Below are 57,671 nucleotides of genomic sequence, written 5' to 3' on the forward strand. Positions count from 1 at the left end.
TCACAGGAGCAATGCCGACCATACAAATTAGACGACCATTATCAATATCATCCTGAGTCATCGTGTTGCTGCTAATGTCAATATAGAACGCTTCACTTGGAGATGACCCTTGCAGCGCCCCTCCTCGCCATACGCGGGTAAGGAATGCGTCAATTGTACGATGCACGCGAGCCCATAGACGCTCATCATTCGGCTCAAATACAACCCAGTTCGTTCCGGCCTTAATCGATTCCTCTACGAAAATAAAGAGACGACGAATATTAATATATTTCCAAAGCGCGTTTGATGATGTTGTTCTTGCTCCCCAAATTCGAATCCCTTGTCCAGAGAAGCTGCGGATCAAATTAACGCCTTTCGGATTCAATATGTCTTGCTCGCCCTTGTTATACTGAACATCAAGACCGGTTACGCCGCGTACTACCTCGTTCGCCGGTGCTTTCTCAACGCCGCGAGTACTGTCACTGCGTGCATATACGCCAGCTACGGAGCCGGATGGAGGAACAAAAATATTACGTTTCTCCAGCGGATCAAACACTTGTAGCCATGGATTGTACATGGCCGCATAGCTGGAGTCAAAAATATCACGATGCGTAAGAACGTCCTGCACCTTTGTTTTCTCTCTAGGAATATCTAAAATAGCAAATCGACTGCCTAGATTTTCACAATGGGCAACGAGCGCCAGTTGAACGGCAGGTTCGGTAACCCCTGGAACAGAGATAATGCTAACTTGATCATTATCCACAAAGGCTTGAATTCCCGTACGTTTGCCAGGGCCGTTATCCTCGCCTACATAATTGGAGACACTAATTCCTTCAAGTGTTCCGTCCGAACCACCAGCAAGAGAAACCGTATATTTCGCAATTTCGTCAAAAAGCGCAGCAACGCTGCCGTCACCAGCTGCCAAAATCGTAATTAATGATGAGCGTGAAGCTGCTTTGTCTACATAATTAGCCGATAGTGGATTGAACGAGCAATTTTCGAAGCTTTCCGCCTCGTCTCCATAGGAAACATGAAGCGTAAATTCCGAAGTAGCAAGCACCTTCACTGGCAGCAATCCGTTGTCAACCACTTTACCTTCAAGCGGGCTTTCTAGCTCAATCACTTGATCTCGCGATTGAACAACTTTTCCTGTTACTTTACTGCTTCCATTAAAAAAGGTAACCTCATCGCCTTCATGAAAACCGTTGCTATTTTTAACACGATATTTGCCTTCGCCAAGATCCTCAAAAATTTGTGTTTTTGCTTTGCTGGAAGGCACACAAGCGATTCTCATTTGATTAGCCCAAGCGCCTGAATTTTTCGCGGAGATGTTGAAGAACTCGCCTTCATTGGTAGCAACTGCAGCATCAGAAGGCGCAACCCTCATAATAAAAGCCTGTGAGCCGCCATTTACAAAAAACTGTTCAACAGCGTAAGCCAAAAAGCGATAAGAGCCAAATTGATTATCAGATAAATAACTGCCGTAATTGCGTTTGAAATCATTCATACTGGTAATAAGCGCCGGCAATCCTTCTACAGGGCCTCTCTCAGCAAGACCAATGAAACCTGCTACGCTTGTACTTACGCCGGAAAGCGGTTGACCTGCACTATCAAATTCCTCCACATACACACCTGGTGAAAAATATTCAGCCATTTTGTTTACCCGACCTTCTTACAGGAAAGATATCCAAGCATCGATCCAGAAAATCGGTTCCTCCTTTCAGAATTTAAAGTTTTGCAAGGTCGACTCAACGCTTATGATTCGACCGCAGCAATAAAGATCACTAGCTTTGCTCTACCTTCAGATGACGTTCGCGAACTCTAGAGACGCTCTTCGTCCTTGTCGAATCCAAATAAACAGGACCTATCTTATAGCTGAGCGATAACTTATAAGGGAGGCTTGGAAACAAGCTTATCGCTGTTTCCAGCGGTATTTCTTCCTTTACGATTCGGTAAGCGCCATTCGTGCCTGCCAGTGAGCCTACCAAATCCTCCCCTTTAAGAATGTTATGATCATGAAGCACCTGCATCATTTTACCCATGATTCGCTGCTCGTCTATGGCTCGAGTCAGAACGTCAGAAGCAGAATGTGCCGTAATGAGATAAGATAGATCTAATGCGATAGGAGGATATCTCATCCGGTCGCCTTGATCAATCAAGTCATTGCTTCTAAAATCTGTATTCTCTTTAATTTCATATAAATAAAGGCTCAGATTCATATCGCCCTTGTCGCCGGGGTGAGCAAGCCCTACCCCATCAGCATGAGCGATTAATTCAGGAACCAGTTCCTCACGGAGCACCTTAACCAGAGACAACCCTATATCAGTAACAACAGAATAGTCTGCCACTCTTCCTACCCCTTCCAATACTCGGCGTATGGACCTAAACGGTCCTTGAGCAGCAATTTACCTGTTTTCTTATACTCTTGTATAACGCTTTCGATCATATGCTTCATGGCTAACGACGTTCCTTCACTAACGGCAAGATAGGCTGCAGTCAAGATAACGTTCTTAATCGATCCGCCAGCCAGCTCAAAGGTTTGCGACAGGAAGGCATAATCAATCTCCTCAGATGGCACTTGCGGTGGAATCGCTGAACGCCATAGCTGCTCCCTCTGCTCCGCACTTGGAAATGGATACTTGATTATAAATTGAATCCTTCTAGTAAAAGCATCATCCAGATTCTGTGCAAAGTTAGTAGCCAGTATCGTTAGCCCGTCGTATTCTTCCATCTTCTGAAGCAAAAACGAAGTTTCCATATTGGCATATTTATCATGAGCATCCTTAACCTCAGATCGTTTGCCAAAGAGGGCGTCCGCTTCATCGAAAAACAAAATGGCACCGCTTAACTTCGCTTGATCAAAAATTTCGCTCAAATTTTTCTCCGTCTCGCCAATGTACTTGCTTACGACTCTAGACAGATCAACCCGATACAGCTCGGCTTCCATTTCCTTTGCCATCACTAAGGCAGACATCGTCTTGCCTGTTCCGGGCGGTCCTGTAAACATCATGCTAATGCCTCTGCCGTAAGGCAACACTCGGTCGAAGCCCCAATGATGCATGACGGTATGGCGATGCTTGATCCGGTTACATGCTTGCCGCAATAGTTGCAGCGTATCATTCGGAAGAATCAGATCCTCCCACCTAAATTTCGACTCTACCTTTGCCGCTTTGTTTTGCAGTTGATGATTTGTTAATTGATATGCGGATTGGTGCAGCAGCTTGGAAGGATTACCAGCCGTCTGAGGCCTGAATGCCGCTGAATCTTCCCATTTTTCCAGCTTTCGGGCTTCTTCAACGGTAGTGATCATTTGACCTGGGGTGAATCTGAACTTCCCTGCCAGCTGACTAATCTCATTTGCAGTAACTAACCATGACTTCTGCGTTAACTGCTCCCATAATTTCTGGCTTTGTTCAAGATCGGGCAACGGGATAACGATATTCACCCATGTCTTATCTGGCATTCTGATTGACGACTTCACTGGCTCCTCGCTAAATAGAAAGACGATGCCGGTCCAGTCTAGCAGCCTTTCAAACAACCATTGCTTTCGCCTATCATTTCCTGTCGTAAGGCCCTGAGTTGACTGTAGTGTATGTATTCGGTCAAAGGCTGGAATCGCATCGATGAGCGCAGCTTCCAGCAATACCTGATCGATGACCTGTCTAAATGCTTCTTGTTGCTCCGGAGCATGAGAAAGATCAAATTCCAAAAGGGAGCGTTTCAATATTTTTGAAATATGTCTCGCATGAAACGTTTTTCCGCTTCCTGTTGGTCCTTGAAGTACCCATAGTATAGACGTCATACGAGAATCTCTATCTGCTATATACTTCTGCATATGCGTATGGATATCTTCATTGATAAGCAAGGAAGGCAGCTCTTTATGATTGGCACACGAGTAATGCTTAAGCGAAGCTAACGCTCCATCATAACGCCATTCAATGCCCAATAAGAAATTAATCAACCGCGGTTCGAGGCGAATGGGCTCCATTAGTAACGAGAAGTGTTTCAAATCATTTAGATTGGTGTAAGAAGTGAAGAAGCCCTTCATATGGCTATTTGGGCTTGTCATGATCTCATAGGCATATTTACGTTCAGCTAACGTCGTACAGCATAATCGAAGCATCAGATCCAGCGTCAAATGCTGACTGGTCATATCATCCTGCAAATAGGCATATAGCTTCAAATACTTACGATTGACATGTGGAGCAATGGCAACGATCAGCAACCGAATATCAAGCTCATTCAGTCGAAAACCGGTTTTCAGCAGTTCGATTGGCAGTGAAGCCTGCTCTAGTCTGCTCTTCTGCAATCTTGCAGCAACACGTGTCTTAAGCTGATGCAGGAGCAGATCCTGTTCAGATGTTAGCTGTAAGAAGGGTTCATCCTTGTCCAGTAAAGCTTTAGCCTCCGACACGCTAAAGTACATGCCTCGAAAAGCATCTACCGATACGGCTTCTTCCTCTGTAGCAAGCATGCGCTGCATCTCATACTCCAGAAGGACATCGAGAATGATAAGCTCGTCTAGTAAATAGTCCTTGGGATGCTCATATGCATCAACCATTGAGGTCAAATGAAGTATATTATTCATCTTATTGAATCCCACTTCTCCTCATCTGGTTCTTCGGGATCATCACACCCCACTTCTTAATTCATCATTTAAATGTTTCATCTTTTATTTTCACATGATGCCACGAGTTTCGCAACCTTTTTTGTATATTTTTAGCTAATATTGTCGTTATGTGCTAAGTATTTAATTGCCATCATGGCAATATCGTCAGATTGTGCGAAATGATTAGAGAATTTAAGCACTTCTTGACGCAATATCTCCGTAATAATCGCAGGAGATTTGTCCGTTGCGTGCTGCAAAGCTTGGCGCAACCGTTCGGTTCCAAACCATTCCCCGTTTGCATTTTCTGCTTCCGTTATTCCATCAGTATACAGTACTATCGAATCACCCGAATGAAGCTGAATCTCACAATCTGTATACTCCGTATCTGCAAAAATACCAATCGGCAAGCTCTTCACGCCATGCAATTCACTAATCTGATTCCCAGATAGTACATAAGGCGTACAATGTCCACCGTCACAATAGATCATCTTTCCTGTTTTTGTATTCAGTATAGCAAGGAAAATGGTAGCAAACATCGTTGAATCCTCATTACTTATCTCTCGATTGATTTGCCCGATAATGGCGGCAGGAGAATGATGCCCGCTTGCTTTGGCCTTAATCCAAATCATTAATCCAGACATAAACAACGCCGCTGGCATTCCCTTATCCGAAACATCGCCTAAGCAAACGAGCAATCGATCCTCATCCAGCTGAATAAAATGATAGAAATCCCCGCCGACCTCGCGTGCCGGAATGAGGCATGCATTTAAATCGATTTCCTCGGTCCTTAGCCTTTCACCAGGGAGAAAGCTGTACTGTATTTCCTTCGCAATTTTCATTTCGCTTTCCATACGTTCTTTCGCTGCAGTCGTTATACGTAAATTTTCCATCGATTCAAGCAGTGCTTCATAAAGAAGCATATTTTCAAGCGCAATCGCCGCCGGTGAAGAGATCAGCTCTAACAGACGAAGATCTTGTCCGTTAAATGCTCGTTTTCCCTTTTTATTGATTACCTGCAGCACGCCTAACGTTTTACCATTGGATCGTACAGGTACACAGATCATATTGCGTGTTGGGATTTTCACTTTGGCTGATACTCGATTCGACCAACGCGTATCTTTGCTAACATCGGCAATGAGGACGGATTCACCGGTGGATGCAACCAATCCAGCAATGCCTTCCCCCGCTTTCAGTCGAATCTGCTTAACCTCTTCATTCTTCTCTCCCGTCGCTACCTCAAAATATAATTCTTTCGTTTTTTCATCGACTAAAATAATGGATGAGCCTTCAGCGCGAAGTGTACGGGCCGTTGTTGCCATAATAATCTCAAGCAGCTCCTTACGCTTGATGGTCGAGCTCAAACGCAAACCAATATCCAACAAGGTAGTTGTCCTACTCCGCTCCAGGTTCAACTTCCAAATAACAGCCAGAGCATAACTTAATGCAGCGCCTAGCAAACCGAACGCTATGATGATAAACACGGAACCACTCCTCTTGCAGCAATAAGACTATGCTCGAAAGAATTGCAATGCTTCTTCTCGCTCAGGAAAGATCTCAAAGATTGTTGAGAAACCAGAGATTTGAAATACTTCCTGCACATTCGCATTCAAATTGCATAGTGCAATTTTACCGGCAATCGCTCTCGTTTTTTTAACAGCAAGCAGCATCACTCTAAGACCGGCACTGCTAATATACTCCAGCTCGTTCATATCAAATACGAATTGCTTCATTCCCTGCCCAAGCAGCTCCAGAAAGCGTTGTTCAACCTCCCCCATCGACGCTCCATCCAATCTACCTGACAGGCTGATGATACTGATTTCATTCTGCTGCTCGACATTAATCAACATTAACGCTCCACACCTTCCCTTTGGGTTCTATTCGCTAATTTTTTTATAAATCTTCAAATGATTACTTTCATCAATTCTTTGATACGTGCAGCAGTCCATAAGCTCTTTTATCAAATAAATGCCTAAACCGCCAATCTCTCGCTCTTCAGCAGACAGAGCTACATTAGGCATTTCCTGCTGCAATGGATCAAAGGCTGGCGCATAATCAATAAAATAGATCAAAATCTCTTTATCAGCTCTGCTATAAGTGATTTGAAAGTGAATTTCCGACGAAGTCTGCTTTTCCTTTGAAAGCTTCTGATAGCCATGAGTAATTATATTTGTAAACCATTCTTCGCAAACAAGCTGCAGCTGCAGCATGACTTCCTGTGAAATTTGCTGCTCATTGCAAAATAAAGCGATATGCTGCCTTAATTGCTCCCAGTTCAGCAAGTCTGATGAAACGGTGGCAAAATGTCCCCTCATGCTCATTACAACTCCTATCCGAGCTTAAGCAGCATATGCTCGAGCGCCCTTAATCGCTGACTGATGGAACGCAGCAGACCGATTCCGATATCTGGATACAAACGTACTAATCGCGCGGCTTCGGCTCCTTCAATTTCTAGCACTCTTGCCTGATCGAACAGCACTTCTGCCGATACGAGTGAAGGAAGGTCATCGAATAGTCCCGCTTCGCCAATCGTTTGCTTAGAACCTAAAACCCCGATCGTGCCTTCTGTACCGTCTTCATTTTTGCCGCTGACTTCCACATGGCCTTCAATAATAATAATAATCGCTTGACTCGCCTCGCCCTGCTTGATTAAAAATTCGCCATCGTGATATGTTTTTTCGTGTGCAATGCTTGCTACTCTTCCTAATTCTTCAATGGAAATCTCTTGGAACAATGAAACCTGCTTCAAGAACACAATTTTATCCAAGGCGCTTAAATATTCCCAATTATTCATTAACAGCACTCCGCCTTCCGCTGCTCCCGATTTGACTGCTAATGCTTGAAGCCAGGGGTCCGTTACTTCCCCCTCAAAGCTCTCCGTGCTTTGCTTTCGGGAACTTTTCCCCTCTGTATAAGCTCGTTCACGATAAAACGCAAGCAGCGTCGAATCCAGCTTTGAATTTCCCAAGCCCTCCGACAGTATTTCCAAGCCATGGTCGCGGATTTCTTCATCGGGATCCTCTACAGCACGTCGCAGCTGCGGGATTGAACGCTCATCGCCAAAACGAATCATAATCGTCCATATCGTATCCAGTATATAACCCGTCATTTCCTCAACCCTTGCTTTTGCCAAGCCTGTCCATTCTGGCTTGTTCATCGCCTCAATTCGTGCAGTTACCGCATGACTTGCGGATAAAGCTTGAAGCCTTTGTATACAAGAGGGCACCACGATTTCCCTAATCTCTTGATCCGAGCCAATGGCATTCGCTACCGAAACCGCCGTACGCCAAATTTCATCATTAGGCGAGGAAATAAACCGAACCAGTTCAGGCATTCCGTCAGCTCCACCTTCGATTAATGCTTCCTCAATCGCTAGCCGAAGCTCCTTGTCAGCACCAACAAGCAGCTCCATCAAGCTGGAAACAACCTCGCTGCCGCCCATTTTCCCCATCGCGCTTACCGCATTAAGCTTAACGATTGTTGTCTGTGACAGCAGGCACATCATGACATCGAAATACAAGCTATGCAGCTTGCGTTCTCCGATAATCTGGGAAGCAAGTACCGCCGATTCCATCCCTTCTCCCAGCATTCTACGCAAATCATCAAGCAATACGGAGCTTTCCTCCATGCTTCTCCATGCTTCTGCTTTCACAAGCATGCTCTCATCTGTACGCGCTGCTTCCACTCGATTCTCTATGCTTGATGCTACCTCACTGTTTGTTGCAAATAACTGACGGTAAGCAATCGCCCGTACGTTCTCATCATGATCCTGCAGCAGCTCTTCCATCGTTTCCGAAGCCAATTCCCGCCATCCATCCGGATGGATAGCAGCTATCCCGAGCGCACGCCGCTCATCCTTATGCAGCATGACATACTCCCATAATGACTTGCTAAACACAGGGTCAGGCTGGCTCGACAGAAGCTCAAGCGTAAACCGCTGAACAGTCTCATCCGATTGCTTTAATTGTTCCATAAGAGTACGCCTTACCCGCTCATGCTTCATGGATTCTAGAAATTCACTCAAAAAATCCTTTGCGGCATCCGTACTGACTTCCAAAAAACGTACGAGCTCTTTAATATACAAATGTCGAGCACCCCATGCTAACATAACAAGCGCCACTGCTAGACAGGTTCCAATCACGGCTTGCCATGTCAAGGAAATGCCGGCTTCGGAGTGCAGCATAGAAACCAGAGATCCCAGTAAAATCCCTGCGGAGGCGGCAATCCCCTGCGCGGTATAACGAAAGCCGTCACGATGCTGAATCGGCAGCATTTTGAAGAAAAATTGATAGCTTGGTTCCGCAAAATAATAGAGCAGCAAATAAATCAGACTGTAACCGATCGAAACGGCAACGAGAGCCATCTCGCTGCTTACGAGAAAGCTAACGAACAAAAAACAGCCCAAAAAAATAATCGTAATAGCGAAGATCGTATTGCTCGCGCCTAACCAGTCCATTAGCCTTGTTGCAAATAGCTGCAAGAGAAGTGCCGCACAGAATAAAACAATAACCATCAAACCATAGAAGGAAGTTAATTCTGACTCCGTAGTAAATACCTCCTGCGCTGATGTGAAATATTGATATTCGATTAGGAAGTACACGGCTGGCATTAAGGTCATAATCCCAATGACAGTTAACAAAAAAGGCGATCGAAGCGTTTGCTTCAAGTAATACAAGGAGGAGACCGTCTCCTTCACTTCATTTTCACCGCTTTTGTTAAACGTCAACGGCAACAAATACTGTTTAATCGAGCGCCAAAAATTGGGCAAACCCAACAGCAACAAAACGGCTGCAAGCATATAAAGAAGTTCTGGCCCAAGCAGCGGCGCTAGCGTGCTCGATATAACGCCCGCAATAATACCGCCAACAATAGCCGCCAAAACGAAGATTGGCATGACCCGCTTCGCCTGTTGTGTAGGGCATAAATCAAAGGCCGTACTCCACATCAGCAAGGTTTGCTGCCGTACGACAAAATTCGAGGCTAAAAACAATAGGATATAAAATCCAATCCACTGAATTCCTGCATAACGAAAAACAAGCAGAACAATCCCATTAAGCAGCCCTATTGAAATAAAAAAACTATATAGCCCCAGCATAAATTTCGGTTTAGCTATTCGCTGCGAAAAAAACGAAAGAAGCCATCCCTCCAAAGGGAGAAGAATCGCTTCTATTAAATACATCATGGGTAAATACTGCGTACCAATGCGACTATTAAAAATAGCCATAAATGAAGTGTAATTGATCATCTCGGAAATACCGGCAAGAAAAAACACGGTTCCCATGACCCAAACCTTCCGCCTGTCTTCGTATCTTAATTGAAATAATGATTGTATACCTGTCAGCACTCGCAGTTCCACCTTGTAGTCAATTATTGAGAGGAGCGTAATTGATGTGCGATCATATCTTTAGTTGGTGTAGGCTTTTGGGCCGTTAAGCCCAGTTTCTCCATTAATTGAATGAATGCTCTCTCTTTTTTTGTAACTCCCCGTTCAAAAATAAGTGAAACAATAATCGTTAGTAAGTAGACGTAGCATTGCCTTGTGGAGTAATAGCCATTATCTTTAAGCTGCCGCTTACGAGCTTCCTCACGAGCCTTAGGTGGAAGCGTCAAATCAACTTTCAAAAAGCGGTCCACAATAAGCTCGGGCGTTCCAACCGCTGTCACCGATTTCTCTTTGGGCTTCCCGCTAGGCATAGCCTTGATTCCGAACAATAGCCAATTTAACTGTTCGTGATCATCCAGCATTTTCTTCAGATCATTTTCGTCATTCACTTGCTTCTCCTCGCCTCGGCCCAGCAGCTCCAACCCAGAAGCGAAGAAATCTCCCTCTTCCTCAAGCTCCAACTCTTCTTCCTGCTCTAATTCATTCTTTTCATGATCCAGGTAATGCTCTACAGACAGCTCATCGGCAGTGTCCAGGTTGACCTTCTCAGCTTCATTCAGCGCAGAAAGCATTTTTCCCCAATCCACCCACTTTTTCAAAAGTATCGTTATCGACATCGTTTTCGTAAAATCAGCAAACAGAAGCTTACGGCGATTCACCATTTTATGAATGGCAATCTTCTTCTGGGGAATAGACAGCATCTCGAATCTTCGCATCAACAATGCCTTGCCTTGCTTATTCGCTTTATAATTAAGCCATAACACAATATCTTTATACGGTGTGAGCAGTCCTGTTACATCAACGCTTCCCACAGTTGCCTGTGCACCTGACTCATTCGCTGTCCCCTCTAATTCGGGCTCATCAGGCTCTAGTCTTACTCCTTCAACATTAGTTGCAGCAGCAAGCAGACCTTCCCAATTCATTGGAGCATTCATTAAAGACTCTAATCGATCTATAGAGCCTGCCATCTCTAACAATACGGCTTGCCTCTGTGCTGGAGATAGCTTTTCAAACTGTCTCCACAATACTTGCTGATGATCTTGATAAGCCTCTCCCTCCAGCCATTTGATTAGCCTCTCATAAGGTGCTTTCACACCCTTGGATGCTTCGGTTGAAGATTGTTTGCCATGAAGGGCATGTATCATTTTCCCAGTTGCTTGATTGCCATAGCTCTGCTGCAAAGACATCGCCCTCGTCCTTGTCCCTTGCTGCTCATCACTTAGATGTTGTTCTTTTATTGACGACTGCTGCCTCAATGCTTCTCGAGATTGATTTGCTTGTGCTGGACTTTTCATCTTGCGTCCCAGTGCCATAACATTCACCTATAAGTCAGTCTATCGACTAACATCCTCAGACAAAAGTAAAAACGAATAACCTGATAAAACATTCCTAAGACAGTAATTCTACCAAAATCGACCTTTTCCTTCTTATCTAGTCACAAAAGCCTATAATCCAACGATTTGCAACAAAAAACTTACAACTATTTCCGCCTCATGTATAATAGAAAAGACTATTATTGTGACTAATGATGCATATCATTCCTGCCGGGAGGATCAGTTATGTTTTTTTCCAAATCCAAATCGAGTAATGAACAAGGAAAAGATAATGCGGCAGCACCAAAGGCCACTCAACAACAGGTGCCTGCGACTGCTGTATCAACGAATACAAGCACATCAGCTAGCCTGCAGCAATCCATCGGCAACCAAGCGGTAGCCCAGCGTGCGCAGCAAACTGCTCCTACTGATAGAACAAATACATCAACCCCTGAAGAGCAAGAAACGGCTTACGTTGACCAACAACAGATCGATAGCCTTTATTCCGAAAAACTATTTGAGCCTATTAAGCTAGCAGTACTTTTAAAATTCGGCGTAGGCCGTGGGGAATGGAGACGCTCCGATGAGCTCAATGCGTTTCGGCAAAAACTCAAGGATGCTGCTAGAGCCCAGGCCAATGATGATATTACCAATGAAATCTCAAACCATCAGGAGATGCAAAGCAAGAGCAAGATCAGCCAGGCCTATACTGGCATGATTGCAAATAAGGAAGCTCATTCTTTGGCAAAGGGTTCCGTAAATTCGATTATGGAAAAAGAAGCATTGAAAATTGTACAATCAACGCTTCCTGCCGACCCAACGAAGCAAAAATTAAAACTAGCCGCTCACAGTGCTGCAAAGCAGCTCTCCAGTGCCAAACAAGTGAAAACGGACAAAATACGAAAAGCCGCACTAACCGGCGCTCAAACGAAAGCGCTTGAAATTTTAAAACAAACTGAAAGCATGGCCGTCAATGAAGCACGCACCATCGTAAAGGGCGGTAGTCTGCTTGGAAAACCCGCCCCTACCAAGGATCTCAGTACAGATGTGAGAACACAAGTTACAGATGACAAAATAGCAGATAAAGCAATCAAGCTGGCAATAGAAAGCGATTCACTGAACAGCGGCCTCGTGAAAATTGGCAGCTTCGTTGATCTGGCAGTACCCAACGACGGAGATTCAGGAGCTTTTGAATTTGAGTTAAAAATCCCGCTTGGCCAATCGGGCGGTTACGCCATTATTAGCTTTGGAGCTGAAGCTGAGCGTGACGATGGCAATTTGACTGTTAGCGCACAGATTGGCTTTGGCGTCGGTGTTAAAACACTTGGCTTGGATGCTAATTTTCAGTTAGGCCTTTATCTTGAGGCGCAAGCCGGCAATTCAACCTCTGTCATGAATCTAATTTCCTACGGCATGTATCGTCAAATGAATAGTGTTGTACCTAGTGCAGCTGAAAGCATTTGGGGCCAAGGAGGCAAATCAGGTAAAACTGAATTAGAAGAAGCAGAGCTATGGGCATCCGCCATAGAAGCTCAGGATATGGAAGGCGAGAATTTTGTTGATGTCGGAACATACAAGAAACTTTCTGCAGAATTTGAAGCAGGTATCGTTGGGGTGTCCCTCAGTGCCGGCAAGAAGAATTTGACCCACTTTGATAAGGAAACCATCATTGAAAAAACCTTGGACAGTTTTGGAGACAATACGAAGATCGATCAATTAAAAGAAAAGGCACAAAGTTTGGCTAAACTTGAACAGAGGAAGGTTTATGAGGCAAGCGGTGAGGTCGAGCTCGATTTGGGCTTTGGAAGCCTTAGCCTTTCGGCCGAAGGCTCTCATACCCGTTTTGGCGGAAAACCACTAGACCTTGAGATATCGATAGGTGCATCTATTCCATTCCAATACGGTGAAGAATCAGCTAAATGGGTATCCTATATGAGTAAAATAGGAACACCCGCTCTTGGTTTGCTAACGAACATAAGCAATGCGCTTACCCGAGACAAAAATAATAATACACCTGCTGCAACGGAAGCTCACAACACAGATGTTCGGGATACGGGGACTAAAATAGATGTGGGCAGCGATGCTATGGTCCTCCTTCCACAATTTGATGGAATCGGTAATTCACTAGCTAAGCAAATTCAAGAAGTCGATGTTGATACGGGAGAAATAGAGAACAAGATTGTAAGCTCCTCCACTACAGAACTCACATTGAATTTTGAAAAAGAATGGGATAGCGCTGGAGTAGCAGGCGACTGGAAACTAGCCGTGGAGCTTGGTCAAACCAAAAGCTTCGAGGTGGATGCTGGAGTCGTTAAATTTTCGGTAGAGAAGACAAAAAGACTCGCTGAATTCGGAAGAGAAAAGAAAGATGGCGTAAAGCAATTCACTGGCGGGATTCTAGGCCGTTAGTATCAGGAGATGAAAGGAGCTAATTGAAACCATGAGTATAACTAAAATAGATGATCATTCAAGTATCAAAACGAATATTCCTATCCCCTTCTCTTCCTGGAATGGGGAAACGGTGACCGTTGCCATTACACGTCTGAAATACCAGCATGAACAAGAAGCAAGCTGCATCATTACCTTCACAGTCCCTGCTGAATTGATGAAACAACTGGTTGAACAGCAATGGTTTAATCTGCTGCCTCATACCATAACTGCACAAGTTCGATTTAATGAAATAGATATCATCGAGGTTCGCGCCATACTTTCTCCAGCGATCACCCTTCAAATTGCGGCTAGAAACGGTGACGTGGAAACGATACTTGCTGGGCTGCTGCCCGATGCGATATCCGGAACGCAAATGGCTGACCTTGCCAAGTCAGAATATTGGTATGTGCTTGATGCCAAACAATCTGTCAGCCTACCTCCTGTGTTCGGGCAATCCGGCATGCTTCGCCAAGGCTTTCAAACCACATGGAGCGAAAGCCTAATAAACCATGTACAGCAGTTAGATCAGGTGAAATCAACTGCCGAACTTGACTTAGCCACACAAATCGAAGCTTGCTTGCAAGCAAACAGCCTAAAATATGAATATTTTAGTGACAGCATTATTCGTCTTCGATATAGCAGCCCAGCCGGCGGAACATGGATTGGCTTAATTCGAATCGAGCCCGAGGAAGACCTTATCGTGCTCTACTCCGTCTTTCCCGAACAAATTCCCGCTCCATTGCGACAAGGCATCTCCCTTCAACTCATGGGTGAGAATTACGATTTGTTGAATGGAGCCTTCGAATTGGATCAAGAGGATGGCGAACTTCGCTTTCGTTCTTCCTTGATCTGCTCAGAGGGCTGGAATGAATCCAGCTTTACGATGCTTCTAAACGACCAAATACAAAAGATGGAGCACTACCTGCCTGTCGTTCATCAAATCATTCATGAAAGCTAACTAAATAGCCGTTATGCATAGCAAGCCCTTTCCTCATAAAAATGCACCCCTACGGTACCATCGGTTTCCCATATGGGATTTCCGATGTCTATGGTTAGGGGTGCATTTCACATTAGGCCATTGAGCCTTTCATTTAAGCAGCTATTCTCTTAATTCGGTGAGTACATCGTGTCCTTATCAAAATAATACCGTTTGAAATTATTGATATGGCTGAAATAATACCGTGAGACTCTAATCACGCGTTTGATGTTCAAGTCCTTTTTATACCAAATGGATTTGAGCACTTTTTTCTGTTTGTACAATTTATTAATCTCATCGGATAATCCCTGTTCCGTTACATATTTGCTTAATACGACTTTAGGCACATTTGTCCAAAGAGCGGTTTTATCACTGTAAACGCAATCTTCGTCTTTGCCATAGACAACAGTATCAATCAAAGCAGCAATCATGTTAAGTCCTGCTGCCCTAACAAAAAAACTGCTTCTGCCAAGCCGCGGATTGATTTCGAACATCATGTACTTGCCGGTTCTACAGTCATATTTCATATCGATATTGGAAAAACCGACATAACCGATTTCTTCGAGAAAGGCTTTTACCTTCTGATAAATATCCATATCAAAGCGACTAATAATCGCAGCGTAATTGCCAAGTGTTTTTGGCGCATATTCCTCAAGCACCGGCTGGCCGAGACATGTCATTTTCACTTTCCCGTTGTCGTCGGAGTAACTATTAATGACTCGCATCGAGCTGTCGCCACCAGGAATAAACTCTTGTATAATTAACTTTCCTTTATATTCGGAAGCATTCATGCTTTTGACCATCGTTAAATACTCATCCTTCGAGTTGAAGAAAAATACCTTCTTTTTGCCTTCAAAGTGACAATGCAAGTATTCGTAGGCATTGCTGTTTTCGGGCTTTACGACGATGGGATACTGAAAATCCATTTGCTCCAACGCTATTTCGCGCTCATGCGGCTCGGAAACAATCGTTTTGGGATAATCCAGTCCATGTTTTTCGCATAGCTTATAAAATTTATCTTTTGTATCAAATGTATCAAGCAAAGTCTCGGAAATAAAATGATTTGCGATCAGCCCATTGAATTTGCTATAATGCCGCGACAACATGCCCGCATAATAGTCCGAGCAAGGAATGACGACAAGTTTTCTGTTCGGAGCGCTGTGTTTTTCCAATATGGAAAGCAGAGCGCCAGGAAATATATCCTCGTGGTCAAATTGATTGATTTGAATAAGATCAAACAATTTGCTGTTCATGGTTGGGATTAACAGCCGGCTGCATAGCAGCAGCGGCTTGATCTGGTATTTTTCATTAATAAGTCTTACATTTCCATATGCATTTTCATCGCTACCAAGTATAATCGGTAAAAAATCGTAACTTTTCATGTGATCTCCTCGTTTAACCAGTTCTATATTCATTCTTCTTATTATATCAAAAAATACAGATGATCGTATGGAAAGGCTCCCTTCTTTTTTATTTTTCGACATTATTGTGTGACAAGGCACCAACGAAGCGCTAAATTAGCCATAAAAAAACCACCTGGAAAGGTGGCTCAAGACTTGTGGATGGTTCGAATCACGACTTCAGGGATAAGCAACAGCAACGCAAGAGCAGCATAGATGCCAATGGTATAGCTGTCAGCGTAACCCAAACCAAATATCCGTTCACTAATAAAAGTGATCATATGAATCAGCATGTTTGTAAAACAAAAAGCATAGCTTCGAATCATCCAATTCCAATGGCTAATCATACGTTTCTTTCTGATTTGAACGAGCGCCATCATGGTAATCATCGGCCATATTATATTTAGTAAATTGAACCCCATACTGCTGACTTTCCCTCCCGTGGCGTAAGGTGCCATATATCCGGAAGTCAGTACGACAAGGAGGACTGATACGACATAAACGTAGCCGTTGATCCGATGGAGCTTACGGCTATTTTGAACGTTTATAGTGGAAAAGTTAAGCAGACCCGACGCCATCGCAAGGCATGCAAAACCGACATGGACATACATTACGTTTAACCAGACCGGAAGATTGAGTTCGCGTTTGAGTCCAGTTTTATAGCTAAGAAAACCCTCTGCTTCGGGATCAATCATAAAATTTTTCGCCAAAGCGTAAAATATAATCAAAATGCTGACAACAGATAAAATATTGAATAATACTTTCTGATGGTTTAAACGATCCAACTTCGTCCCTCCACGCATCCTTACTTAAGCCTCAACTAAGCCATTCGAAATTAAGATGTCCGATTTCCTACTAATTTGGAAGCAGGCAAAATACCTGCTTTGGCGATCCCGCTCATATGGTCCCCCTCAACGGTAACTTCAAATTTCAAATTTAAGCGCATCGGCTTCGTAATTCGAAGCGACCAGGCAAGCTTGTTGTTTTCTAGAACGGGATTTATCCAATCTACTGCCTCATCTCCTTGAATTGCCGTGCCTTTGATTATACCTTCTCTTGTCGATATTGAAAGCTTGACCTCAAGTTTTCCAACAGGGGTTGCGATCGTTGTGTCCCAATTCCCATCGAACATAGATGCTGCAGTCGTTTGTTTTTCCAGCCCTTTCTCCGGTATCACCGCCGTGTCTCCTGCATTCTCCAAACGATTTCTGCTCCCTGTTTTAGGGTGGCCAAGCCCCATTCCTGTTTCTCTCCAAACCGTACCTCTTCGTTCGTATTCGAATAACTGTTCCACCGCATGCGCAATACGCGGGCCAAGCTCGCGTTCCGCCAGGTATAGGGCTACATCAAGGCCAGATGTTACGCCGCCGCCCGTAACCAGATTTCCATCATCGACCACGCGCGCCCGAATAGGCACAGCTCCAGTTGCCCCGAGCAAATCCATTCCCAAATGGTTTGTCACTGCCGGTCGGCCTTCCAGCAATCCCCCCATTGCAAGAATGAGAGAACCACCGCATACCGTAGCAACTACGACATCCTTTTGTGCGAGTGCCTGCTCTAAAACGGCTGTTAACGGTGAATTCATAGCTCTGCTCAAAATAGCAGGAATGGAATTAACGCCTTCTCCATCAACATCACCAGCTGCTCCGGGCACGAGAATAATGCCCGGCGCTGCCGGGTTCAAATACTCGGTTGCTTCAATTTTCAACCCGCTAATCCCGCTAGTGACATGTCTTGGCCCTTCTGCGGTAACTAGCACTACGCTTAATGTATCTTCGACGTACATCGAAGCGGCGTGGAAAACCTCGTAAGGCGCAATAGCATCCAACAGATCGAATCCATCAAAAAGCACAATTTGAACAGTTAACATCAATATAGCCTCCTTATGCAACAAATCTCGTTCTCTACAAGAGCATAACAACGAAGTATCTCAAACAAGATGATGAAAAAATCACAAAACAATAAACGAAACGTCACAAAACCTCGAGACCCGTTTGTTTCAAACGAAAAAATGATAAACTGACTAGGAAGGTGGGATACCATGAACGGTTTTAATACGATACTCGTTGTAGACGATGATCTAAGCATTGTTGAACTATTGAGGGACTTTTTGGAAAATGATCATTTTCATGTGCTAACCGCTTGCGATGCCTCAGAAGCATGGACATTATTCCAGCAAAACACTGTACATTGCATTGTTCTTGACATCATGATGCCAGGGCAGGACGGATTCGCGCTATGTCGACGGATTCGAAAGGAAAGCAGCGTTCCGATCCTTTTCTTAAGTGCTCGCAGCGATGACGTGGATAAGATTAGGGGGCTCACTCTTGGCGGTGATGACTATATTATCAAAAATGCTTCTCCAGGAGAAATTGTCGCCAGAATCAAAGCGGTGCTGCGCCGCGTCCCTTCTCAGCAGCCTATGGGAGAGAAACTTTTGGTTTATGGCCGCATTAAAATCAATTTGTCTGCAAGGGAAGTGAAGGTGGACGGGGAACGCGTTGTGCTCACGCCTCGGGAATATGAGTTGCTGCGCTTGTTTATGGAGCATCCCAGACATGTTTTTTCCTATGATCAATTGCTTGAACGATTTTGGGAAGGCGTTGGCGATCGGCATACCATTCGGGTTCATCTCAGCCGGCTTCGGGAAAAAATCGAACCCAATCCGAACCAACCTCAGTATCTGATCAATGTGTGGGGAATCGGATATCGCTTCGAGGGAGGATAAAATGAGAACTATTCGTATTCGCACGTTTACTTTGTTATGCTTCTTTTTCATCCTTACGCTGCCTTGGATCTTTTATGCAGCTGCTCATATTTTTGAAACAAATACACTTAGCTTCGCAAAAAGCCATTCGCAAAACGAGGCCCTGAAAGGACAATTCGCGGAAATAGCTCACCTCATCGAATCGAACACAGACAAATGGAACGACGTGAATTGGCAAAACCAATTGGACAATCACTTGCAAAAAGCAAAGATGGATGCCGTTATTCTATCTGCGTCCGATCAAGAGATTTTCCGCTCTAACCGGAAGTCCCACAGCTCTATGTCGTCAAACTCCGAAAAATATTCTGTTTTAGAGAATGGCCGTATCTTGGGAAGGTTCGTCGTTTATATGCCAGAATCAAAAACGGTTCCGTTCATTTCCATGGTTTTTGGTTTGTTTTTGGCATTCTTTATTATTGGTATCGAAATGCGCAGGTTTCTTCTCAAGCCACTCGAGAGGATGAGCCTCGCCGCGAGGCAAATGGCAGCAGGAGACTGGGATGTTCGGCTGCCCGATTCCCGAATTACAGAAATCGCCAAGGTGCGCGATGGATTTGAAGTTATGGTGAGCGGGCTTCAAACCTCTATTCAGAAGCAACTGCAGCTGGAGGAAGAGCGCCGCTTCGTCATTGCAGCTGTCGCGCATGATCTGCGAACGCCTTTGTTTGCATTGCGCGGTTACTTGGACGGGCTGGAACAAGGCATTGCACAATCGCCTGAGAAAATATCAAAATATATAACCGTTTGCAAGGAAAAATCGGCACAATTAGACCGCCTCGTCGAAGACCTGTTCACATTTACGAAGATGGAGTATATGGAGGAGGAACTAATCAACGTAAACATTGATCTACCATTCGTCATCCGGACGTCGATGGACAGTCTAAATCTGTTAGCTCGGCAAAAGCACATCTCCATATCCACCGATCTAGCTGACGATTGCGACATTAGCGGCGACAGGCATTTATTGGAACGCGCCATCAATAATCTGTTGGATAATGCCGTTAGACATACGCCTTCCAATGGTGATATTGAAGTTCGATGCTATAAAGATGGCAGCAAGGTCATATTTACGATACGTGATACTGGGCCAGGTTTCACTACGGAAGAACTACAGCGCGTGTTTGAGCCTTTATACCGCGGGGAAACATCCAGAAATCGGTTAACCGGCGGTAGCGGGCTTGGATTAACGATTTCACAGAGAATTATTAGGCGTCATAGAGGCGAGCTTACCGCTAAAAACCATTCGGAGGGTGGGGCTATACTGACTGCATGGATACCTGCATATTGATTTATAATTAAAAGCGAAAAAATGGTTTTGGGCTGCTATTTGAATATTTACCATGTTCCAGCTCTTCAGCAATGATGCGGATCCCCTCTTCAATGGCTTGCTTATCCGTTCGAATAATGCGTCGTGCTATGCGTAGCCATTGCGCGACAAATAGCATCAAAATAAAATTTCAGCAAGGAGGATATGAATCACATGAAAAAATTCCATATTGCCATACCTACTCCCTTTCAAGAAAATGAGAGCTTATATTTGGAGGGATTTGATCCAATTATCCATTATTTGCGAGAAAATCAGATCGACGCGTTGCTTGTATCAGGCTCAACAGGGGAACAACATTCCTTGAGCATCGAAGAAAGGCTTGAAATCATTCACTATTTCAATCGGAAACATTTCCAAGGTGTCGAATTCATTTTTGGAGTGGCCTCCGTAAGAACCCGAGATGCTGTGAAATTAGTGCAAGCGCTTGAAAGTTCTGTTTTTGATATCATCATGATCGGATTTCCGCCCTACATTAAACCAACCCAGCAAGAGGCTATCCTCTATGTTGATGAGCTGCTTAAGCATACGACTAAAGAAGTCATTCTTTATAACAATCCGTCCCGAACAGGCTTTGATCTGAGCCCGGAAGCTTTGCACGATTTAATAAATAGGCATACAAATATATTGGGCTTTAAAGAAGCCGGAGACGTTCATCGCCACAAAGATACCATTTTCCCCAGCTCGTTTGTTCGGTTTGCGGCAGGAGACCTAAATCTAGTCTCCAATCTAACCATAAACGGTTGTAATGGCTTGTCTAGTATGGTGGGCAATGTATTTCCAAAAGAATTAAAGCAAATATATGACGCTCTTCTCGAAAGCAGAGTTGTCGATGTTGATGAAATCGCTCGGATGATTACCGAGGTCACTCAGGGCCAAACGATCGTGAATATTAAAAAATATTACAATCAATTGGGATTGAGCATTGGAGGATGCCGTTCTCCTCTCGGGACTGCATGATCATCAAATTCATTTTCCTATGATTTAGGAGGATTAAATAATGAATTCCCTGCTCCACCGCTTATTCGGGTAAAGAAGGGAATTCATTATTAATTATTAATACTGTCATCCCAGCTTCCAGGTGGAGTAGCATCGATGGGTTTCCTCGCATAGAGAATTCGGAATTAGGAATAATCTTGAATGGTATTGTTCAACGAGGTTCGCCACTCTCTCCTCGCCCAACCTTGACAGTGACCCTTTTCCGTTTCCATGTTACTTCAAAAATAGTTTCATCACATTTACTACAATTGGGTTTATATTGTACCCCTTTGGGTTTACAGAGTATCGTTTCCCAACATCCATTTCCCCAATTTGTTCCATTTCTTCATCACTTAGATTGAAATTGAATAGATCTATATTTTCCTTTATCCTTTTTGGATTCGAGGATTTAGGGATAACGATAGTATCTCTATTTAAATGCCAACGCAAAATGACTTGTCCAACCGTTTTTTGATGCCGACGAGCAATAGCTTTGAGTACTTTATTCTCAAACAAAGCTTTGTTACCCTGGCCCAGCGGCGCCCAAGCCTCATGTAAAATCCGATGACGGAACATGTACTCTCGCAATCGATGTTGTTGAAATTCTGGATGGGTTTCAATTTGATTAATCATCGGAGCAATCTTAGCATGCTTCATAAGTTGTTCAAGGTGTTCGATCTCAAAGTTAGCTACTCCAATGACTCGGATTTTTCCTTCAGAATAAAGTCTCTCCATAGCCTTCCAAGCCTCTACGTAATGGGGTGCTGCGAAATGGATGAGATACATGTCAAGGTAATTCGTATTCAGTTTTTGGCAGCTTTTCTCAAAAGCCCGTAGCGTTTGAGCATAACCTAAATCAGTTGTCCATACTTTTGACGTAAGAAAAAAATCTTCTCGAGCAATGCCACTTTTTTGTATTTCTCTTCCCAATGCTTCTTCATTACCGTATATTCGTGCGGTGTCAAAATGTCGATAACCGGCTTCAATGGCTTCGCTAATGGTTTTCTCAAAAACGCCATCTTTACCTTGTTTGACATTATAAACCCCAAATCCAAGTTGAGGAATTTTCACACCGTTTTGCGCTTCAATAGATACGTTCATCGTTACCCCCTATGGTATTGTCAATCGTTGTTGTATCGCGATTTATTCACACAGTTTTATTACATCATCAACTAAATCTCTTAAGGATTGCATTTTATTTTTGGCGTCTATTCGATAGAAGTTTTTGGTCCCATCTTTATGAACAGTTACAATGCCAGCGTCTTTTAGTATTTTCAAATGATGTGAAATGGCCGGTCTAGATAAATGTGTATTCGTACTAATTTCTCCTACACGCATTCCAGCCCCCTGAGCCAAAGTAATTAAAATAGCTTGTCGAGTTTCATTCCCAATGGCAATCAGCAAGGATTGATTCTTTTTAAATTCATGCATGATTTGATATCCAATATCCTGATCCATCGAGTCCCTCCTTGGTCTAAACATTTGAACGATTAAACTGAAATTATCTTATCATACTATTGCCACAGACAGACCATCGGTAAAGTAAATCGAGATCATTAGGTATCAAGCTGTCCACTCGTTTCCCGTTCCGGTGATCCTCCTACCCTAGTGCGCTTGGTTGTTGACATGCTTCATGTACCGATATTATGCTATCGCCGGGCATGCCAAATAACGACCAATCTACTTGGCCGTTATTTGAGTATCTTATTTTCGTTTATCTGCGCTGACATAGAAACCATCCAGGCGATAACCGCCTTTGAAGTTGTCCCAAAGCCAAATACCGCTTTGGGACAACTCACACTTATTCCTATGCCTCTAGCCTACGGCGTTACTCGGATGGAGTCCAGCAGCATGTATGTGCCCGATTTCTTCACAGCTTTGAGCGTATGGCTGCCATTCGTTAGGCCAGTCGCCTTATAAACGACCTGATTGGTCAGCCGCGTCGGATTGGCTGTGTTGACCGTGGTCTGTAACACATTATCCAAGTAAATATCCACGTTGCCTTGCGAAACGTCCTTCTCCGTGATCAATTCCACCCCTGTTCCGGTGAAGGTGAATTGGAAGTAGTCGTTATTCGTCTGGGTGAAGTGGACGTCGTTGTTGAAATCACCAAATCCGCGGTTGCCGTTCAGCGACCATGAGCCCGTATAGCTGATGCTGGCATCCGTATTGTTGTACTGTTTCTGGCTGCTCTTGAACCGCAGTTGATCAAGCAGCATGTACGTGCCCGATTTCTTTACGACTTTAATGGTATGCGAGCCGCTTGCAAGTCCGTCAATGCTATACACGGTTTGCGCGGCTAACCGCGTGACATTGTACGTATTGACGGTTTTCTTGAAGACGTTGTCGATGTAGATGTCGATGTTGCCTTGGGAAGCCTCCTTCTCCGTAACAAGGTCGATTCCCGTTCCGTTAAACGTATACTGGAAATAATCGTTGTTTGTCTGCGTGTAGTGAACATCATCTTGATAATCGCCGTAGCCTCTGGCGCTGCTCGTCGTCCACGTCCCCGTATACGATACTCCCGGATCGGTATCGTTCACGAGAATTGGCGAGGGCACGCTGAATTGCAATTTGTCGACTAGCATGTAAGTACCCGATTTCTTGACTGCTTTCAAGGTATGGGGTCCGTTGGCGAGACCGGTGATGCTATAGACGGTCTGCTGCGCCTGGCGGGTCGCGTTATAGGTGTTAACCGTTTGTTTGAAGACGTTGTCCACGTAAATGTCGATATTGCCCTGAGAGGAATCTTTCTCTGTAATGAGATCAATGCCCGTGCCTTGAAAAGTGTATTCAAACGCGTCGTTATTCGTCTGCGTGTAGTGGACGTCGTCCCCATAGTCTCCAAAGCCCCGGCTGTGACTTCGCTGCCACGCCCCTGTATATTTAATGCCGGTGTCGTCGTTGTTAGCGGTAACAGATCCGCCTGTTGCCGTTACTTTGAGCAGCCTCGAGGCATGCGCAGGCAAATTGACTGAGCTATAGCCGGTATTGAACGACCCCAGATCGCTATGAGTCCACAAATCCCGGACGGTCGCGGCACCGTTCAGTCCGATGTCGCTCCAGTTCACGTTGACCGTCGCGGCGGAACTGCCTAGATTAAACAGGCCAACGGTATATGTGCCATCCCCATTATTGGCGTACCACGCTTGTTGATTCGAGGCCGTGGATACCGGATGGGCCGGCCGGCCCGCCTGATTAACGGCAATAACTTCGTCATTCGTCAGCAAGGAGAGTCCGAAAGCGTCTAAATTGGTTAAATCGTTGCCCGTGTAGAGCTGGGCCGAGGACATCGCCCATAAAGACATAGCGGTTCGCCGTTCATCCTGCGTCATACCGTCCATGGAGCCGTTCCCGACGTTGAGTGAATCGAAGTCGTTCCAGCCGCCTGGTCCGGCATCGCGCCACCAAATTGCAGCTTTCGGGAACAACCTGTCGATGTTCGCCCAAGCCGTCAAAGCGGTGTTGGTGCAATAGCATTCGACATCCCAATCCACGCGCCAGCCGTTAGCATATTGCTTCCACGTGTCGACGTAATTGTGGTCCAGCGCCCAAGAAAGCTCGAACCAAATGTTGTGCGCACTCAGCGCCTGCGACCAAGCGGCAACGTCGCCTCGCGCGTCAATTGAAGTGTCATTATGACCAGAACCCGGTGTGACGCTATCGAATTTCACGAAATCGACACCCCAATCAGCGAAGAGGTCGGCGATTGAATTTATGTAGCTCTGCGCGCACGGGTTTCCGAAATTAATTTTGTAGCCCAAATTCCAGTAGTCTGCCGTCGTCAGCGGCTGAGCGGCGATGTCCTGCATCGAACAGCTGGCTGCGCCGTAGATCGGCAGATCATCGCTGTATGCCTGCGGGGATATGCCCGGAATCATATAGAGGCCAAACTTTTGGCCGTTTGCATGCACGTAATCGATTAGCGCCGTAAAGCCGTTCGGATATAGCATGCTGCTCGGAACCGGCCTGCCGTAGCCGTCGATGCCGCCGTTCCAGCCTGCATCGATATTGATGTAATTGTAACCGTACGCTTGCAATTTCGTATGCATAGCGTCAGACTGCGCCTTGATCTGCGTTTCGTTGATCCAAGCGGGATTGCCGGAGTACACTTGCATGCTGTAGCTGCTCCAGCCCATGAGCGGCTTGAGCGCAAGCCCGTTGTTGGCCGCGTTCGCGGTTTGCTTCCCCGGGATCGCGAAGCCCGCGAACGCCAGCCATAATGCTAATGCGAGATAGCCCGTTCTTCTTAATGACCTCTTCATCAATTCATCTCCTTTGTAATGGACGTGCGCGTAATCAAGAGCGAGCGCATAGATGAGGAGTGAAAGCAATATGTATTGGTAGCGCTTTCTTTGATTTGATCATAGCGGGTTGCTGAAGCCGCGAACAAGGTACAGTTAAGCGCTTTCAGGTACAACTTTCCATTTCCACGAAGAATTCTATGGTTTTGACGGCAGGATCACGGCTCAGAATTCGTTATTTTGCATGGTATACATAACAGCAAATTATCGCGGCAATTTGACGAATTAAACAAAAAAAAAGGCTGATGAATGCTCATCAGCCTTTCATGCCTATTTAGTAACCTTTTTTCATATCTCTTCCTATCCTTGGAGAAGCCCTTCTACTAAATGATTATCTGTAAATCCTACGTTGCATGAACGGGCTTCTGAGTTACAACAACTGTCGTTTCTTCTTCGGCTTGACCTACACGTTTGATGAAGAAGGAAAGCAGCAGGCCAACAATTCCGATGCCAACAATAACTAGATATGAATCATTAATTCCTTGAATCGATGCTTCTTTTATAAGTTCCTTGGATGCATTCGCTGCTCCGTTTGTCGTCATCAGGTCAACGAGATGAGATTGGGTTCTGGTCGTCATAACCGTGACTAGCAATGCAGTTCCTACTCCCCCTGCCACTTGCTTAATCGTGTTGGAAATAGCAGTACCATGCGCATTCAGTCTTGTAGGCAATTGATTAAGGCCAGCGGTTGTGATTGGCATTAAGAATAGTGCCATACCTAAGCGTCGTCCTGTGGACATGAGGACTAGATACGTGTAACTCGTCGAATCTGTCAAATTAATGAATCCCAGTGTCGTAACAATCGTAATGGCCATACCGATAATAGACAACCATTTCGCTCCGAACTTATCGAACAGCTTCCCAGCCACGGGCATCATCAAGCCCATAAGCAGTGCGCCTGGGAGCATGAGTATCCCGGACTCGAGCGCCGTATATCCGCGAGCATTTTGCAAATACAAGGGAAGCAGCATCATATCGGCATACATAACCATCGTAACTGCAATGTTGATTAACGTTGTCAGGGTAAACATGTTGTGCTTGAAAGCCCTAAGATCAAGAAGCGGACTTTTGATAACCAGCTGTCGCCATGTAAACAATATTAATGCCACAACACCTACAACAATTGACAGGACAACCTCCGTGCTTGACCAGCCCTTGCCGCCAGCACTACTGAATCCGTAAAGAAGGAAACCAAATCCGATCGTTGAGAGCACCGCGCCCCACGCATCAATTTTGGGATAAGTACGTTCGGAAACATTTTTTAAATATACAAAAGCCACCGCAATAACAATGACAGCAAATGGAATGATGCCATAGAAAAGAGCGCGCCATGAATAATGCTCCAAAATATAGCCGGCTATAGCAGGACCCACAGCTGGAGCAAAAATGATAGACAGCCCCACCATTCCCATAGCGGCTCCGCGCTTGTCAGGCGGATAGATTGTCAGGATGACATTCATGAGAAGAGGCATTAATATCCCAGCCCCCGCTGCTTGAATCAAGCGGCCGGCCAACAAAACTTCAAAGCCAGGCGCAAAAGCTGAAACAATGCTTCCTATGAGGAAAATAATCATGGATGTTTGAAACAGCTCACGCGTCGTAAATCGTTGCATAAGGAAAGCTGTTATTGGAATTAGTACACCGTTAACCAACATATAGCCGGTAGTTAGCCATTGGCCTGTGGAAGCGGTAATATCAAATTCAACCATAAGCTCCGGTAAAGCAACACTCATGATCGTTTGATTCAGAATGGCAATAAATGCCCCCAAAATCATGACAAACAAAAGCGGGCCTTTCTTAATCGTACTACTATCAAATGTTGCAGTTTTACTCATTTTACTTATTCCTTTCAAATTCAATTTACAACTAATTTACAATGTGTGGTATAGTAAACTGGATGTAAATAGAATTATAATCACATGTTCTATTGTTCACAAGCTACACCTTTTTGAAAACTGTTTATTAGTTTACAATTCCAAGTCATCTGTCGCCTATGAGTCACATAATCCACAAATATGGCAGTTTTTGTCGCATAGCGCATTGGAGAAGGAAGTGATTACCCATGCCAACTAAATTACAACGATTAGACCCGCGTGTTCTGCGTACGCGCCAATTAATTAAAGATGCCTTTGTTGAATTGCTTCACGAACTTGAGCTTGAAAAAGTAACCGTGAATCGCATTGCTGAGCGAGCGACGATTAATCGTGTTACCTTCTATCTTCATTATCGAGATATTCCAGATATGATCGATAGACTGGCGGAAGACATGATTAGCGAAATGCAGGCGATCTTAAAGGATGCTGCCCAACAAACCGGTTTTAACATAAAAATTATCGTCAAACTGCTTGAGCATATCGCGGAAAACTCCAATTTTTATAAAGTACTGCTCGCTTCCAAACGCATTCCCGTTTTTACGGAACGACTCATGGAGCTAATCTCTGATCTGATTACCCAACGAATGGACATGCGGGAGGCATCCTCCACTTTAAACGTTCAAAAAGATATCGCAATCTGGTACGGCTCCGCTGCTTTCATTGGCACCATTGTTTTCTGGCTTAGAAACGATCTACCCTATACGCCATTTTTTTTGGCTACACAGCTAGCAGAAATGCTTCATCTCACTAAACCAGAACAAATACAATAATAAAAAATACCCCAAAAATTCGTAAGTCTACCCATAGGGTATTCCAAAGCACAAAAAAGCCGCTCACATGAGCGGCCATGGTTGGTCTTTTGACGAGGAAATACTACCGTACCCGGAATGAATGCCGGGACAGTCTCTTTTATTTATTTGCCAAGAATGCTGTAACCTCCGCCAGACGCGTAGCGAAGCCCCATTCATTGTCGTACCAAGTCGCGACGGATAGAAGCTCTCCTTCTACGTGGGTGAGCGGCAGATCGATGATCGATGTATGCGGGTCGCCTATGATTCGCGACGAGGCCCATTCGCCCTCGAGTACATCCATGACACCTTTAAGGTCGCCTTCTCGCGAGGCACGGCGGAACATATCATTCACTTCCTGCACCGTGCACGGCTTCTCCGTGATCAGATTTAACTCGGCGATACTGCCCGTGCGGGTCGGTATGCGGTAGGCCTTCCCCGTAATCTTCAGATCCGGCCAGATGAACTTAAGCGCCTTGGCCGCGCCTGACGAAGATGGAATGATGTTCTCGGCCGCCGCCCAGGAGTCCCTGCGGTCGCGCATCGGCTGATCCGTCAACGATTGCGTATTGGTATAAGAATGGACCGTGGAGAACAGTCCGTATTTGATCCCGTAGTTTTCTTTGACCAGCTTGACGACGGCCGCCAAGGCGTTAGTCGTACAGCTAGCCATGCTGATGATCCGGTGCTTATCAGGATCGAAGCTGTCGAGGTTGATCCCCTTCAGCAGCACTGCATCACAATCATCGAGGGTTTTGCTTGGACCACTGATAAGGACGCGCTTCGCGCCGCGATCCAGATGCACCTCCGCGACGGAACGGACGACAGCACGACCCGTGCAATCGACGACGAGATCCACGCCAAGCGCTTTCCAGTCCGGCACTTCCTGCGAGGAATTAATATAAAGAATCTCACGTCCGCCGATGACCAATGAGCCCTCTTGGGCAGATACTTCCTCATGCCAACGCTTATAGTTGGAATCCACTTCGAACAGTGCGGCAAGAGTATCCTCGTCCTTGATATCCGATACCGAAACCGGAACGAAGAGCTTGTCTTGAAGCGCGACGCGCAGCAGCACTCTGCCGATGCGGCCAAAACCGAAAATCGCAATTTTACCCATACTTCTCAGCCTCCATTTGCGTAATGTTGTCGACGGGTATAGTGTACACTATTTCGTAGCCCGAATTCCAACGATGGCCCTAAACTTACTTTCTACCGTAATTCAGATTGTTTTGGTCATAATGATATCCCTCTGTTCTTCATCCCCCATATAAAAGGAGTGGGCTCCTGTTCGAACAAAGCCCATTTTTGTATAAAAAATAAGCGCACTTTCATTTTTTTCCCAAACGCCTAGCCAAATCTTCTCTTTATTCTGTTCAGAAGCTATTTCTAAAGCTTTTTTTATTAAAAATTGACCCAGCCCCTGTCTATGCCAACTTTCCCTTACATAAATTCTTTCGATTTCAAGCGAAGCATGGCCCATATTTTCAGTTTGAGCATCATTTGTGTTTAGCTTTAAGTACCCTGCAACTTGCTCATTGGAATAAATAAAATAAAATTCCGAAAAGCTATTCGATATTTCTTGTTCTAATTGTTTGATGTTAAATGCTTTTTCCAAGTAAGCATTCATATTTTCAGGCGAATTTTGGTTCTTAAAGGTAGTATTAAATGTTTCAATACTAATCTCCTGAAGGGCATCTAATTGTTCAAATGTGCACTTTTTTATCATGAAAGTCATTTTCCTTGTCCACCTTTTCATAAATACTCTTGTTTGATACTAAAATAGTATCTCTTTTTTGTTGTATTTACAACAATATTGTAGTTTGATAAAAAAAGAAGCACCTTTGAAAACAAGGAGCTCCTGCTCATCCAGGTACCATTGAACTAACGTTTCTCTTTCGTAGTTTCTCTAATATCTCAATTCGTACAAGAAAACATGAAGTAAATTTACTTCTGTATTTTCCACACTTGCCTCATCTTTATCTATTTCTTCCTCAAAGGGAATACCATCATGATAAGGATATTCTAGAAACGCATATATTATCGAATCCATGTTTTCTATTGTTTCAATCTCACATTTAAAAGGTAGTCTTTTATGGATGTTTGAAATAAAATTAAAGCGTAACCTTCCAGATTGGAAGTCAAACCATACATAAAATAGCATTCCATGATTACAGTTTGCTTTTGTCAATTGCTCAGCTTTATTAGTAATTACATTTTTGAAAAAGTTTCTTATCTCCCAAACGGTAAACTCGCTCGCTAACTGTTGACTCATCGAAATCGACCATGTGTTTTGTGAGGATTCTGTTTCTAAGTCATTGATATCATTCCCAATGAACATCTTATCTTCAATAATTTCATCAAGTTCCCTTAGATACTCCTCTTTGTTCATGTCCACAGCACCTTCTCATTATTCCGACTTTACCAGCTTTTAAAATCTTTTCAATCGTACCCTATTTAGTATTATCCGATCCGTTCATATAACTTAACTTTTGAAAAATGAAGGTGATCAGTTATTATCCAGCGAAATATTAATCTTAATTGATGAATGGACATTATGGGGGGGAAACAAATGAGTGAGTTTACTTCAGGCAGTCTTGTCATGAATAAACATAGGAAAGCTATCGAAGACTTCAACCCAACTTTAATAAAACCGCTTAATGACAAATGGAGCGTGTTTTTTACGAAAGGTACAGAAGTTAGTGGCACCTATCCTGAGGATATTATAAAAATGACTACTAGCTTACCTATATTATACTTTTATAATTTTGAAGACCACGGCTGGGGCTTCACCATCCTTTACCAAAGCAGAGTTATATCTGCATTCGATTATTCGTATGAGGCAGATGCAATTGAATTACATAATTATGTACAAGAACGTTTTCCTGAAGAAGATGCTATTGAATTGCTCTATATAAAACCTAATTCAGACGATTTTAGGGTCAAAATGTTTAAGGAATTCTATAAGGAACATAGTAAGGAAGACAAAGTCAAGAAACTTATAAAGAGTCTAGACGTGGATGCTTTTGCGTTGTTCAACATCGATTCGGGCGGACTTGATAAACTGCGAGATGTTTTCAGTATGGAGTCGTTGATGAATCTTCAAAATCATTTCACCTTGATTAACGACTTCAAAGAGACCATAGATATTAAGGAAATGTGCTGGATACGTGCAGATCGGATAGAAAATTTGATGAACTAACAACTGTCAACTACACCTGGATTGAATCATTAAGCTGCATTAGCTGCTAGTCCAAACCTGAAATTAAGCTAGGACTAGCGGCTATTTTGTTGACCGATCGTTTCCCGTTAGGTCAATCCCCATCCATTACGAATGATGATGATTATTATTAGGCCCCGTTAGAGCCTCGCAAACGTGATGTAATCGACTTGGACGGGCTCTGCCAATTCAATCCGAAGTGCCTGGTTGATCTGGCCTCGGTGATACTGCCCATGTAAGAGGACCTGCGAGAGAATGTCCCGTACGGACGTTTGGAACGGAACCCCGCTCTGGTTCTCATAGTCGACCATCTCGTCCAACTCGGATTCCTTGAGCCCTTCGATATAAACACGATATTGCTTGGCGTTCTCTTCAAACATTGACTGGATCTCCGTCAAGTCTTCCGCTTCCTTCCACAACGAATATTGCGCGCTGCCCTTGCCCTGCAATCGTGACAACCAGACTTGTTCCGCGACAGCGACGTGTCGAACCAGCTTCAGAAGGTCCTTGTTCTTCGTCTCATTCTCAGCGAGCGCGTCCAAGATACGTCCGTCCGCCCAGTACAAATGGTCCATCATGCGCTTGATCGTCTTCATTACGTTTTCCCCCTTTTCGTCTCAACGATTACTAAACCTACTGTTCTCCGTTAGGATTCCTGTAGATCGTTAATATTGCGCTTTGCACGAAAACGATCGACTCTGGTACGATGGGAGAGTCATGGCTCATAGCCCTTTAGCCATCTTAAGTAGGTCGCTCTATCTTGCTAGTTTAAAGCTCAAGCCAAACAAAATCAATTGCTCGAACTCATTTTGACCCAGTAACATATGCCGGAATCAAATCTCTTTCGTATACATGTTCTGATCCTGCAATCGAATCAGTACTTTGCCAAAACGTCCGCCCTCCTCAATGACTACTTTACCTGACGGATAGGCTTGCTCCATATAGTCAGCAATTATTTTCCGATTCCGCTCATCTATAGGAAGGCGACGATGTCCAAGCCAAGTTAACGCTTCCTGCAACGCCGCTTCCCTGGAGACTTCCTTCGTTTTCGTTTCTCGTGTGATTAACGATTCGTAAGCATAACCTTTAAGATATAGCAAATGCAGCAAGTACCCCATTTCTGAATGTTGCGCATGGAAGGGCTGACCCGTGACGAGAGGCCAAATTTCGTTCACGAGGCTGTGCTCCGCTGGACTTACCGGCATACTGATATAACAGAACTTTTGTGCGCAATGAAGCAGCTTCTCCACGCTATCCCAATTGTGAATGATTGGGCACATCGAGGCAAAGACGAGATCGAATTTATGATTCCAGCCTTGCGTCTGCAAGTCAATATCTTCAAACGGTTTGCGTACAATGTTCACCTGGCCAACTTCAAACCTCGAGATATTTTCTTCCAGTAATTCGACCAGCGGGGGAGAAGTCTCTACGGCGGTTACACGTGCCCCTCGCTCCGCAAACGGCACCGAGAATACGCCCGATGCGGCTCCAATATCCAACACAGAGGTATTTTCAAACCCAACACCTTGTCCTTCAAGCCAGTTCATAATTCGCTTAGTTCGTTTTCTTCCCTCTTCGCTAAACGATTGTTCGTTGAAGCTCTTGGCCTTAGGGCCAAAAGATCTGGTCGGATCGATTCCATTTATTTTCATCTTATTGAGTTTCAGAACGGACTCGTCTTTCCACGCTTTTTCCCATATGGCTGCATTAAAAAAATCGTTCATGTGTATTCCCCACGCTTTCTTTATGTTGGATTGGACCGCGCTTCATAGTATTTAAATCGATCATTTGTTTCTTCCCCAAGTTTCTGCATTTAGTTCACCGGTGATGACCGCAGCGGCAAATGCACCGTTCGAAGCCGCAGCTATGGCCTGATGCATTCGCGATGCTGCATCTCCGGCACTAAATACACCAGGAATGTTCGTTTTTCCGAATTGATCCACGACGATTCCTCCCCAATCCGTAATTTCGCAACCGATCATTTGCGGCAAATCTGATCCGGTAACCAGATCCGGTTTGAAAAAGATCCCTGTGCATGGGATAGTCGTTCCGTCTTCGAGAATGACTTCCTGAACAAATCCGCCGTTAGAGTCAATTTGCAAGATCGGCGAGTCGAATAGAGGCACTTGATTCCGCTGAAATTCCTCCCGCTCGGCATCAGTCAGGTCATCGGGTCCATTCGTGCAGACGGTTAAACGGTTCGTCCACCCGGAGAGGAGTGGAGCAAGATGCATAAGCGTTGTTCCCTTATTAATGATGACAATTGGCTGATCCCTTAATTCCCATCCATCGCAAAATGGGCAGACGAAAGCGCTCTTCCCGTATACTTCCGCCAGTCCCGGAATGGCAAGAGGCAGATCCTGCATGCCGACGGCAAACAATATTTTCTTGCTTGCAAAAGATTGACCATGCTCCGTCTCGATCTGAAACCGGCCGTCAGTTCCCACGATCGATACTACATTATCCGTAACGAATGATACGCCGGAATAGGCGCTGATCTCTTCCTTAGCAATTCTCCGAAACTCGCTTGGACTCATCCCATCGCGGGTAAGAAACCCGTGAACCTCGCGTGTCACAGCGTTGCGAGGACGACCAGCATCGATCACCGCAACTGTTTTCCTTGCCCTTCCTAGTACTAGAGCTGCATTCAACCCAGCCGGTCCGCCGCCAATTATTACCACATCGAGATGATTTTTATTCATTTTATTTTCAGCCTCCATAGATCTATAATATCCATAATTAAATTACAAGAAGCCTATCACTTCTTGTTTACCTCATACGTACAACGCTTGAACGCCTCATCCAATACCGACTGAATCGTATGTTCCCGTAAGTATTGGTAAAGATGTTGTTCAGCGCCGTACATAACTTTCTCAACCAAACATTCTTTTCTTCCCTGATGTGTCTGAACCCGTTGCGCAGCCTCCTCTTCCACTAACAACTGATGCTGCCGCGAATTCGAATTCGAGCATTCGAATAACCGCTGTCTCCCTTCAATCACTTGAATCACATCAAGGAATGTAATCTGATCCGCCGGTCGTGCAAGCTCGTAGCCGCCATTCACCCCTGGCACAGCACGTACGATTCCATCCTGCCTGAGCTTGGACATGATTTTGGATAAATAGCTATCGGAAACATCAAGTTCCCCAGATAATTCCTTGATTCCAACGTTGTTGCAACGCTCCGATTGTCCCAGATGAATTAAAGCATGTAGGGCATAATCTGTACTTTTGGAGAACTGCAAATGTAAAACCTCCCTTCAAGATATAACAACCTTTAAAGATCTTTGTTATCTATAATACAAGATACAATATTAATTTGCAATGACATTCTTGATTATAACTTCACTACCGATGGTGGGCGAATTTGTAGGACACCTAAAAATGTGTTGACAGACAAAGGGAAAATCTAATTGAATCTCACGCAAAAAAAAGCCCACTATGCCTTTTCGGGCATTGTAGGCTTCTCTGCTTAATCTTACTTGTAAATTGAAGTATCTAGCGGAATAATGAATCCGCCGTCAACAGCTTGTGTGACATTTATTGCGATGTTCTTTACTCCAGTAATATCTACCTCAATCGTCAGGAGATCACTATTAGGCAAAATCTTCTCTACTTTTTTAAGGAGCACATTCTTGTCATTATCCTTAATTTCAAGAGACTCCACTTCCTTGCCGACTGCAGCGAATTGCAGAACAAGTTTCTTATATTTGCCGTTAGGGCTGAGCGCAGTATATTTAATATTGGAATTAGGTGCGCTGTACAGAACTTCCTTATAAATTTTGCCGCCGTATTTGGTCAGTGCAGGGTCCTTGGTATGCAGACTGGTGTTAAAATCCTCCTGCTTCACGGGTACGCCTGTCTGCTGTTCGCCAATAATCACCTCTTTGGCTGTCCCGTCATAACGAACCGGAATATCCAGCAGCTCAGAAACAGAACGTACCGGAAGATATGTTGTTCCATTATAAGTAATGGGAAGCACCGCTTTGCCATTTCCATCTTTAAGAGGGGTAATCTCCCCGTTCACTCTGATTTTCAAATCTCCGTTTAACAGCGCTTTAATTTCTTGGATATGCGAGCTTGCGAAAGCACCTGTACCCATACCCGCCAAAAGTATCATGGTACCGCATAAAGTCGTAACTACCTTCTTCTTCATTTCTGTTCTCCTCCTCTTGGAATGTCTTCAAATCTAGGAACTCCGGAAACAATGGTCATTGAGAGATACGCTCTCTAAAAGCTGAAGCTACATATGGGATAGTCTCTACTTTTTTGGAGTTGAAGATTTTACCACATTATATCACAATATCCTAATGTTTCATTTCTATTTCTCACTTCTTCCAATCTACTGATTAACTCTAATCGTCATGCCAGTCATCAACTTTACTTTTCGAGTCTGATACTTTTTTTTCTTCTGACAGCTGACGAAACGTTTTAACTAGTTGAATTCGTTTCTTGACAGCCTGCTCAATAATTAATTTGAGCTTGGCTGCGATTCAAGAAATAAGCTACGGAAGTTCATTCTGGATGGCGAGAATACAAAATAAGCTCAAGTTTTCTAAAAAAACCACCCAAAAAGGGTGGCCCGTACTCATAATAAGCACTATAGGATTTGGATAGGAGTGGAGAGTCCTGCCCGCATTTATATCCATCTATTCAATTTAGCAAGATAGGACGGTTAAAATGTAGAAAAAGCGTCAGCGAATATAAGCACTTGCTTTAATAATCGACAGACACTTCGCATTCCCCATCATTTCGATTCTCCTTACCTCTCGGCGACCATCGTATTGGTTATCGATCCAAGTTTCTCGATTTCAATCGTCACTTCGTCTCCCGGCTGCAGATACACCCGCTCCGCAGCAGCGATATCCAGAATACCTTCCCCTTCTTCTGTATGCACGCCAAGCTTGTAAGTTCCATTCTCAAAAAACGTAAGCAGCTTCATGTTCTATTCTCTCATCTCTCCGTATGCTTCTATTTTTATTGTTATGCGTTCTTACCGAAGACGACGCCTCCGTCGATATAAAGAGGCGAGCCCATCATAAACTTCGATTCATCCGAAGCCAGGAACAAAGCCGCCTGCGCCACATCCTCCGGCCGGCCGAGCTCACCGCTTAATTGCCTTTTCTTGATTGATTCAATGGCCGCTTCCGGATCGTCGTATGATTGCTTCAAATAATTTTCCACAAACGGCGTCATTATCGTCCCTGGAAGTAAGGCGTTCACCCGAATTCCGTACGCTGCGTAATCAACCTGCATCGACTTCGTTAGCGCAAGCACCGCGCCTTTTGTCGCTGCGTACGAGGCACGCTTTGCCAGTCCAATCTCTGCCACGCACGATGACATGTTGATGACAATCCCAGACTTGCGCGCCATCATCGACGGAAGGACGTATTTACTCGTCAAGTAGACACCGCGGATGTTCACGTTCATGACACGTTCCCAAACATCCGGTTCGATTTCATGCAAAGCACCTACACCGCTGATACCGGCATTATTAAATAGAACATCAATCCTCCCGTACTTTGCGAGAACCGCTTCCGCCATCTCCTTTACCGATCCGGCATTCGTGACGTCAGCATGTAGGAAACACGCTTCTCCTCCCCCAGCGACGATTTCGGCTACTGTCTCTTCTCCTTTAGCGGTATCCAAGTCATTTACGATGACAGTCGCGCCTTCCCGCGCGAATAATTGTGCTGAGCACTTGCCGATCCCAGAACCCGAACCCGTTATGAGTACAACTTTACCTTTAATTCTCATGAGGTAAACTCCTTTCCTCCATGAACCGAATTATTTATAGTTTTTTCTAACCGTTTGTAGAATTTTATAGCATTCGTCCCCATGATGCAGGAACTTCGTCTCTTCCAGCGTTGGAGTGGCTTATATTCCTGCAGCTTCTCCGCTCTTACAAGAATCAAGCTACCCTATCTCATCTTCCCATGCATCGCTTATCTCACCCGATATTCCTTGAACAGCTCGGGTATAATCTCCGTTGATGCACCTGGCATTTCAGGCAGGATGTATAGGCCGTTCTTGACTGTCGACGGCTCCACAAATATATGCCTGATCCAAGGGATATACTCCAGCATGATCGCACCTTGGGTTGCGGCCACGAGATGCTGATGGATCTGACCCATGTCGCCGACATGAGGACAGATCGGCACATCGTATGAAGCGGCAAGCCCGGCGACCTGCAACCATTCTGTGATGCCCGCGACGCGGGTAACGTCAACTTGGCAATACTCAAGCGCGCCGTTGTGTATATAATCTCTAAAAGCGTATTTGCTGTACACGTGCTCACCGAGCGCTATCGGAACGTTCAACTCATCGGCCAGCTTCTTATGTCCCATGATGTCGTCCGGATTGAGCGGTTCTTCGAGCCAGAACAGATCGAATTCCTCGAGTTTCTTGCCCCAAGTCATCGCCGTATTGATGTTCCATTGCTGGTTTACGTCGATCATGAAGATGACGTCATCGCCAATCGCTTTGCGAACCGCTTTACAGCGATCGTAGTCCTCGCGCGGGTCGGACTTGCCGACCTTGATTTTGACGCCAGTGAAGCCTTGTTCGACGATCTCGGTGACGTCCTTAAGCAAGCGCTCCTTGCTCCAGTTGAGCCAGCCGCCGTTAGTGTTGTAGGCTTTAATCCCCTTCGATTTCGCGCCTCCGAGATACTGCCAGAGCGGCTTGTTCGAAGCCTTCGCCATGATGTCCCACAGTGCAATGTCGACGGCTGCCAACGCCATGTGCGTAATGCCTGCTCTGCCGATCCAGTGCATTTTTCCGAAGCGCATGTCGTTCCAAAGCTCTTTGACCATAAACGGATCTTTGCCGATCAATAGAGGTGCATAGTATTTCTCGATCGTATCGACGATCATATCGTCGCCTTCCGCGCAGGTGCCCGTATAGCCATAGCCGACAAAGCCTTCATCCGTATAGATACGGACACCAGCCAGCCCCCAATGGGTTGCGATGTTAATGGCATCGGTAATCGGTGGCGTAATCGGGACGTGCAGGACGAACGTTTCAACTTTTGTAATCTTCATCTGTTCCATCTCCCTAAATGTAAGTTTAATAGCCTAGTAATGCTCCACCATCGACGGGAAGAGCAACTCCGGTAACGAAACCGGAAGCTGAACTAGAAACGTCAGTATGGGTTGCAATCATGTTTGCGTCACCTGTGACAATCGTTGTTTTCCCTAAAATATTTTTAATATGTGCAACGCCTCCCGCCTGAATAATGTATCGTGTATGATTATTGCTAAAAAATTACTCATCAACTATTTTGGTACTAGCGCGCGATTGTTCAAAATGATTTTTAAGCGCATGTTCGGCTGATTTTGTTTCGTCTGCCATCGTTACGCAATTGACCAGCATAGGCTCCTCCCCCTTTCATAAAACAAGCGTTTTGAACCAACTGCTGATTATACATCAATTATTTTCCAAAAATACTTTGTAGCTTGTGCACCGCCTTCCATATAAATCATGTATCGTGTATGATTTTTATCAAAAAAATTTATTCAACATATATTCTGGTTCTGGCATGCGATCGTTCCAAGTGGCTTTTAAGCGCTAGTTCTGCTGAGTTTGTATCGCCTGCGATCAGCTCGCGAATGACCAGCATATGCTCCTCCCACTCTTCATGAATGAGCGTTTGATCCAAATGCTGATGAGACAAGGATAAGTATCTTTGAATTTTCTCGATGTACGAGCGTATTAAGTTTTGCAACGAGCGGTTCCCGCACCATTCCAATAGAAGTCCGTGAAGACCTTCGTTCATCTCTGAGATGTACCGAATCCTCTCATCGTCGTTAGTAAACTCCGCTTTATGCCATTTATTCATATCCTTCTCTAGCTTGTTAAGTTGCTTGATTGGAATTTTACCGAAGGATTTTCTTATTGCCAAGACTTCCAACTCCATACGGATTTCAAATATTTCATCCAGTTCCTGCTGGGACATCTTAGCAACGTACATGCCTTTAAACGGGATAGTCTCGACCAATCCTTCCGCGGACAATCTAGACAGTGATTCACGAATCGGGATATTACTAACCTCCAGATCGCGTCCGAGCTGATCTATATTGATCTTCTCGCCGGGAGCTATATCGTGAGTTAGAATCTTGTCCTTTAGTACCGCGTAGATTTCTTCCGTCAAAACATAGCGACTTAATCCTTTTTTCATGTAATCACCGCTTTCCATGCGAAATGACATATCGTACACGATACATCATAAAAGAGTTTATTCTTTTTGACAAGGCTTATTATTCAAAATCAAGTTTGAACGTCGTAACAAATTCTCTTTTGCGGAATCTGGATACCATGCGGAAGTTCCCAGCCGCGTTCTTAACTATTCAGCTGAAATATTGTTGGCCGGGATATCCGACGATTTCGGCTATCCGTCCAACATTCCCTGAATTTTTATGAACGAGCTTCCGAGACTGAGGCTCCGGGAATTACAGGAGGAGAGTTTATACCAGGTTGACGGTATGGAACGGCCAATCAGCGGACAAGCGTTAATGTGCGTCGGCATTAAGCTTTTATTAAAAGGCGATTTTCAAAGCAAGGTTGTTTGAATTCAGAAAATTGCAACATAGATAGTTTTTGAACGAAAAAACCGCAGGCTCTGCCTTTTGCAGGTTTGTCTGCGGTGCTTCCGTTTTTCAGATCATCCAATAGCAAGTTAATTTGTCTTGGATATCAAATATAAGAAATAAGGAGTGCTCAGGATCGTGATTACAATACCGGTCGGCACATCTGCTCCAAAGCTCACTATGCGCGTAATGGTATCGGCCAGCAAAACAACGACTGCACCGATCAAACACGATGCGGGCAACACCCATTTGTGGTTAATTCCCACCAGTCTGCGCGCCATATGTGGTGCAATCAGGCCGATAAAAAAGAAATTCCCGCCTAGCGATACACTGCCTGACGCCAGAGCAATCGCAGCGATAGCAAGGAGCAGAAACTCCCGCTTGACCGATACTCCGAGCCCCGTCGCCACCTGATGTCCAAAATACAGCGAATCGAGCAAACGCGCTTTATAAAAAATATATAGGGAAAACACAAAAATCCACGGTGCCAAAATCATCAGATAGCGCCATTCGGTTCCCCATAAACTTCCAGCACTCCAGCGCAGCACAAAATTCAACTGATTTTCATCCAACTTGAGCGTCAGAAACAGGCTTGCCGCACCAAAGCCGCTGCCCAGAGCCACCCCAGTCAAGATCAGACTCGTTGGGGAGCTCGGTCGTCGGCGCCTATAAGCAAGCAGAAAGATCAGTGTTGCCGATGTCAGCCCACCAACAAAGGATAATACGGGCATTGCAAAAGCAGCAGACATTCCTTGCGTTGAAAACATCACGATGTACAACAATACAAAAAGTCCAGAACCAGCGCTTATCCCCAGTGTGCCAGGGCTTGCCATATCATTTCGCAACAACGTCTGCTTTACGCTCCCGGCCAAACTCATACCGATACCTACTAGTATGGCGAGAATGATTCGAGGCAATCGGAAATCCATCACAACGGTCTGTTGACGATCTGTCCCGCCACCTATCATGACCTTAAGCACTTCAAACGGCGTTAAGCTAATTTTTCCGGAATTGATGCTCATAACGGCAAGTACAAGCAGCATCGCCGTTAAGCACAATAGTACATAAATCGCTCGCCGCTTTCTTCTTAATACAACCGTCATTCCATTTTCCCCCTTTGCGTACGAACGAGGTAGAGGAAGTACGGCACGCCAACCACGCCAAAAACAATACCAAGCGGGGTTTCAAACGGCTTGTTGATTATGCGGCCAATCAGATCTGCCGTTACGGTTAGGAGAGCCCCATAGACGGCAGATGCTGGAATAATGTAACGATAATCGACACCGACCCAGTGTCGTACCATATGGGGCACAATTAAGCCGACAAAGCCGACCGGTCCGATCACGATCACTGCCAGTCCTGTTAACAACAGTACGATAATCGTAGCGGCTCCTTGGACAACGCGGGGACGCAGTCCAATACCGCTGGCAACTTCCTCTCCAAGGCTTAAGATCGTAATGGACGGAGATAAGGCAAGAGCAGCCAGCAAGCCAACTGCAAAAACAGGCGATATGATTAGCAGTTCATTCCATTTGGCTCCCGCCGCACTGCCAGATGTCCAGTATACCAACGACTGTCCAATATTATAGCGGATCGCCACATACTGACTGAATGCACCAAATAGCATCGATATCGAGATGCCGGCCAGCACCAGCCGCTGCGGCGTTATCCCTCTCTTGCCCAGCGAGGCAATATAGTAGGTCATAAAGGTAGCAATTCCTGCACCTAGAAAAGCGAACAGCATTCGTTCGCCATAAGTGCTGCTAGGTATGAAAGCCATACAGATGGCGATGGATAGCGTTGATCCTGCACTAATGCCCATTAGTCCGGAATCAGCTAGCGGATTACGAGTCGTGCCCTGCATCACAGCTCCACAGATAGCCAGGCTGCAGCCTGCAATCAAGCTAGCCAGCGTCCGCGGCAATCGTAAAGTTTGGACGATCTGGTGCTCTGTCATATTCGAATCATAATGAAAGATAGCTTTCCAGGCAGTGATCAAGCGCATATCGGCTGCACCGAAGGTAATTGACAATGCCAATAGTAGTACTAGCAGAACCAAACCTATAATCATGCAGATTGCGAAACTACCCGACCACTTTCTACGTTCTCTCTCGGGACTCTCAACTTGCATGTGCAATAGTTCCTTTCCAAATCAGGACTACTTTTTTGCAATCGGCAGTTCTAACAGCGTATTTACAAAAGTATCTAATGAAATCGTGCGGCTAGCATAATCATAGTCATTTAAAGTGTCAGTAGTTGAATAGAACGTAACGTTTTCTCCCATTACCGCTGGAATCGTGTTCCATATAGCAACCGAGGAAAGCTTCTTTTCAAGCTCTTCTACATTTGGTTCAAAATTTGTATAAGCGATAATTTCTGCCTCGTTTAAGTATTTACTAATCACTTCTAAAGAAATTGGCGCATAAAAACCTTCCGATTTTGGATTTTCTCTGTTAAAAAATTCTTTTTCAATAATCTCAGGAGCCTTCATACCCAGATCTTCATAGATAATTCCTCTAGTTTTATCTCCTTGTAATCCCGGAGTGCCTTCTTCCACACCTTGCAAAAATACGATTTTCTTATCATAAAGGCCGGCATCCACAAGGCGTTTCTTTGCGGCTTCGACTTTAGTCGTATAGTCAGTAATAAATTTCCCAGCCTGTTCAGGCATTCCGAATACCTCTCCGAAGAAAGTCATTCTCTCCTCTAATGTTGACATTTCATTATAAAAAATCGTAGGCGCTATTTTACTCAATTGCTCAAGTGAAGAAGAGGACCAAGTAGGAGAGCCGATGATTAAATCAGGCTCAAGAGCCATAATGCCTTCCAAATCATCACCTGGAATAACCTTAGCATCTGCGACGAAATGTCCCCATTGTTGTCTCCATTCATCTGGCCGCATGGTTGGATCACCATATTTATCGACGCCAACTACCGTTTTTCCAAAGGGCAATATATCTCCCACATTATTACCTACTAAATAGACGATACGCTGCGGATTTGCAGGTACCTCCACATCCCCATGCTCTGTTTTCACAATGCGTGTCTGAGCCACATCCTCTGCCCCTTTTTCTTGGGTGATAGCTATTTCTTGATTTTGTGATTGGGCAGGCGCCGAGCTTGGCGTCACTGGAGCATTTGACGAACACGCCGATAATAACAGCATTAAACTCATCGCAGCTGCCAGAATAATTTCCTTGCTTCTTGTCTGTACAAACATGTTTAACTCCCCGTCTCTCTTAGAATGGACTACTCTATCTAGTCCTCTCTCATTGTAGTGACGTTGATAATCGTTATCAATATCATTTTTGGTAATGTTATCAATCATTTTTCTTCTATATTCGCTTGGCGTCATTTGAACATATTTTTTAAACATCCGGTTTAAATTCAGTTCGTCTGTAAAGCCGCAGCCAACAGCAACTTCCTGTATCGATACGCTTGAACTTTGCAAATAACGTTTGGCTGCATCCAGTCGGCTCTCATTCAAGTACTCTTGCAAGCTTTTATGTTCTCGCTTCCTAAACAACTTACCAAGTAAACTTCTGCTTATTGGCAGCATTTCTGAAAGTAATTGAATGGATACTTGCTCGGTATAATGTTGATCCAAATATTGCTTGGCAAGTTCCACATAATCAGGCTCAAAGTAACGGATATTCCCCTCTTCCAGCTCCTTGTATATCTCATAGATAAGTTGATATAGAATGGCCTTCGCATTAAATTGATGTAGTGCGGACATTTGATTCCAGTGCTTAAACATGATTTGAAACTTTTCTATGAAGAAAATGGGGTTTGACGGTGAAAACCCAAAAACCTGTATAAACGGGTTGATGTTCTCTAATAAGCGATAAATGTCTCTTTTATAAAATGGCGCCGTTTCGGCTTTATATAGCACCATAAACATCCCCAGCTTTGAGCTGGTAGGATGAATGGATAACTCTGTTCCCTTTCCTCCATGGAAAATACCAAATCGTCCAGACTGGTAGGAGGTATGATTGAGTTTTATGCTTGCCGGCCCACCTTCGGTATACACAAACATATTGGTCGGCATCCTGTAATTTTGCAATGGGGTGTCTGGATAAAGCAACTGATAACGAACATCTAAAAGTGATATAGATGAGCGAGCCCATATCCGAACGGCAAGATCAATCATCTCTTTTGTAAAATGGTATGTAAATTTCGGATCTTCTGGCACCTGTGTTCTCTCCTTTAATCGATGTCATATTTTTAGCGTATACCAATTGATTATGATAATCAATATCAAATGAAGGTTAGCGTTCTGAATTCACTTCTCTAATTCCGGAAACACTATTGTAGACTATAGAAGGAGTGATCGTACTTTGACAGATAACCGATCGAAATGGACAAGCACAAGCATTCCATTTTCCCGAAATAAACCTCTCCACTTCATGATAATCGTATTCATCCTGTTTTTTGGTCTTATGGCGATATCACCAACGAATAGATCTCAATGGCTCGCGAATAGTTTAGCACTTGTCATTTTTATTCTTACCCTTGTCATCACGTACAAATGGTTTCGTTTTTCAAATCTGTCCTATCTTTTTATGCTTGTTTTCTTTTTGCTTCATATCTATGCAGCACATTATACATACGAAGGCACGCCCTTTGACCATTGGCTAAAAATCTCTTTGCACACCAAAAGAAGCTATTACGATCGAGTAGTTCATTTCGCTTTTGGCTTATTGTTTGCTTTCCCGCTTCTTGAGATATTAAAATTTAAAGTCAAGCTAAGTGGAGTCTGGATCTATATTTTGCCCGTTGTTGCTGTGCTCAGTTTTAGCGCACTATTCGAAATCTTGGAAATGGCAGCGGCCTTAGTTGCTGGGCCTAGTGGTGAAGCCAAATTTGTTGGTATGCAGGGTGATGTCTTCGATACGCATAAAGATATGGCATTAGGTCTGCTTGGTGGTGTTGTATTTATGTGTATTTTCGCATGGAAAACTTGGAAAGAGGATCATTGAAGTACTGATTGAAGACTGATTGAACTACTATAATAATCACTTTGTTTTATACGATGCTATGTATTTCAAATGTCAAAAAAGAAACCAGTCCATCATCTAATAGCAATGACAGACTGATTTCCTAATGACCTATGCGGCTATTTTAAACTGCTGGTTGATGGTGCCTTCTTACCCAAGAAGAAGTAAGCCAGCATCGCTGAAACACTCGTTAATAAAATAATGACGCCTAACGGAACCGCGGTGTCCTCGCCTGCGATGCCCACTAGCGGGGAAACAATCGCTCCCAGCAAGAAAGGGATGACGCCAAGCAAAGCTGCCGCGCTGCCCGCCATATGGCTCTGGCTCTCCATGGCGAGCGGGAACGCTGCAGTAGACGTAATGCCAATTGCCGCTACGAAGCAAAAAAGCGGAATCACCAGCGCGAATAGCGGCCCATGGAGCAAAGCTACTACCAAAACAGCGACGCTTGCCAAACAAGCGAGCAGCAGACCGATTAACAGAAAGGTATGTTCGGATACGCGATGCGCCATTCTCCCCACGAGCTGGGAGCCGATGATCAGGCTGATTCCATTCGATCCGAACAAAAGCGCGAATACAGTCGGCGAAGCTCCGTAAATATTTTGATAAATGAATGGCGTCCCTGAAACATAAGCGAATACCCCAGCGATCATAATGCCCTGTGCCAGCATATACCCAACAAACTGGCGATCCCGCAACAGCATTCCGTAGTTCTGCAACTGCTGCTTGAAATTGCTGGGTCTACGCTGATCAGACGGCAATGTCTCTTGCAGCCCCCACTTGGTCATGGAAAACAAATAAATGCCTAGCAAAGCGAGCATGACAAAAACGCCTTTCCAATTCGTGAAGGTAAGTATCCCGCTGCCGGTAACCGGCGCTACGAGTGGCCCCAAGTTACCGACAAGCAAAAGCATAGAGAAAAATTTAGTTAGCTCGTGGCCGCTATAAAGGTCGCGTGCGATCGCGCGAGAAATAACGATGCCCGCAGAAGCCGCAAATCCTTGTACGAACCTAAAGACGATCAAGAGTGCTATATTGGGCGAGAATGCGCATGCTAATGAGGCGATTGCATAAACGGCCATAGAGATAAGAAGCGGAATACGTCGACCATGGACGTCGCTCATTGAGCCCATGACAAGCTGACCGATACCGAGTCCGAGTAAACAAGCAGTCAGGCTGAGCTGCACCAGCGAAGCCGTCGTTTCATATTGCTTTACAATCTCAGGAAAAGCCGGTAGATACATATCGATCGTAAAAGGGCCGAGTGTCGAAAATAAACCGAGCAGCAAAGCTAGTTTAACTACTTTCAGATTGTTGCTTTTAGTCATAATTCAATAAATCCCCTATTCCACGATTAAGAAAGCAAGAGCCTGGAAAGAAACAGACTTTGCTTTCTTAGTTTATGTTAATCAATGAAGTGTCTTGATGGATCAGAATCCCGAGGTATATTGTTTCGGAACCTGCGTTTCTTTTCTCAACTGTGTCGCAGCTTCTAGCGCCCAGTATGGATTTCGGAGGAGCCCTCTACCCACGGCAACCAAATCAGCTTCATCATTTCCAATAACTGCATTCGCCAACGTAGGATCATCCAATCTCCCTACAGCGATTACAGGTACCTGAAGCGCTTCTTTGATCTCTTTTGCCAACGGAACTTGATATGCCGCATGGGTTCCTGGTCTGCCCCAAGCAGCAATTGGTCCCTCTCCGCCTGAAGAAATATGAAACATATCTACTCCTGCTCCTTGATATTCTTTAGCAAAAGCAATGCTATCTTGAATACCATATCCCTCTTCGACATATTCTTTCGCCGAAATTCGCATCAGCAGGGGCATGTCAGCAGGCATCACAGCTTTGGCCGCCTTAATAACTTCACGCCCAAAAAGCGTTAGGTCGTTTCCATATTCATCCTCGCGTTTATTCGTTAGCGGAGAATGAAATTGATGAATCAGATAACCATGTGCGCCATGAATTTCGATCGTATCAAACCCAGCTTTCACCGCACGTGCTGCTGCGTTCCCGAATTTCTCCACCATGCCCTTCACCTCTTCGGTTGTGAGCGAACGGGGCAATTTCGAATGCTCATCAAACGCAATAGCAGTTGGCGCTACGGGCACCTCCGCATCTTCTGCTTTCCGTCCAGCATGAGCAATTTGGATACCCACTTTAGCACCATAAGAATGGCAGGCATCCACGATTCTTTTCAAAGCAGGAATTTGCTCATCCGACCACAAGCCTAAATCATAATCTGAAATTCGGCCATCCGGCTCTACATCAGTCATTTCAATGATGATGAGGCCCGTACCGCCAATAGCTCGGCTAACATAATGCATATAATGCCACTCTGTTGCAATGCCATCCTTTTTCTCCACCGAATACTGGCACATAGGTGGCATAACAATGCGATTTTTCAATTCCAATCCTTTAACCGTATAGGGACTTAATATATCTTTCATAAAATAGGCTCCTCGCTGTCTGTAAAATTAATTATCGCCATTATAAAAAATGCATGCGCAAGCATTTATTCTACCACTTTTATTTATACTGTCAACGTCCATGTACGATATTCTCAGAAATTGCTTTATTGCTTGCATGAAAAAATCGCAAAATCGCTATCAATCCAATAGTCCCCGTTCTTTATAAGCTCACGCAAGCAAAGGATAAGCATGTCAGCTAGTCTGGTACGAGCGCTGACGAGGAATATGTTCATATGAGATATACTCAGCAGCTTCTATCTTGCCCGTACCTTGTTCATCATTCCGAGAATAAATCTAAATATGGGTACCGTTAAGACAATTTTGGTATCAGATGCTGCAGCTTCTTCAATTCATCATATTGGATATCCAATTGTAACACCTCGTTGAACGTGTTAAGTGCGGATTGGAATTTTTTTTCACCCAGCTCCGTTATCCGCGTATAAATGCCTCTGCGGTCATCTTCACATACAAGTCTTTCTAATGCGCCAAAGTTTTTCGCTTCCATTCTCACGACTAGTCTGGAGATCGCGCTTTGGCTTAAACCGATCATTTCCTGCAGCTGCTGTAACCTAAGTTTTTTATTATCCGATTTCGTTATGAAATATAACACATAGAATTCTTTCAAGGACAAATTGTTTTGCTCTTGTAGCGTTCTTTCTAATTTATCATTGACACCGGAATAAAGATCGGTCAAAAATAACCATGAATCTAAGGTATCCTTTTTATTTTCCAAAGCTGGATCCACCTATTCTAATTGAAATATTACCTATCGTATAACCTAGTGTAACAATCTTGATCGAAACGGTCAAAACCTATTCCAACCCTCTTGTCAGTTATCGGTAATAATTTGAATCGCTTTATTAGGTTTTTTACTCCTTAAAATAAAAAACGAGATTACCGCAATTGCCATACATACCCAGTAAACATCACGCAAGCCTACAAACTGAGCAACCATACCGCCACCTAAACTGCCTACTAGCCTTCCTATAATGGACCCATTGTAATAGATTGCTGTGGACATCCCAGGTGAATTTGGAAACAGCTCCGTGAAATAGCTTAACCCGTTTCCCATAACAATAGCCACGAAAGCTGCCTGTAATATCTGTGCTGCAATCAGTTGCCAAGAAGCTGTGGCAATACTTAATATCACGCTGTAAATGAAGGCAATAACGCAGGCGTAGACCATTAAAGAATGATTCGATATCCGTCTGCCCAAGGCACCAAGCACAAACATAATGGGGATTTCCAATCCAGCGCAAATACTAACGACCAGACCGACATCTGTATGTTTGCCATGCAGTTCATTTACAATAAACAACGGCGTGACGATTCCGTTTATCGCATTTACCGAGAATAAAAGGATGAAAGCAGTTAATGGAAACCAGAGCTGCCTGCGTTCAAGCGAAGTGGTGCCTCTTTCTGCTCTTTTCTTTTGAACTGCTCTTTTCTTTGGCAGAAATAGAAACGTAAGCGATGCGATAATAAGAAAAATTGCGGAAGTCCCCAGGAAGAGCCCCTCGTATCCGACGACCCCCAAAATAATGGTTCCGACTAATGGGCCTATAAGAAATCCGAGAGATACAAGTGAACGTAACGTAGACATGGCGAAAGTCTTGTCATCGGAGTTGCTTTCATTTGCCGATTGCTGAGCGTATGCATAAATTTGCGGCATGGCAGCAGCTCCTAAACCGCTAAAAAAACTAACAATGATAAGCAAGGCTAAGAAATGGTCAAACACTAAATATGAAGTATAGCCAAGTGCCGAAGAAACCGTAGCAATCATAATAATTAATTTCCTATCCAGCTTGCGATCTGAATATTTACCAATGAACGAGTTTGCAACTACGCCAGTTAATGAACTCACAGCTGTAAAAACACCAAAGGCTCCCGAGCTCATTTCCAAATCCTCCGTAAAATAGAGCGCCAAATACGGCATCGTTATTGAAATCCCGACGCCAACCAAAAAAACACAAATGACAAATATTCGGTAACCTTTAATTTTAAACAATTTTTTTAATCGAGTGTACACGTTATTCTCCTTGCTTCATCGTTGATTTCCGCTCTTTTGTTATCCTCTGTTTATGAATAAACTGTAGCGTATAGTGAGTCCCAGCAATATAGATTTCCATCATTTAGACCGCATGATTTCATAATGTGTAAACTTATTATGCAGGATATGATGTGAAGAACGTTAACTCGATTATCTTAAATGATTGCCTATTTCTCTCGTTTGCCTAATAAACAAGATGTACGATGTATCAGTGCATAGTACATAAATAAAGAAAGGCAGCTGAATGACGATCAGCTGCCTTTCTTATATTATGGCTTATTCTATCGGCGCAATGTTTTTCTCACTTCATGGACGAGATGTCCTGATGAGGCTTGGATCAGCATTTCCGTCTATCTGCTCATACGTCTCTTTCAGCCGCCTTATATCCATCTTGGGAGGATAACCAAACATGCGAGAATACTCACGGCTAAACTGGGATGAACTTTCATAACCAACCCGGTACGCAACCTCTGTGGCATCTGCTGACTCCATTAACAATAGGCTGCGGGCTTCTTGCAGCCGCAATTGCTTTTGAAATTGAAGCGGGCTCATCGCAGTAATTTCTTTAAAGTGCCTATGGAACGAAGAAACGCTCATGCTCGCGACATCAGCAAGCTCTTCAATTCTCAAAGACTGATCATAATGTTGGATAATTTGGTCAATGGCCTCCCTGATCCGATAGGTGTTGCTTCCTTCCAGCGCAATTTGTGCAAGGGTTGCGCCATATTGCCCTTGAAGGAGCCTATATATGATCTCTTTCTTGTGTATAGGGGCAAGATAGGGTATGTCTTGAGGAGTATCGAGCAACAGTACCAAACGGAGTATAGCATCTAGTATCGATAACTCAATCTGACCGACAAACATGGCCCGCGCTGCATTTTCGTTAGCGTTGAAATGAATTTTAGCATCTTTCAATACCTCTAAAACTTCATTCTGGCTTAGATCAAGTTTCAAGCTTATGTATGGCTCATCAGGTGAAGCCTTTATAACCTGTCCGATTACTGGAAGGTCCATAGAGGTGATCAGATAATTGGAGGGTCCATATTCTAAGCGCTCCTCGGCAAGGAAAATCTCTTTCAACCCTTGCGTAACAAAACAAAAGGAAGGATTGAATACCCGGTAGGCCGGCACGTTTACCCTATCAGAACGAATGAGATACAACGAAGGAATTATTGTCTGTAACACTCCTGTTTGAAGACAATGGCGGTTGATGATTGTCGTAATGTTATCGTGCCTAGTTTTTATTTCTTCAATCATTGGCTCCTCCTTGAGATTTCATTTTTTTATTATACGCCATTTGTTTGTTAATAAGGAATGCTGCTGAGAGGATTAGGCAATCATTTAAGACGAATGAGATATCCGTAAGTAGTCCAGAAATACATAATGAAGTCATGCCCTACAGGAGCTACGTTAAGAAATGAATGGTAATGGACAATGATGTTGAGTATATACTTGATTGCACTCGCGGCATATGCATATGGATCAGGTTATACGACTCATGGATACAAATCTAATTTACAAATAATGGAGGTTCTATCATGCAGAAAGTCATTTTGAACAATGGCGTTGAAATGCCTGTACTCGGTTTTGGCGTTTTTCAGATCGCTGACCCAAATGTTTGTGAACAAAGCGTTTATGACGCTATTATGGCGGGATATCGTCTGATTGATACCGCTGCCTCTTATATGAATGAAGAAGCAGTTGGCAGAGCGATCAAACGGAGTGGCGTGGCAAGAGAAGAATTATTTGTTACGACGAAACTTTGGGTTCAGGATACTGGCTACGAAAGCACCAAACGAGCATTTGAAAAATCATTAGAAAGATTACAATTGGATTATTTGGATTTGTATTTAATTCATCAGCCATTTGGCGATGTGTATGGCTCTTGGCGCGCGATGGAGGAACTGAACCGTGAAGGAAAAGCACGAGCAATTGGCGTAAGCAATTTCCATCCGGACCGCCTGATCGATCTGATTCTTCATAATAAAATCGTTCCTGCCGTAAACCAGGTTGAAACGCACCCCTTCAACCAACAAATCGAAAGTGCGAAATTCATGAAAGAAAACGGTATTCAAATCCAATCCTGGGCGCCTTTCGCCGAAGGAAAAAACAACTTGTTTCAAAATGAGGAATTACGCTCCATTGCAGAAAAACATAATAAATCCGTTGCTCAGGTCGTTTTACGCTGGTTGACACAAAGAGAAGTCGTTGTGATTCCAAAGTCTATTCGGAAAGAAAGAATTACCGAAAACTTTGATATCTTTGATTTTGAATTGGAGCAAAAGGATTTAGATATCATTGCTGCATTAGATACGAATCAGAGCTTATTCTTTTCGCATCGCGATCCAGAAATGGTGAAATGGATTGGTACCCGTAAACTTGACATTTAACCAATCGGTATTTCTAAAAGATAACAGATAACCTCAATGATTCATAAAGGATACAAAATAAGAACGCCGGTTGTCATTCTGAACGTGACAGCCGGCGTTCTTATTCGCCGTTCAAGACCATTTGCTATCCAATAAATTGATTTTGGCAGTTGCTACTTGCGAACAACCACGCTAAAGGATATCGCTGAGCAAAGAGGCTGTCCCAGCTTCAACTGCTTCCTTGTTGTCTTTGCTCATCGTTATAATAAGATGACTAACCTATTTCTAGGCTTCCCATAGATCACTTCAGCAAGTCCATCCCCGTAAGGATCGAAACGTTTACTTCGTAGATAGCTGTGGAATTTTCATGTGACTGCTATGTCCTGGAGACAGCTTTGCCTCTGGATCGATGTAGGTCATGGCGTTGTTAACAGCCGTCGGGGCCTCCCCGAATCCGACTGCAATCAATTTCACCTTACCTGGATATTTCGTTATGTCTCCCGCTGCAAAAAAACCAGCTATATTCGTTTGCATTCGGCTGTCTACAACAACAGCGCTTTGTTCCAAAGCAATTCCCCATTCCGCAATTGGTCCGAGAGAAGATACAAAACCGAAATTTACGATAACGGCATCCACCTCTATGTTCTCAACGATTCCGGAATGGCAGTGTTGAAGCTGCACTTGCTGAATGTGCTCCTCGCCATCCAGAGACATTATTTCCCACGGCGTTCGAATATCAATTGTTGAGTTTCTAAGCCGTTCTACGCTATGCTCATGAGCACGAAATTTATCCCGGCGATGGACTAAAGTTACCTGTTCAGCAATCGATTCCAGCATTAATGCCCAATCGACCGCCGAGTCCCCTCCCCCACTTATTAATACTTTCTTCCCTGTGAATTTTTTAAGATCGTTAACAAAATAGTGAAGATTCTCCTTCTCGAAGCGCTCCACATTAGGAAGCTCAACCCGTCGAGGCTGGAAAGCTCCTGCTCCCCCGGCTAGAATGACCGCTTTGGCATAATGCTCACCTTTATCTGTCACCACTTGAAACAGCTGCTCTTCAAGCTTCGTAACCCGAAGTACTTGCTCGTTCAGACAAATATCAATGGGGAATGGCTTGATTTGCTCCACTAAACGATCAATTAGCTCTTGAGCCGTAACTTTCGGGAATCCTGGAATATCGTATATATACTTCTCCGGGTATAATGCTGCTAGCTGGCCTCCCAGCTGCGGCATACTTTCAATCAGCTTAACGCTCGCTTTACGCATACCGCCATAGAAGCAAGCAAATAAACCCACCGGCCCTCCGCCAATGACGAGAAGATCTGTTATGTTGCTCATCTTATTTTCCCTTTCCATTTGACAGCTAACGTAATCTACTCCCATACAGAAATAAATTCCCTTGCCGAGAGCTCAGTTGCCCCGTTCCTTGGTCTCCCTTTGCATAGCAAAGACTCCCAAGGAACAGGCAACTGCACACTAGCGTCTCTTTTTTATTTCTGTGTATACCATTCATTCACTGCATCGATTGCAGCCTTTCCACCCTTAGCATCAAACTCCTTTGTAAATTTGTCGAACTCCGACAAATCACGCTTACCCATAATAAATTTCATCGCGTTTTCTTCAGCGAAATTACGCAACTCTGGGAATTTCGAATCGAACGCTTCAATGGATGGGGCGTAGTTCGTTTCCTCACGTGATTTTTTGAATGCAAGCTGAGGCTCATAATACGGCAACAAGTTTTTGGCTTTAAGTCTTGCATCAATGCCGAAATCCGTATCTCCTAAGCCGTACATCGAGCGCCAGGCAATTTTGTCGCTCTGTTCCTTCGACTGCGTGTATTCCCCATTCGCTTCTGTGTAATCCTCATCCTTAATACCGTAATTAAGCAAGATATCCGTTTCCTGCTTATACAAGAAGTTTAGATACTGGGCTGCGCCAAGCTTGTTTTTTGCTTGCTTTGGAATCACAATGTACTGCGTGGAAATCGAAGCATCTTGAATCCCTGATTGTCCATTTATTCCAACGGGAGGTGCGATAAACTGAACAGATCCGCTATCCTTCTTTTCCTGCAACGCTTTATCCACATCAATGCCTGAGGAGAAATACAAGGTATTAAATACAGCTGTTCCGTTTATCAGCTTATCTTTGCTATCTTTATTGACCGCAAATTCTGGATCAAGCAATCCTTCATCAAACCACTTTTTGAGAGTGGTTATAAATCCCTTGAATTCCGGCTGTACCCAGGAAAATTTCAATTCTCCGTCTTTTACGACTGTAGGTGTGGACACGCCAAAGGCAGCGGCGAACGGGAAGAAGCCATCAAAGAAAGAGCCCGCACTTGAAGTTGCCATCGTTAGCGGCGTAATATTTTTCTTCTCTTTAATCGTCTTCATTGTCAAATAAAACTCATCGATCGTTGTTGGGGCATTCAAGTTCAATTCCTTCAAAATATCTGCGCGAGCGATAAGGCCATTACTTACCTTTAATGCATTTCGATAAGGAATTGCATAAAGTTTTCCCTCATACCTCAAAGCATCTAACGATTCATTGGTCGCCATTGTAGACAAATTCGGAATTTCATTTGCAATTAAATCATCGAGAGGCTCGAGCGCACCTTGTTTGGCCAATTTGAAATAGTCTGATTTGCCAGCTACCATTATCAAATCGGGCACATCACCAGAAGCAAAGATAATAGATATTTTTTGCGATGGATTTTCATTTGGCAGTGACTCATATTGAATATTAAAGCCTGAATTCTCCCTAAGTTTATTAATTATCTTATTATTATTCATCGTGTCTGAACCTTTGAATTGCTCCATTACGCCGTGATAAAGCCTTGTAATTTTCAAATCCTTTAGCGCTTTGGCTTCTTCCCCACCCTCACTCGTTGCAGCTGTCTTTTCTGAGCCATTCTGACCCGCTTCCTTACTTGTGCTGCACCCCGAAATAGCAAGGAAACACAACACTAAGCTAATACTAATGGCCACTGTTTTTCTAAAATGCATGATTACGCCCCCTAATTAATTATTCATATGAAAGTCCGGATTAGGAATGGATCATCCCTTGACCGCACCTAACATAACACCTTTTACAAAATATTTTTGGATGAAGGGATATACACAAAGGATAGGAAATACGACACAGATGATCGCGGCAGCCGTCGTAGACTCTGGCGTAAGTTCACTTAAAACGCCACCCGTCGTCATATCCCCTGTCTTGGAATTCGTTACGATCTGCATAAGAAATACTTGCAGTGGCATCAGACCTCTATCTGTGATATACATCATGGCCTGGAAGAAGCTGTTCCAGTAACCAACGGCATAAAACATCGCGATCGTTGCAATAGTCGGTATAGATAAAGGTAGATAGATCCAAGCTAGGACCCGTAAGTTAGAAGCCCCATCCATTATCGCTGACTCTTCCAAAGCCTCAGGCAGGCTTAAAAAATAGTTGCGGATCAGGATTAAATTGAACGGCGCCAAGGCCATTGGCAGCATAATGGACCAGAGTGTATTCAACAATTCGAGCTGCTTCACAACCAGATAAGTAGGAATTAGACCACCGCTGAAAAACATCGTGATGACGAAGAATAGCATAAACCCTCTTTTAGAAGGAAAGTTTTTTCTAGAGAGCGCAAAGGCAGCCAATGTGGTGACAGCCATGCTGATTGCCGTTCCAACTACGGTAATAATCATAGAATTCCAGAATGAAATGTAAAATTGTTTATACGAGAGTACATATTCATAAGAAGCCACGTTAAAGCCTTTCGGCCATAGCCAAATCTCTTTCGCTAGAAGATACGTTTCGCTGCTTAATGATTTTGCTACGATATGAATCAAAGGTACAACGGTTGCTATGGAAAGCAACGATAATAGAATCACGTTTACATAATTAAATATGGATTCTTTCCTAATTATTCTCATCATAACCCTCTACTTTCTATTCCTTAGAAAATTCCTTCTTCCCCCATTCTCCTTGCAAAAACATTAGCCAGAACGAGAAGGACACAGCCAATGACTGACTTGAATAATCCAGCAGCAGTAGTTAGACCAAATTGCATAGAGCCTAAGCCCACTCGAAACACATACGTATCAATAATATCTGCCACATCATAAACAGTTGGGTTATACATTACGAGTACCTGTTCGAAACCTGCATCTAAGATATAACCGATCCGAAGCAAGAGAATAATGATAATGGTCGACTTTAAACCAGGAAGCGAAATATGCCAAATTTGACGAAAACGATTGGCCCCGTCCACGGTAGCCGCTTGATAGAGCTCATCATTAATTCCCAGCAATGCAGCGAGATAAATAATCGCACCCCAACCCGCTTCTTTCCATATATCCGAGCCTACGAGAATCCAGCGGAAAATTCCTTCATCCGACATGAAAAAGATCGGTTGGAAGCCTAACATTTCGATGATTCTATTAATGATACCGCTGCTGGGAGACAGCATATCAATGGCGAGGCCGCCAATAATGACCCATGAAATAAAGTGAGGCAGATAAGTAATCGTCTGTACCATTCGTTTGAACTTGTCTAGTTTGAGCTCATTCAGCAGCAAAGCTAGAATAATGGGAATTGGAAATCCTACGAGCAGCTTCATCAAGCTGATGATAACGGTATTTCTCACAACTCTTGGGAATTCATCAAACGAAAATAATTCACGAAAATATTGAAATCCTACCCACTCGCTCCCCCACACGCCTTCCATGAAATTGTAGTCCTTGAAGGCAATGATGACGCCATACATCGGTATATATTTAAAGAGGAGGATGAGGATAACTGCAGGCAATAACATTAGATACAAATCCCAATATTTTAGAAGCTTCGATGACCTCCCTTTTGTTAGTTTCACTTCCCTGGTTACTACCGTAGAGTTTGTTTTCATCGTTTGTGATCTCCTTAGCTATCATGCTGTTTCTTGATTTAACTATAGCTTTTCAGGAAATGAAAAAGTAGACTAATCCTTCTACTTTAATGACAACAAATTCTACGTTTTGAAAATGCAAAAAAAGACACCAACCGTTCATGTTGAATGTCTTTTTTTGATTTACAAGCTATCACTTGTTCATTTCGCTCGGCTTAATTCCCCAGTACTTCTGAAAGCTTCGCGAGAAGTAGTTCCCGTTCTTATACCCGACTTGTTCTGCCACTTCATACACTTTGCTCCCCGCTGCCAGCAGCTCCTTCGCCTTTTCCATACGCAGTTTTAGCACGCTATCCGAAAAAGTACTGCCGGTCACCTCCTTAAAGATCCTGCTTGCATAGGCATAATTCATATACATCTTCTCAGCTACAAAATATAAACTTAGCTCTTCTTCATATAAATGTCGTTCAACGAAGGCCAAAATTTCACTAACCGTAATATGCGTTCCCGATTTTCGGCGCTCGCTAATCGACCTGCTAATCCGCGTCATCATGCGATGCAGCCATTCCATCAGCTGTTCCTTAGCTAGCAACTGATTAAAATTGATAAAATCTGTGTAATCCTCGGCAAGTGTTTCGCGTAAACTCCACCCACGGGAATTGACAATTCTCGTCAACAAGGACGTAATGCGAAGCAGCATCTCTCTCGCATTAACAATGGTATGGTTCGGTGAGAAGCCGATGTCCATTAGCTTGCTGATGAGCTCCGACCGCTTGCTCTCATTGCCCGTTTCCACAGCTATTTCGATCTCCTTCTCCAGATCATTCATATTCAACCAAACGGTCTTGGAAGGGGCATCGTTACGATATGGAATGACGGTTTCATTACCAAGCACGATACGTTCCTGTAATGCCATTCTACTCTGCTTATAGGCAATTGGCAGCAGTGCTTGATCCTCCACACAGGTACCAATACC

General features: G+C 44.1%; 50 protein-coding genes (2 of these 50 only partly in view). 10 read left to right on the forward strand and 40 right to left on the reverse strand.

The window, feature by feature from the left end:
- From FJQ58_RS31565 to FJQ58_RS31600, 8 genes are all read right to left on the reverse strand, one after another.
- Positions 1 to 1,633 carry the 5' portion of a phage tail sheath family protein gene (locus FJQ58_RS31565; RefSeq protein WP_139999753.1) on the reverse strand. Its footprint begins 53 nt before the window's first position, so the window shows 1,633 of its 1,686 coding nt (coding positions 1-1,633); its start codon is at positions 1,631 to 1,633; its stop codon lies off the left edge, out of view.
- Between the two features lie 130 nt (positions 1,634 to 1,763).
- Positions 1,764 to 2,327, reverse strand: coding sequence for a Pvc16 family protein (locus FJQ58_RS31570; RefSeq protein ID WP_139999754.1), 564 nt, complete (start codon positions 2,325 to 2,327; stop codon positions 1,764 to 1,766).
- A 5-nt stretch (positions 2,328 to 2,332) separates the two neighbouring features.
- Complete coding sequence (locus FJQ58_RS31575; protein ID WP_139999756.1) at positions 2,333 to 4,567, reverse strand: ATP-binding protein; 2,235 nt, start codon at positions 4,565 to 4,567, stop codon at positions 2,333 to 2,335.
- A gap of 131 nt (positions 4,568 to 4,698) precedes the next feature.
- A complete protein-coding gene (locus FJQ58_RS31580; protein WP_139999758.1) occupies positions 4,699 to 6,069 on the reverse strand; it encodes a PP2C family protein-serine/threonine phosphatase in 1,371 nt (456 codons plus the stop codon).
- 27 nt (positions 6,070 to 6,096) lie between these two features.
- A complete protein-coding gene (locus tag FJQ58_RS31585) occupies positions 6,097 to 6,435 on the reverse strand; it encodes an STAS domain-containing protein (protein ID WP_139999760.1) in 339 nt (112 codons plus the stop codon).
- Between the two features lie 27 nt (positions 6,436 to 6,462).
- Positions 6,463 to 6,900, reverse strand: a complete 438-nt coding sequence (locus tag FJQ58_RS31590; protein ID WP_162341901.1) for an ATP-binding protein — start codon at positions 6,898 to 6,900, stop codon at positions 6,463 to 6,465.
- A gap of 14 nt (positions 6,901 to 6,914) precedes the next feature.
- Entirely contained in the window at positions 6,915 to 9,866 is a 2,952-nt protein-coding gene (locus tag FJQ58_RS31595; RefSeq protein WP_139999764.1) for a cyclic nucleotide-binding domain-containing protein, read from the reverse strand.
- A gap of 86 nt (positions 9,867 to 9,952) precedes the next feature.
- Positions 9,953 to 11,155 carry a hypothetical protein gene (locus FJQ58_RS31600; RefSeq protein ID WP_139999766.1) on the reverse strand — a complete coding sequence of 401 codons (1,203 nt, stop codon included), beginning with the start codon at positions 11,153 to 11,155 and terminating at the stop codon, positions 9,953 to 9,955.
- 372 nt (positions 11,156 to 11,527) lie between these two features.
- Between FJQ58_RS31600 and FJQ58_RS31605 the strand changes: the two genes are divergently transcribed.
- Positions 11,528 to 13,690 carry a hypothetical protein gene (locus FJQ58_RS31605; protein ID WP_139999768.1) on the forward strand — a complete coding sequence of 721 codons (2,163 nt, stop codon included), beginning with the start codon at positions 11,528 to 11,530 and terminating at the stop codon, positions 13,688 to 13,690.
- A 31-nt stretch (positions 13,691 to 13,721) separates the two neighbouring features.
- A complete protein-coding gene (locus tag FJQ58_RS31610; RefSeq protein WP_139999770.1) occupies positions 13,722 to 14,669 on the forward strand; it encodes a type III secretion system chaperone family protein in 948 nt (315 codons plus the stop codon).
- 149 nt (positions 14,670 to 14,818) lie between these two features.
- Here the strand turns inward: FJQ58_RS31610 and FJQ58_RS31615 are convergent, their stop codons facing one another.
- The 3 genes from FJQ58_RS31615 to FJQ58_RS31625 all read right to left on the reverse strand — a co-directional run bounded on the left by FJQ58_RS31615 (position 14,819) and on the right by FJQ58_RS31625 (position 17,957).
- A complete protein-coding gene (locus FJQ58_RS31615; RefSeq protein ID WP_162341903.1) occupies positions 14,819 to 16,069 on the reverse strand; it encodes a carboxylate--amine ligase in 1,251 nt (416 codons plus the stop codon).
- Between the two features lie 167 nt (positions 16,070 to 16,236).
- Positions 16,237 to 16,872 (reverse strand): DUF2306 domain-containing protein, encoded by a 636-nt coding sequence (locus FJQ58_RS31620; RefSeq protein WP_238404414.1) that lies wholly within the window; start codon positions 16,870 to 16,872, stop codon positions 16,237 to 16,239.
- A 50-nt stretch (positions 16,873 to 16,922) separates the two neighbouring features.
- A complete protein-coding gene (locus tag FJQ58_RS31625; RefSeq protein WP_139999776.1) occupies positions 16,923 to 17,957 on the reverse strand; it encodes a DJ-1/PfpI family protein in 1,035 nt (344 codons plus the stop codon).
- 171 nt (positions 17,958 to 18,128) lie between these two features.
- Here FJQ58_RS31625 and FJQ58_RS31630 point away from each other — a divergent pair, with 171 nt between their 5' ends.
- The 3 genes from FJQ58_RS31630 (at position 18,129) to FJQ58_RS31640 (ending at position 21,138) form a co-directional block, all read left to right on the forward strand.
- Positions 18,129 to 18,815 (forward strand): response regulator transcription factor, encoded by a 687-nt coding sequence (locus tag FJQ58_RS31630; protein ID WP_139999778.1) that lies wholly within the window; start codon positions 18,129 to 18,131, stop codon positions 18,813 to 18,815.
- 1 nt (position 18,816) lies between these two features.
- Positions 18,817 to 20,142 (forward strand): sensor histidine kinase, encoded by a 1,326-nt coding sequence (locus FJQ58_RS31635; RefSeq protein WP_139999780.1) that lies wholly within the window; start codon positions 18,817 to 18,819, stop codon positions 20,140 to 20,142.
- Between the two features lie 192 nt (positions 20,143 to 20,334).
- Positions 20,335 to 21,138 carry a dihydrodipicolinate synthase family protein gene (locus FJQ58_RS31640; protein ID WP_139999782.1) on the forward strand — a complete coding sequence of 268 codons (804 nt, stop codon included), beginning with the start codon at positions 20,335 to 20,337 and terminating at the stop codon, positions 21,136 to 21,138.
- Positions 21,139 to 21,390: 252 nt separating this feature from the next.
- Here FJQ58_RS31640 and FJQ58_RS31645 read toward each other — a convergent pair whose 3' ends face one another.
- From FJQ58_RS31645 to FJQ58_RS31660, 4 genes are all read right to left on the reverse strand, one after another.
- Positions 21,391 to 22,257 (reverse strand): aldo/keto reductase, encoded by an 867-nt coding sequence (locus FJQ58_RS31645; RefSeq protein WP_139999784.1) that lies wholly within the window; start codon positions 22,255 to 22,257, stop codon positions 21,391 to 21,393.
- 42 nt (positions 22,258 to 22,299) lie between these two features.
- Positions 22,300 to 22,614 carry an ArsR/SmtB family transcription factor gene (locus tag FJQ58_RS31650; protein ID WP_139999786.1) on the reverse strand — a complete coding sequence of 105 codons (315 nt, stop codon included), beginning with the start codon at positions 22,612 to 22,614 and terminating at the stop codon, positions 22,300 to 22,302.
- 362 nt (positions 22,615 to 22,976) lie between these two features.
- Entirely contained in the window at positions 22,977 to 25,421 is a 2,445-nt protein-coding gene (locus FJQ58_RS31655; protein ID WP_139999788.1) for a glycoside hydrolase family 27 protein, read from the reverse strand.
- Positions 25,422 to 25,804: 383 nt separating this feature from the next.
- Complete coding sequence (locus tag FJQ58_RS31660) at positions 25,805 to 27,295, reverse strand: DHA2 family efflux MFS transporter permease subunit (RefSeq protein ID WP_139999790.1); 1,491 nt, start codon at positions 27,293 to 27,295, stop codon at positions 25,805 to 25,807.
- 227 nt (positions 27,296 to 27,522) lie between these two features.
- On the opposite strand from FJQ58_RS31660, the gene FJQ58_RS31665 reads away from it, so the two are divergent.
- Positions 27,523 to 28,104: a TetR/AcrR family transcriptional regulator gene (locus FJQ58_RS31665; protein ID WP_139999792.1), complete on the forward strand. Its 582-nt coding sequence runs from the start codon at positions 27,523 to 27,525 to the stop codon at positions 28,102 to 28,104.
- A gap of 139 nt (positions 28,105 to 28,243) precedes the next feature.
- Here FJQ58_RS31665 and FJQ58_RS31670 read toward each other — a convergent pair whose 3' ends face one another.
- From FJQ58_RS31670 to FJQ58_RS31680, 3 genes are all read right to left on the reverse strand, one after another.
- Positions 28,244 to 29,242 carry a type I glyceraldehyde-3-phosphate dehydrogenase gene (locus FJQ58_RS31670; RefSeq protein WP_139999794.1) on the reverse strand — a complete coding sequence of 333 codons (999 nt, stop codon included), beginning with the start codon at positions 29,240 to 29,242 and terminating at the stop codon, positions 28,244 to 28,246.
- 102 nt (positions 29,243 to 29,344) lie between these two features.
- The gene (gene paiA / locus FJQ58_RS31675; RefSeq protein WP_139999796.1) at positions 29,345 to 29,860 is read right to left on the reverse strand and encodes a spermidine/spermine N(1)-acetyltransferase; all 516 of its coding nucleotides are present in this window, start codon (positions 29,858 to 29,860) and stop codon (positions 29,345 to 29,347) included.
- Positions 29,861 to 30,031: 171 nt separating this feature from the next.
- Positions 30,032 to 30,514 carry a hypothetical protein gene (locus FJQ58_RS31680; RefSeq protein WP_202915356.1) on the reverse strand — a complete coding sequence of 161 codons (483 nt, stop codon included), beginning with the start codon at positions 30,512 to 30,514 and terminating at the stop codon, positions 30,032 to 30,034.
- 180 nt (positions 30,515 to 30,694) lie between these two features.
- On the opposite strand from FJQ58_RS31680, the gene FJQ58_RS31685 reads away from it, so the two are divergent.
- The gene (locus FJQ58_RS31685) at positions 30,695 to 31,324 is read left to right on the forward strand and encodes a hypothetical protein (RefSeq protein WP_139999798.1); all 630 of its coding nucleotides are present in this window, start codon (positions 30,695 to 30,697) and stop codon (positions 31,322 to 31,324) included.
- A gap of 158 nt (positions 31,325 to 31,482) precedes the next feature.
- Here the strand turns inward: FJQ58_RS31685 and FJQ58_RS31690 are convergent, their stop codons facing one another.
- The 9 genes from FJQ58_RS31690 to FJQ58_RS31730 all read right to left on the reverse strand — a co-directional run bounded on the left by FJQ58_RS31690 (position 31,483) and on the right by FJQ58_RS31730 (position 39,520).
- Positions 31,483 to 31,938, reverse strand: coding sequence for a DinB family protein (locus tag FJQ58_RS31690; protein WP_139999800.1), 456 nt, complete (start codon positions 31,936 to 31,938; stop codon positions 31,483 to 31,485).
- 237 nt (positions 31,939 to 32,175) lie between these two features.
- Positions 32,176 to 33,066, reverse strand: a complete 891-nt coding sequence (locus tag FJQ58_RS31695; protein ID WP_139999802.1) for a class I SAM-dependent methyltransferase — start codon at positions 33,064 to 33,066, stop codon at positions 32,176 to 32,178.
- Between the two features lie 60 nt (positions 33,067 to 33,126).
- The gene (locus FJQ58_RS31700; RefSeq protein WP_139999804.1) at positions 33,127 to 34,044 is read right to left on the reverse strand and encodes an NAD(P)/FAD-dependent oxidoreductase; all 918 of its coding nucleotides are present in this window, start codon (positions 34,042 to 34,044) and stop codon (positions 33,127 to 33,129) included.
- A gap of 56 nt (positions 34,045 to 34,100) precedes the next feature.
- The gene (locus FJQ58_RS31705; RefSeq protein ID WP_139999806.1) at positions 34,101 to 34,586 is read right to left on the reverse strand and encodes an RrF2 family transcriptional regulator; all 486 of its coding nucleotides are present in this window, start codon (positions 34,584 to 34,586) and stop codon (positions 34,101 to 34,103) included.
- Positions 34,587 to 34,819: 233 nt separating this feature from the next.
- Positions 34,820 to 35,497, reverse strand: coding sequence for a stalk domain-containing protein (locus tag FJQ58_RS31710; RefSeq protein ID WP_139999808.1), 678 nt, complete (start codon positions 35,495 to 35,497; stop codon positions 34,820 to 34,822).
- 606 nt (positions 35,498 to 36,103) lie between these two features.
- Complete coding sequence (locus FJQ58_RS33350; protein WP_338016188.1) at positions 36,104 to 36,283, reverse strand: hypothetical protein; 180 nt, start codon at positions 36,281 to 36,283, stop codon at positions 36,104 to 36,106.
- A gap of 41 nt (positions 36,284 to 36,324) precedes the next feature.
- Complete coding sequence (locus FJQ58_RS31720; protein WP_139999809.1) at positions 36,325 to 37,098, reverse strand: SDR family NAD(P)-dependent oxidoreductase; 774 nt, start codon at positions 37,096 to 37,098, stop codon at positions 36,325 to 36,327.
- Between the two features lie 188 nt (positions 37,099 to 37,286).
- Positions 37,287 to 38,384 carry a mandelate racemase/muconate lactonizing enzyme family protein gene (locus FJQ58_RS31725; protein WP_139999811.1) on the reverse strand — a complete coding sequence of 366 codons (1,098 nt, stop codon included), beginning with the start codon at positions 38,382 to 38,384 and terminating at the stop codon, positions 37,287 to 37,289.
- A gap of 470 nt (positions 38,385 to 38,854) precedes the next feature.
- On the reverse strand, positions 38,855 to 39,520 hold the full coding sequence (locus FJQ58_RS31730; protein ID WP_139999813.1) for a GntR family transcriptional regulator: 666 nt from the start codon (positions 39,518 to 39,520) through the stop codon (positions 38,855 to 38,857).
- Between the two features lie 238 nt (positions 39,521 to 39,758).
- On the opposite strand from FJQ58_RS31730, the gene FJQ58_RS33460 reads away from it, so the two are divergent.
- Positions 39,759 to 39,911, forward strand: a complete 153-nt coding sequence (locus tag FJQ58_RS33460; RefSeq protein WP_139999815.1) for a GH36 C-terminal domain-containing protein — start codon at positions 39,759 to 39,761, stop codon at positions 39,909 to 39,911.
- Between the two features lie 107 nt (positions 39,912 to 40,018).
- Here the strand turns inward: FJQ58_RS33460 and FJQ58_RS31740 are convergent, their stop codons facing one another.
- The 3 genes from FJQ58_RS31740 to FJQ58_RS31750 form a co-directional block, all read right to left on the reverse strand.
- Positions 40,019 to 41,032: a FecCD family ABC transporter permease gene (locus FJQ58_RS31740; protein ID WP_139999817.1), complete on the reverse strand. Its 1,014-nt coding sequence runs from the start codon at positions 41,030 to 41,032 to the stop codon at positions 40,019 to 40,021.
- Positions 41,029 to 42,000 carry a FecCD family ABC transporter permease gene (locus FJQ58_RS31745; protein ID WP_238404415.1) on the reverse strand — a complete coding sequence of 324 codons (972 nt, stop codon included), beginning with the start codon at positions 41,998 to 42,000 and terminating at the stop codon, positions 41,029 to 41,031. The genes FJQ58_RS31740 and FJQ58_RS31745 overlap by 4 nt, the downstream gene beginning before the upstream one ends.
- An 87-nt stretch (positions 42,001 to 42,087) precedes the next feature.
- A complete protein-coding gene (locus FJQ58_RS31750; RefSeq protein ID WP_139999821.1) occupies positions 42,088 to 44,121 on the reverse strand; it encodes an AraC family transcriptional regulator in 2,034 nt (677 codons plus the stop codon).
- A gap of 145 nt (positions 44,122 to 44,266) precedes the next feature.
- On the opposite strand from FJQ58_RS31750, the gene FJQ58_RS31755 reads away from it, so the two are divergent.
- Positions 44,267 to 44,908 (forward strand): DUF2238 domain-containing protein, encoded by a 642-nt coding sequence (locus tag FJQ58_RS31755; protein WP_238404416.1) that lies wholly within the window; start codon positions 44,267 to 44,269, stop codon positions 44,906 to 44,908.
- 137 nt (positions 44,909 to 45,045) lie between these two features.
- On the opposite strand, the gene FJQ58_RS31760 is transcribed toward FJQ58_RS31755, so the two are convergent.
- The 5 genes from FJQ58_RS31760 to FJQ58_RS31780 all read right to left on the reverse strand — a co-directional run bounded on the left by FJQ58_RS31760 (position 45,046) and on the right by FJQ58_RS31780 (position 50,707).
- Positions 45,046 to 46,254, reverse strand: a complete 1,209-nt coding sequence (locus FJQ58_RS31760; protein WP_139999823.1) for a multidrug effflux MFS transporter — start codon at positions 46,252 to 46,254, stop codon at positions 45,046 to 45,048.
- A 102-nt stretch (positions 46,255 to 46,356) separates the two neighbouring features.
- Positions 46,357 to 47,379 (reverse strand): NADH:flavin oxidoreductase/NADH oxidase, encoded by a 1,023-nt coding sequence (locus FJQ58_RS31765; RefSeq protein ID WP_139999825.1) that lies wholly within the window; start codon positions 47,377 to 47,379, stop codon positions 46,357 to 46,359.
- Between the two features lie 331 nt (positions 47,380 to 47,710).
- The gene (locus FJQ58_RS31770; protein WP_139999827.1) at positions 47,711 to 48,133 is read right to left on the reverse strand and encodes a MarR family winged helix-turn-helix transcriptional regulator; all 423 of its coding nucleotides are present in this window, start codon (positions 48,131 to 48,133) and stop codon (positions 47,711 to 47,713) included.
- Between the two features lie 96 nt (positions 48,134 to 48,229).
- Entirely contained in the window at positions 48,230 to 49,429 is a 1,200-nt protein-coding gene (locus tag FJQ58_RS31775) for a sugar efflux transporter (protein ID WP_139999829.1), read from the reverse strand.
- A 327-nt stretch (positions 49,430 to 49,756) separates the two neighbouring features.
- A complete protein-coding gene (locus FJQ58_RS31780; protein ID WP_139999831.1) occupies positions 49,757 to 50,707 on the reverse strand; it encodes an AraC family transcriptional regulator in 951 nt (316 codons plus the stop codon).
- Positions 50,708 to 50,988: 281 nt separating this feature from the next.
- On the opposite strand from FJQ58_RS31780, the gene FJQ58_RS31785 reads away from it, so the two are divergent.
- Positions 50,989 to 51,840, forward strand: a complete 852-nt coding sequence (locus FJQ58_RS31785) for an aldo/keto reductase (protein WP_139999833.1) — start codon at positions 50,989 to 50,991, stop codon at positions 51,838 to 51,840.
- Positions 51,841 to 52,158: 318 nt separating this feature from the next.
- Here the strand turns inward: FJQ58_RS31785 and FJQ58_RS31790 are convergent, their stop codons facing one another.
- From FJQ58_RS31790 to FJQ58_RS31810, 5 genes are all read right to left on the reverse strand, one after another.
- Positions 52,159 to 53,178 (reverse strand): NAD(P)/FAD-dependent oxidoreductase, encoded by a 1,020-nt coding sequence (locus FJQ58_RS31790; RefSeq protein WP_238404460.1) that lies wholly within the window; start codon positions 53,176 to 53,178, stop codon positions 52,159 to 52,161.
- 134 nt (positions 53,179 to 53,312) lie between these two features.
- Positions 53,313 to 54,827, reverse strand: a complete 1,515-nt coding sequence (locus FJQ58_RS31795) for an extracellular solute-binding protein (RefSeq protein WP_139999837.1) — start codon at positions 54,825 to 54,827, stop codon at positions 53,313 to 53,315.
- 51 nt (positions 54,828 to 54,878) lie between these two features.
- Complete coding sequence (locus tag FJQ58_RS31800) at positions 54,879 to 55,745, reverse strand: carbohydrate ABC transporter permease (RefSeq protein WP_139999839.1); 867 nt, start codon at positions 55,743 to 55,745, stop codon at positions 54,879 to 54,881.
- A 23-nt stretch (positions 55,746 to 55,768) separates the two neighbouring features.
- Positions 55,769 to 56,716, reverse strand: a complete 948-nt coding sequence (locus FJQ58_RS31805) for an ABC transporter permease (protein WP_139999841.1) — start codon at positions 56,714 to 56,716, stop codon at positions 55,769 to 55,771.
- A 172-nt stretch (positions 56,717 to 56,888) separates the two neighbouring features.
- On the reverse strand, positions 56,889 to 57,671 hold the 3' end of the coding sequence (locus FJQ58_RS31810) for a response regulator transcription factor (protein ID WP_139999843.1). 816 nt of this gene lie beyond the right edge of the window; 783 of the gene's 1,599 nt are visible here — the last part of the coding sequence; its start codon lies beyond the right edge, outside the window; its stop codon occupies positions 56,889 to 56,891.

The organism is Paenibacillus paridis (assembly GCF_006345825.1).
Taxonomy (GTDB): domain Bacteria; phylum Bacillota; class Bacilli; order Paenibacillales; family Paenibacillaceae; genus Pristimantibacillus; species Pristimantibacillus paridis.

Coding starts and splice junctions, on each gene's coding strand:
- FJQ58_RS31575 (WP_139999756.1), bottom strand. CDS start 4,567: ATGAATAATATACTTCATTTGACCTCAATGGTTGATGCATATGAGCAT.
- FJQ58_RS31585 (WP_139999760.1), bottom strand. CDS start 6,435: ATGTTGATTAATGTCGAGCAGCAGAATGAAATCAGTATCATCAGCCTG.
- FJQ58_RS31590 (WP_162341901.1), bottom strand. CDS start 6,900: ATGAGGGGACATTTTGCCACCGTTTCATCAGACTTGCTGAACTGGGAG.
- FJQ58_RS31595 (WP_139999764.1), bottom strand. CDS start 9,866: ATGGGAACCGTGTTTTTTCTTGCCGGTATTTCCGAGATGATCAATTAC.
- FJQ58_RS31600 (WP_139999766.1), bottom strand. CDS start 11,155: ATGTCTTTGCAGCAGAGCTATGGCAATCAAGCAACTGGGAAAATGATA.
- FJQ58_RS31605 (WP_139999768.1), top strand. CDS start 11,528: ATGTTTTTTTCCAAATCCAAATCGAGTAATGAACAAGGAAAAGATAAT.
- FJQ58_RS31610 (WP_139999770.1), top strand. CDS start 13,722: ATGAGTATAACTAAAATAGATGATCATTCAAGTATCAAAACGAATATT.
- FJQ58_RS31615 (WP_162341903.1), bottom strand. CDS start 16,069: ATGAAAAGTTACGATTTTTTACCGATTATACTTGGTAGCGATGAAAAT.
- FJQ58_RS31625 (WP_139999776.1), bottom strand. CDS start 17,957: ATGTTAACTGTTCAAATTGTGCTTTTTGATGGATTCGATCTGTTGGAT.
- FJQ58_RS31630 (WP_139999778.1), top strand. CDS start 18,129: ATGAACGGTTTTAATACGATACTCGTTGTAGACGATGATCTAAGCATT.
- FJQ58_RS31635 (WP_139999780.1), top strand. CDS start 18,817: ATGAGAACTATTCGTATTCGCACGTTTACTTTGTTATGCTTCTTTTTC.
- FJQ58_RS31640 (WP_139999782.1), top strand. CDS start 20,335: ATGAAAAAATTCCATATTGCCATACCTACTCCCTTTCAAGAAAATGAG.
- FJQ58_RS31645 (WP_139999784.1), bottom strand. CDS start 22,257: ATGAACGTATCTATTGAAGCGCAAAACGGTGTGAAAATTCCTCAACTT.
- FJQ58_RS31650 (WP_139999786.1), bottom strand. CDS start 22,614: ATGGATCAGGATATTGGATATCAAATCATGCATGAATTTAAAAAGAAT.
- FJQ58_RS31655 (WP_139999788.1), bottom strand. CDS start 25,421: ATGAAGAGGTCATTAAGAAGAACGGGCTATCTCGCATTAGCATTATGG.
- FJQ58_RS31660 (WP_139999790.1), bottom strand. CDS start 27,295: ATGAGTAAAACTGCAACATTTGATAGTAGTACGATTAAGAAAGGCCCG.
- FJQ58_RS31665 (WP_139999792.1), top strand. CDS start 27,523: ATGCCAACTAAATTACAACGATTAGACCCGCGTGTTCTGCGTACGCGC.
- FJQ58_RS31670 (WP_139999794.1), bottom strand. CDS start 29,242: ATGGGTAAAATTGCGATTTTCGGTTTTGGCCGCATCGGCAGAGTGCTG.
- paiA (WP_139999796.1), bottom strand. CDS start 29,860: ATGACTTTCATGATAAAAAAGTGCACATTTGAACAATTAGATGCCCTT.
- FJQ58_RS31680 (WP_202915356.1), bottom strand. CDS start 30,514: ATGAACAAAGAGGAGTATCTAAGGGAACTTGATGAAATTATTGAAGAT.
- FJQ58_RS31685 (WP_139999798.1), top strand. CDS start 30,695: ATGAGTGAGTTTACTTCAGGCAGTCTTGTCATGAATAAACATAGGAAA.
- FJQ58_RS31690 (WP_139999800.1), bottom strand. CDS start 31,938: ATGAAGACGATCAAGCGCATGATGGACCATTTGTACTGGGCGGACGGA.
- FJQ58_RS31695 (WP_139999802.1), bottom strand. CDS start 33,066: ATGAACGATTTTTTTAATGCAGCCATATGGGAAAAAGCGTGGAAAGAC.
- FJQ58_RS31700 (WP_139999804.1), bottom strand. CDS start 34,044: ATGAATAAAAATCATCTCGATGTGGTAATAATTGGCGGCGGACCGGCT.
- FJQ58_RS31710 (WP_139999808.1), bottom strand. CDS start 35,497: ATGAAGAAGAAGGTAGTTACGACTTTATGCGGTACCATGATACTTTTG.
- FJQ58_RS33350 (WP_338016188.1), bottom strand. CDS start 36,283: ATGAAGCTGCTTACGTTTTTTGAGAATGGAACTTACAAGCTTGGCGTG.
- FJQ58_RS31720 (WP_139999809.1), bottom strand. CDS start 37,098: ATGAGAATTAAAGGTAAAGTTGTACTCATAACGGGTTCGGGTTCTGGG.
- FJQ58_RS31725 (WP_139999811.1), bottom strand. CDS start 38,384: ATGAAGATTACAAAAGTTGAAACGTTCGTCCTGCACGTCCCGATTACG.
- FJQ58_RS31730 (WP_139999813.1), bottom strand. CDS start 39,520: ATGAAAAAAGGATTAAGTCGCTATGTTTTGACGGAAGAAATCTACGCG.
- FJQ58_RS33460 (WP_139999815.1), top strand. CDS start 39,759: ATGAACGAGCTTCCGAGACTGAGGCTCCGGGAATTACAGGAGGAGAGT.
- FJQ58_RS31740 (WP_139999817.1), bottom strand. CDS start 41,032: ATGACGGTTGTATTAAGAAGAAAGCGGCGAGCGATTTATGTACTATTG.
- FJQ58_RS31745 (WP_238404415.1), bottom strand. CDS start 42,000: ATGATTATAGGTTTGGTTCTGCTAGTACTACTATTGGCATTGTCAATT.
- FJQ58_RS31760 (WP_139999823.1), bottom strand. CDS start 46,254: ATGACTAAAAGCAACAATCTGAAAGTAGTTAAACTAGCTTTGCTGCTC.
- FJQ58_RS31765 (WP_139999825.1), bottom strand. CDS start 47,379: ATGAAAGATATATTAAGTCCCTATACGGTTAAAGGATTGGAATTGAAA.
- FJQ58_RS31780 (WP_139999831.1), bottom strand. CDS start 50,707: ATGATTGAAGAAATAAAAACTAGGCACGATAACATTACGACAATCATC.
- FJQ58_RS31785 (WP_139999833.1), top strand. CDS start 50,989: ATGCAGAAAGTCATTTTGAACAATGGCGTTGAAATGCCTGTACTCGGT.
- FJQ58_RS31790 (WP_238404460.1), bottom strand. CDS start 53,178: ATGGAAAGGGAAAATAAGATGAGCAACATAACAGATCTTCTCGTCATT.
- FJQ58_RS31795 (WP_139999837.1), bottom strand. CDS start 54,827: ATGCATTTTAGAAAAACAGTGGCCATTAGTATTAGCTTAGTGTTGTGT.
- FJQ58_RS31800 (WP_139999839.1), bottom strand. CDS start 55,745: ATGAGAATAATTAGGAAAGAATCCATATTTAATTATGTAAACGTGATT.
- FJQ58_RS31805 (WP_139999841.1), bottom strand. CDS start 56,716: ATGAAAACAAACTCTACGGTAGTAACCAGGGAAGTGAAACTAACAAAA.